Origin of the sequence: Paracoccus haematequi (assembly GCF_900631945.1) — a bacterium.
GTDB lineage: Bacteria > Pseudomonadota > Alphaproteobacteria > Rhodobacterales > Rhodobacteraceae > Paracoccus > Paracoccus haematequi_A.
This window is the reverse complement of record NZ_UZWE01000046.1, coordinates 1-55,625: the sequence shown is the minus strand read 5'-3', so window position 1 is coordinate 55,625 and position 55,625 is coordinate 1. Positions and strand designations below refer to the sequence as shown.

Sequence of the window (55,625 nt, the reverse complement as noted above, 5' to 3'; positions counted from 1 at the left end):
GAATGCTGCATTCAGGATAGGTCTGCAAAAATTGCATGGCAGGCACGGCAGGATTGTAACAGCATGGACTGGGACAAGCTCAGAATATTTCACGCGGTTGCCGATGCGGGCAGCCTGACCCATGCCGGCGACACGCTGCATCTGTCGCAATCGGCGGTCAGCCGGCAGATTCGCGCCCTGGAGGAATCGCTGGGAACCACCCTGTTCCATCGCCACGCGCGCGGACTGATTCTGACCGAGCAGGGCGAGCTGCTGTTCGAGGCGACCTCCTCGATGGCGCGCAAGCTGGACACAGCCTCGGCGCGAATCCGCGACAGCGAACAGCATGTCTTCGGCGAATTGAAGGTGACGGCCACAGTCGGCTTCGGCACGCTGTGGCTGGCGCCCAAGCTGGTCAAGCTGTACGACAAGTATCCCGACCTGAAGATCGATCTGATGCTGGAGGAACGGGTGCTGGATCTGCCCATGCGCGAGGCCGACGTGGCGATCCGCATGAAGGAACCCAGCCAGTCCGATCTGATCCGCCGTCGCCTGCTTTCCGTGCGGATGCGCCTTTATGCGACCCAGGAATATTTGGACAAGGCGGGCGTGCCCGAAACCATCGCCGACCTGTCGCCCTATCGGCTGATCTGCCAGAAGCCCGACCAGCCCCAGGTCGCGGCGGGCGCGCGGCTGGTGCAGGAAATCATGGCCCAGAACATCGGATCGACGCTGACGGTCAACAACTATTTCGGCGTCCTGCAAGCCGTTCTGGCCAATCTGGGGATCGGCGTGCTGCCCGATTACCTGACCGCCGACCACAAGCGGCTGGTGCGGGTGCTGCCGAATCTGGATTCGGGCGAGGTGCCGGTGTTCCTGGCCTATCCCGAGGAACTGCGCCAGACCCGCCGCGTGACCGTGTTCCGCGATTTCGTGCTGGAGGAAATCCAGGCCTTCCGCCGCCGCCAGAGCGAAGCCCTGCTGCTGTCCGAGGCCGCCGCGACCGACTAAGGTCGCAAGCCGCGCGACATATCTGCAACTTCCGCGTGTCGCCATTCCGCCACTGCATGGCGGCTATGCGGGCGGGGCGGTGCCATTGGTCTTGAACCGTTAACAACCTGCCCATAAATCAAGCGTCGAAGGCGATGGTCAGCGTAATCGCTCATCACCTTCTACCTCCCTGTTGGACTTAGGCCGGGCCTCGTGCCCGGCTTTTTTTTGGCCCTGCCTCGGGGGCGGGCCTCGGGCGGGCCTTCCCATGCGCGGCATCTGGCCATAAAAGGCCGGGAAACCTCGGCAGGAAGGCACCACGATGCAGGAACCGACGATCACCCCCGACCTGATCGCCGCGCACGGGCTGAAGCCCGACGAATACGACCGGATCCTGGACATCATCGGGCGCGAACCCACGTTCACCGAACTGGGCATCTTCTCGGCGATGTGGAACGAGCATTGCTCCTATAAATCGTCCAAGAAATGGCTGCGCACCCTGCCCACCACCGGCCCGCAGGTGATCTGCGGCCCCGGCGAGAACGCGGGCGTGGTGGACATCGGCGACGGCCAGGCGGTGGTCTTCAAGATGGAAAGCCACAACCACCCCTCCTACATCGAGCCGCACCAGGGCGCCGCGACCGGCGTGGGCGGCATCCTGCGCGACGTGTTCACCATGGGCGCGCGCCCCATCGCCGCCATGAACGCGCTGTCCTTCGGCCGCCCCGAACATCCCAAGACCCCGCATCTGGTCAAGGGCGTGGTCGAGGGCATCGGCGCCTATGGCAACGCCTTCGGCGTCCCGAACGTGGGCGGAGAGGTGCGCTTCCACCGCAGCTATGACGGCAACTGCCTGGTCAACGCCTTCGCGGCCGGTCTGGCCGATGCGGACAAGATTTTCTATTCGGCGGCCTCGGGGATCGGGATGCCGGTCGTCTATCTGGGCGCCAAGACCGGCCGCGACGGGGTGGGCGGCGCAACCATGGCATCGGCCGAGTTCGACGACTCCATCGAGGAAAAGCGCCCAACGGTGCAGGTGGGCGACCCCTTCACCGAGAAATGCCTGCTGGAAGCCTGCCTGGAACTGATGCAGACGGATTCCGTCATTTCGATCCAGGATATGGGCGCGGCCGGGCTGACCTGTTCGGCGGTCGAGATGGGCGACAAGGGCGGGCTGGGCATCAAGCTGATCCTCGACGCCGTGCCGCAGCGCGAAACCGCCATGACGGCTTATGAGATGATGCTGTCGGAATCGCAGGAACGGATGCTGATGGTGCTGAAGCCCGAGAAGGAGGCCGAGGCCCGCGCGATCTTCGAGAAATGGGATCTGGATTTCGCCATCGTGGGCGAGACCATCGCCGAGGACCGCTTCCTGATCCTGCATGGCAATGAGGTCAAGGCCGACCTGCCGCTGTCCAAGCTGTCCTCCAGCGCGCCGGAATACGACCGCCCTTGGGTGGAAACCCCCGCCGCCGGTCCCGCGCCGACCCTGCCGCCGATCACGCCCCTCAAGGCGCTGCGGGCGCTGATCGGTTCGCCCAACCATGCCCACAAGGGCTGGGTCTGGGAACAATACGACACCCAGGTGGGCGCCGACACGATCCGCCGCCCCGGCATGGGCGCGGGCGTGGTCCGTGTCCACGGCACGAACAAGGCGCTGGCCTTTACCAGCGACGTGACGCCCCGCTACGTCAAGGCGAACCCCTTCGAGGGCGGCAAGCAGGCCGTGGCCGAGGCTTATCGCAACCTCACCGCCGTGGGCGCGCTGCCGCTGGCCACCACCGACAACCTGAACTTCGGCAACCCCGAAAAGCCCGAGATCATGGGCCAGCTTGTCGGCGCCATCAAAGGCATCGGAGAAGCCTGCGCGGCACTGGATTTCCCGATCGTGTCGGGCAACGTGTCGCTGTACAACGAAACCGACGGCAAGGGCATCCTGCCCACCCCTACCATCGGCGGCGTGGGCCTGATCGACGACCTGTCGAACCTGATCGCGGGCCTGCCGTCGGAAGGCGACGTGGCCGTCGTCATCGGCGAGACGCGCGGCCACCTGGGCCAGTCGGCCCTTGCCGCCGAGGCTTTCGGGATCGAGGAAGGCGACGCCCCCCCTGTCGATCTGGCCGCCGAGCGCAAGCATGGCGAATTCCTGCGCGCCAACCGCGCGCTGGTGACATCGGCGACCGACCTGTCCGACGGCGGCCTGGCGCTTGCCGCCTTCGAGATGGCCGAGGCGGCGGGCATCGGCATCCGGCTGGACAGCGGCGACATCGCGCAGCTGTTCGGAGAGGACCAGGCCCGTTATCTGGTTGCCTGCACGGCGGAAGGCGCCGACGCCCTGCTGAAGGCCGCCGACGCGGCAGGCGTTCCCGCCGCGCAAGTGGGCGTCTTCGGCGGCCTGGCCGTGCAGATGGGCGATGACGCGGGCGATCTGGCGGACCTGTCGGACCTGTATCGCACCGCCTTTGCCAAGGCGATCCGGGGCGACATGCCGGACCACGCATGACGGTCAGGGCCCCGGCGGGTTATGCCGCCATCGTCACCGCCGCCGGACGCGGCACCCGCGCCGGGGGCGAGCCGAAGCAATGGCGCGACCTCGCGGGCCGCAGCGTCCTGGCCCGCTCGCTTGACGCCTTCGCGGGCTTCGGCCGCGTGGTGCTGGTGGTCCATCCTGACGACATGGCCCGCGCGCTGCGAGATTTCGCGGGCGGCGTGACCATCGTCACCGGCGGAGACACACGCGCCGCCAGCGTCATGGCGGGGCTTGAGGCGCTGCAAGGGCAGGCGACCCATGTCCTGATCCACGACGGCGCGCGTCCCCTGGTCAGCGACGCGGTGATCCGGGGCGTGATCGACGCGCTGCAAGTGGGCGCGCCCGCCGCCGCCCCGGCGCTGCCTGTTACCGATGCCTTGTGGCGCGGTGGGGACAACACCGTCACCGCCACCGCCCCCCGCGACGGGTTGTTCCGCGCGCAAACGCCTCAGGGCTTTGCCTTGGACCAAATATCCAAAGCGCACCGCCTCCACCCGGACAACGCCGCCGACGATGTGGAACTGGCTCTCAAGGCCGGGATCCCGGTTGCCATCACGCCAGGGTCCGAGGACAATCTGAAGATCACCTTTCCCGCCGATTTCGCGCGGGCCGAACGCATTCTGGGGGCCGCGATGGATATCCGCCTTGGCAACGGCTACGACGTTCACGCCTTCGGGCCGGGCGACCACGTCTGGCTCTGCGGCGTGCGGATCGCGCATGAGGCGGGCCTGGTCGGCCACTCCGACGCCGATGTGGGGATGCACGCCCTGACCGACGCCATCTATGGCGCCTTGGCCGAGGGCGATATCGGCCGTCATTTCCCGCCCAGCGATCCGCAATGGAAGGGCGCCGACAGCGCCATCTTCCTGCGCCACGCGGCCGACCTGGCCCGCGAACGGGGGTTCACCTTCGGCAATGCCGACGTGACGCTGATCTGCGAGGCGCCGAAAATCGGCCCACACGCGCAGGCCATGCAGGCACGTCTGGCGCAGATCATGCACGTCGATCCGGCGCGCATCAGCGTCAAGGCCACCACCTCGGAACGGCTGGGCTTCACCGGGCGGCGCGAGGGCATCGCCGCCATCGCCACCGCCGCGCTGATGAAGGCCTGACCCATGATCGCGATGATCGTCACCTTTTTCGGCATCGGCCGCCTGCGTCCCGCGCCCGGCACCTGGGGATCCGCCGCCGCCGTCCTGCTGGCCGTCCTGGTCTATCAGGCGGGGGGCGCGTTGCTGATCCCCCTGGGCGCGGTTCTTGCCGCGGTGGTCGGCTTCTGGGCGGTGCCGCAGGCGCTGCGGCTGACCACCGACGAAGACCCGTCCTGGATCGTGATCGACGAGGTGGCGGGCCAGTGGCTGGCCATGTCCTTTACCGTCATCCCGCTGTGGCGGCACGGGATCTCGATCCTCGACGCCTGGCCGGGCTTTGTCGTGCCCTTCCTGCTGTTCCGGCTGTTCGACATCTGGAAACCCTGGCTGGTGGGCCGCGCCGACCGGCAGGGCGGGGCCGTGGGCGTGATGATGGACGACCTGTGGGCCGGGCTGTTCGCGGGCGTCGGGTCCGTCGCCTTGGCGGGCCTTTACCATGCCGTGCTGGAGCCGATGCTGTGACCCTTGCCTCTGACGTTCTGGATGCCGCCCGCGCGCGCGGCGTGATGATCGCCACCGCCGAAAGCTGCACCGGCGGGCTGATCGCGGGCGCGCTGACCGAGGTGCCGGGATCCTCGGACGCCGTGGATCGGGGCTTCGTCACCTATTCCAACGCCGCCAAGCGGCAGATGCTGGGCGTCCGCGCCGAAACGCTGGACGCCCACGGCGCCGTCAGCGAACAGGTCGCGGCGGAAATGGCCCTGGGCGCGCTGCGCAACTCGGATGCCGGAATCGCGGTGTCGGTGACAGGGATCGCCGGGCCGGGCGGGTCGGAACACAAGCCCGAGGGGCGCGTCTGCTTCGGCATCGCCCAGCCCTTCGGCACCCGCACGGAAACCGTGGAATTCGGCGCCATCGGCCGCAGCCAGGTCCGCGCCGCGACCGTGGACCACGCGCTGCGGATGCTGCTGGACGCGTTGCGCGGCTAGCAACGCGCGACGGGTTAACAGCCCGTTAACGCGCCCCCGCCACCCTTGCGCCCTGGTTTCAGGACGGGGGTATTCATGCCAAGCGTTGAGGAAGTCGCGGCCCAGATCGTCGGGCGCGAGGGCGGTTATGTGAACGACCCGGACGATCCGGGCGGCGCCACGAATTTCGGCGTGACCATCGGGACGATGAAGGCTCTGGGCCTGGATCTGAACCGCGACGGGCGCATCGACGCGACCGACGTGCGGTCGCTGACCCGTGGCCAGGCGCAGCAGATCTTCGTCGAACACTATTTCCGCCGCCCGCGCCTGTCGGAATTGCCCGAGGCGGTGCAGGCCAGCGTCTTCGACATGTATGTGAATGCCGGGACCAATGCGGTGAAGATCCTGCAACGGCTGGTCGCGCGCATGGGCTTTTCGGCCACGGCGGACGGCGTGATCGGCCCGCAGACCGTCGCCGCCGCGCGCGACGCCGCCGCTGCGGCGCCCGATCACCTGGCCGATGCCTATGGGATCGCCCGGCGAAATTACTACTATGCCTTGGCCGATCAGCGCCCGGCCAGCCGGAAATATGCGCGCAGCAAGGCGGGCGGCAAGGGCGGCTGGATCACCCGGGCCGAGGAATTCATCAGCCCCCGCTATCACCTGACCGAGGCCGAGCATCGCGAAAGGACCGCCAAATGGGCATGATCGACCGCTTCATCGGGCTGGGGCAGGGCGTCACCGCCCTGGGCAGCGCCGCGACCGGCATGGCCGAGGTCTTCACCCAGAACGCCACCCGCAAGATGGAGCTTGAGGAGGAGGCTTATGCCCGCGCCATCACCCAGCTGGGACAGGAATTCCAGACCGTCCGCCCCGGCTTTTTCGACAGCTTCGTCAATGGCCTGAACAGGCTTCCCCGGCCGCTTCTGGCCTTGGGGACGATGGGCCTGTTCGTCTATGCCATGGTCGAGCCGCAGGGCTTCGGCCTGCGCATGGTCGGGCTGCAACAGGTGCCCGAACCGCTGTGGTGGCTGCTGGGGGCCATCGTCGGCTTCTATTTCGGCGCACGAGAGGCGCATCATTTCCGCCACCGCGTCTGGCCCGCCGCGCAGGTGCAGACCAGCGTCACGGCGACGGCGGGGCAGGCATCGACCGGGCAGGTGCCGGCCCAGCGTCCCCGCGACGATTTCGCCGACAACGCGGCGCTGCGCGACTGGGTGGCGACCCTGCGCGAATAGGCCGCAGCGCGCGACACGCAAAACTGATGACGGCGACCAAGGGGGGACTTTCCCCCCTTTTTCTGTGGCCCTATGATCGGCGGAACCCAAGGATCCAAGCCATGACAGCAGAATTCGGCCATTTCGCCCTGATCCTCGCCTTTGCGGTATCGTTGTTCCAGATGGTGGTGCCGATGGTCGGGGCGTCGAAGGGATGGGGGCCGTGGATGGACAGCGCCCGTCCCGCCGCCGTGGCGCAGTTCCTGCTGGTCGGGCTGTCCTTCGCGGCGCTGACGATGGCCTTCGTCTCGTCCGACTTCTCGCTGAAGCTGGTTTACGAGAACTCGCATACCGCGAAACCCATGCTCTACAAGATCAGCGGCGTCTGGGGGAACCACGAAGGATCCATGCTGCTGTGGGTGCTGATTCTGGCGCTGTTCGGCGCGGCGGCCGCGGCTTTCGGCGACAACCTGCCGCCGGCGCTGCGGGCGCGGGTGCTGGCGGTGCAGGCCGCGATCGGCGCGGCCTTCTATGCCTTCATCATCTTCACCTCGAACCCGTTCCTGCGGCTGGCAAGCCCGCCCTTCGACGGGCGCGACCTGAACCCGCTGCTGCAAGACCCCGGTTTGGCGTTTCACCCGCCGTTCCTTTATCTGGGCTATGTCGGCCTTTCGATGGCCTTCAGCTTCGCCGTCGCCGCCCTGATCGAAGGACGCGTGGACGCCGCCTGGGCGCGGTGGGTGCGGCCCTGGACGCTGGCCGCCTGGATGTTCCTGACCATCGGCATCGCGCTTGGCAGCTGGTGGGCCTATTACGAGCTTGGCTGGGGCGGCTTCTGGTTCTGGGATCCGGTGGAAAACGCCAGCTTCATGCCCTGGCTGCTGGCCGCCGCCCTGCTGCACAGCGCCGTTGTGGTGGAAAAGCGCGAGGCGCTGAAAAGCTGGACCATCCTGCTGGCGATCATGGCCTTCGGCTTTTCGATGATCGGGACGTTCATCGTCCGGTCGGGCGTGATCACATCCGTCCACAGCTTCGCCAGCGATCCGGCGCGGGGGGTGTTCATCCTGGGCATCCTGGTGGTCTTCACCGGCGGGGCGCTGACGCTCTATGCCGCGCGGGCGCAGCAGATGACGGCCAAGGGGGTCTTCGCCCCGGTGTCGCGCGAAGGGGCCCTGGTGCTGAACAACGTCCTGCTGGCGGTCTCGGCCTTCGTGGTCTTCATCGGCACGATGTGGCCGCTGATCGCGGAACTGCTGTGGGACCGCAAGCTGTCGGTCGGCGCACCCTTCTTCAACCAGGCCTTTACACCGTTCATGATCGTGCTGGCCATGGTGCTTCCCCTGGGGTCGATCCTGCCCTGGAAGCGGGCGGTTCTGGGCCGGGCGATGCGGCCGCTGTGGCCCGCGCTGGCGCTGACCGGCGCGGTCATGGCGCTTGTCTGGGCGGTCTCGACCGGGCGGTCGGCCATTGCCGTCATCGGCGCGGGCCTGGGCGCCTGGATCATCTTCGGCGCCTTGGCCGAGCTGATCCACCGCACCGGCCAGTCGGGCCTGTCGCGCCTGTTGCGCCTGCCGCGCGCCGATTGGGGCAAGGCCGCCGCCCATGCCGGGCTGGGCGTCACCTTCATCGGCGTCGCCCTGCTGACCGCCTGGCAGGTCGAGGATATCCGCGTGGCCCAGGTCGGACAGCCCTTCACGGTCGCCGATTACCAGATCACCCTGCAAAGCGTGGATGAGGTCGAGGGGCCGAACTATCTCTCGACCATGGCGACGATGCAGGTCGCGCGCAACGGTCGGACGGTCGCCACGCTGCATCCCGAAAAGCGCGTCTATCCCGTCCAGGCCATGCCCACGACCGAGGCCGCCATCGACAACGGCATCTTCCGCGACATCTATCTGGTCATCGGCGACGCGCAGGCGGATGGCGGCTGGGCGGTGCGGATCTATATCAAGCCCTTCGCGAACTGGATCTGGGCGGGGTCGCTGCTGATGGCGCTTGGTGGCATCGTCAGCCTGTCCGACCGCCGTTATCGCGTGGCCGCGGGCGCCCGCCGCGCGCCGGCCAAGACGGTGCCCGCGGAATGAGGCGGCTTGTCCTGCTGATTGCCCTGCTGCTGCCGGTCGCGGCCTTCGCTGTCCAGCCGGACGAGGTTCTGCCCGATGCGGCGGCCGAGGCGCGGGCACGCGAAATCTCGCAAAAGCTGCGCTGCCCGGTTTGCCAGGGCGAGAATATCGACGAATCGAACGCCCCCATCAGCCGCGACCTGCGGCTGTATGTGCGGGAACGGATCGTGGCGGGCGACAGCAATGACCAGGTGATCGACGCGGTGGTGGACCGTTTCGGCGAATTCGTGCTGTTCGAGCCGCGCGCCCAGGGCGGCAACCTGGTGCTGTGGCTGGCCGGACCGCTGGCGCTGTTGCTGGCCCTGCTGGGCGCCTGGCGCTTCTTGCGGTCCCGCGCCACGGCCTGCCCCGAAGATGCGCAGGTCCTGACCCAGGCGGAACGCGACCGGCTGGATCAGATCATGCGCGACTGACGCCGGGTCGCCCTTTTCCAAGCCGTCGTTTCGGTCATGATGTCCCGCAAAAGGGGGACAATCATGAGTTTCGAGACCATCGAATTCACCGTCAGCGAGGGGGTCGCCACGCTGACCCTGAATCGGCCGCAGGTGATGAACGCGCTCAGCAGCCGGATGCGGGCCGAGATCACCGAGGCCGCCTCGACCCTGCCCAGCGACGCGCGCTGCCTGGTCATCACCGGCGCGGGGCGCGGCTTCTGTTCAGGGCAGGATCTGACCGACCGCGCCGCGGCGGCGGATCTGGAGGGCACGCTGCGGGACGAATACGAGCCGATGCTGCGGGCGATCCGCGCCTGCCGCGCGCCGGTCATCGCGGCGGTCAACGGCGTGGCGGCGGGGGCGGGCGCGAACCTTGCGCTGGCGGCGGATGTGGTGATCGCGGCGGAAAGCGCCAGCTTTATCCAGGCCTTCGCGCGGATCGGCCTGGTTCCCGACGCGGGGGGGACGTTCATCATCCCGCGCGCGGTGGGCGCGGCCCGCGCGATGGGCATGATGCTGTTCGCAGAACCCATCACCGCCCGGCAGGCCGCCGATTGGGGCCTGATCTGGGAAGCCCTGCCCGACGACGCCTTTGCCGACGGCGTGGCGCGCCGTGCCCGCCAGCTTGCCGCAGGCCCGACCGCCGCCTATCGCGCGATCCGCGAGGCGGTGCAGGCCTCGACCCAGAACGACATGGACGCCCAACTGGCGCTGGAGGCGCGGCTGCAAGGCGCGGCGGGGCGAACGGCGGATTTCGTCGAAGGGGTGACGGCCTTCCTGGAAAAGCGCCCGGCGCGCTTTACCGGGCGCTAGGCGATCTGGGCGAAGCGCGGGGCCGGCGTGCGGTTGTCGAAGAACGGCACCGTCTCGGGCACCGGCAGCGGCGCGTCCTGCGGCAGGCCCGCGATCAGGCCGGACAATTCGGCCAGAACCACCTCGGTGATGAAGGGCAGGTCCAAGGCCCGCGCCTGGGGCAGCGGCACCCAGTGCAGGTGCGAAAGCTCGTCGCAGGCGCGGCTGAAATCGTCGGGATCGGTGACCAGGCTGGCGGCGTCGGCCACGAAGAAATGCGCATCGAACCGGCGCGGGCGGCCCGGCGGCGTGATCGCGCGGAACAGATAGGTCAGGGCCGAGGCATCGGGGGCAAGCCCCGCCTCGGCAAAGCCCGGCCAGCCGCAGGGTCCGGGGCGGCCGATCAACTGGCCGGTCTCCTCGGCCAGCTCGCGCAGGGCGGCGGCGGCGATGGCGTCGGGATCGGGCCGCTGGCCGGGACGCGGTTCCTGGGCCAGGCGGCCGCGATGCGGCTGGACCAGCGGCGCGGCCAGCGGAACAAAGGCGTCCTCGGCATCGACCGCGCCGCCGGGAAAGACGTATTTCGACGGCATGAACACCGCCCCCGCCCCGCGCATCCCCATCAGGACCGAGGCGCCGCCCGCCGTCCTGCGCAGCAGGATCACCGTCGCCGCGTCGCGGATGGGCGTGGGGTCGGTCACGATGATGCCAGGGGCCTTGGTTCCGCGCCGAAACCGTGCATCCGCCGTGCCCATTGCAGGCCCACGAAGGCGCCCTTGATGCGCGGCAGCAGCAGCAGCGACAGGATCACCGCGCCCAGGCCGAAGGTCCAGATCATCGTCATGGCCGAGGGCCGCCACGCCACATAGCAGGCCAGCAGCAGCGGCGCGCCCAGATGCGAGACCAGCAGGATCGTCAGATAGGCCGGGCCGTCGTCGGCGCGCTGATGGTGCAGCGCCTCGTTGCAGGCGGGGCAGTGATCGGCAACCTTCAGAAAGGACCGGAACAGCTTGCCCTCGCCGCAGCGGGGACAGCGGCCCAACGCGCCCCGCAGCATCGCCTGGCCGGTAGGGCGTTCGGATGAATCGAGGGGGGCTGCGGTCGAGGGCATGGCAATCTCCGGAAAGTCTGGCGGGCGATGCCAATGTAGGGGCTGCGCCGCCCCGTTGCCAGCCCCTCTGTCCTGCCCCTTTTGTCGCATCAATGGACGGGCTGGGTCGGCGCCAGCAGCACGCGGTTGCGCCCCAGGGACTTGGCCGCGATCATCGCCCGGTCGGCCCGCTCCAGGGCGATCTCGGCCAGGATGTCGGGACGGCTGATATGGAAGGGCGCCTGTTCGAAGGCGACGCCGATCGATAACGTGGCCTGGACCTCGCCCCCGCCCGAGATGGGGGGCAGCAGCGTCGGCCGCGTTTCCACGGCGCGGCGGATTTCCTCGGCCATGCGATGGGCCTCGGCCTCGGTCGCGTGGGGCAGCACGACCAGGAATTCCTCGCCCCCCAGACGGGCGGTCAGGCCCTGGTTCGAGACGATGGAATCGACCCGGCGGGCCACGTCGCACAGAACCGCATCGCCCGCCGCATGTCCGAAATTGTCGTTGATCGTCTTGAACCGGTCCAGGTCGAGCGCCATCACCGCGAACCCGTCCTGCCGCTTCATCGCCCCGCGCGCGATCTCGGCCAGCCGGGGCAGGGCATAACGGCGGTTGTGCAGCCCCGTCAGCGGGTCGGACATGGCCCAGGCCATGTTGCGCTTCATTTCCTCGCGCCGGCTGTCGGCGCGGCGCTTGCGGTCAAGCTGGTTGCGCAGCGCCAGGGCGGCGATTTCGGCGTTGTTGTCCTCGGCCGGATCCAGCGGGAGCACCTCGCCCGCGCCCAGATCCAGGGCGATGGCGCACAATTCCTCGCGCTCGGGGGCGACCAGGACGGCGAACCCGGCCTCTTTCGATCCGTTGCGCGACCGCAGTTCGGACAGCAGGCGCAGCCCGTCGCCCTTGCGGTCGATATCGGCGGCGATGATGTACAGATCCGCGGCATCGCCCTGGGCCGCCGCGCTGAGCGTCTCGTCCGGGCTGGCGATGGCGAAGCGGCAGTTCAGGCGCGGTTGCAGGAGATGGCGCCAGCGTTGCGCGCGCCCCGGCTGGTCGGCCACCAGCACCACGTTGCCCGAAGGCGCATGGGCAAACCCGCCCGCATCCTCGGCCAGCGAAAAGTCGGGGGCGTCGTCGGCCTCGGCATCGCGCAGCAGGCCGCGCACGCGGGCCAGCAGCATCTGTTCCTCGACCCTGGGGTCCAGGACGGCGGCGGCACCGGCCTCCAACGCCTCGACCCGGCGTTCGCCGTCGGCCATCACCAGGACCGGCGTGCGGGGCCGTTCCATCGAGACAAGCTGGAAGGTGTCGGCCAGCCGCAGCCCCGTGAACCCCGGTCCCAGCAGGATCAGGTCGGGGCGCCCCAAGCGAAGTTGCGACAGGAATTCGTCGGCATCGGCTGCGGTCAGCACGTCGTAACAGGCGCCCGACAGCCTGACCTTGAGGCTGATTCGGCTGGTCGCACTGCTTTCCGCGATCAGGATACGCGCAGTCACCGATAACGCCCCCCTTTCGACGATCTTTGCAGAGTGGCATTGATTCCTTAACAAAGGGTTTCCAAACAGGCGGCCCGCGGCCTGATCGAAGGACAAGCGATGACATATACGCGAAAATCCGCCCAGGATCTGGCCATGACCGTCCTGCTGTACATGGCCGACCGGCCCGACCTGATCGGCGGCTTCCTGGAAACCTCCGGGCTTCGGCCGCAGGATCTGCGTCGGGCGGCGGGCGATCCCGATATCGCCTTGCATGTCCTGGATTTCCTGCTGGAAGACGACCGCCGCGTGCTGGAGGCCGCCGGGGATCTGGAGATCAGGCCCGGCGATCTGATGGCCGCCCGGACCGCGCTTGCCGGACCGGGCAGCTATGGCTGGGAGATCTGAGCTTTGCGATTTGTTCATTTCTTGCCCCTATCAAGGGTGGCGGAGGTGACGCATGCACGATCTTGTCAGCCGCACGATCGAAAAATTCCTGGACGCGGAATCGGTGCCCTTGCAGGCCGGCGCGGACATGCTGTCGCCGGGGCAGATGCTGCGCGATGCGGCGCTGCACCTGGGCAAGCCCGTCGATGAACTGATCGAGGATCTGGGCGCTTGGCTGGTCCGCCAGGACGAAATCTGGCGGCTTCTGCGGTTTTGCGGGCGCGATTTCCTGGATTTCCTCTTGCGCCTGGACGAGTTGCCCGAACGCATCCGCCTGGTCACCGACGACCTGAGCGTCCCTGAAATCGCCCTGTCGCGCAGCGATGACGGGTTGCTGTGGGTCACGCTGTCGGACGGACCGGCGGCCTGGACCGCCCTGCTGAGCGGGCTGCTGCGCGCGATGGCCGATGATTACGGCGCGCTGTGCGTGATCACGCCGGGGGAAGGCGGCCTTTGCATCGACGTGTCGGATTCATCCTTTGCCGCCGCGCGCACCTTTCATCTTTCGTCCAAGGCCCATGCCCCATGACCCATACCCTGACCTTGGGACAGGATGCGCTTGATCGCCTGATGCCGATGCACCTGTGCATTGCCCAGTGCGGGCTGATCCATTTCGCCGGGCCGACCATGCGCAAGCTGATGCCGCCCTGCGCGCAAGGGGTCGAGGACATCTTCGTCGAGGCGCAGGGTGCCGCCTCGGGCCATGTCATCGGCGCGATCCGCGGGGCGGCGCCGGGGGACCGGCTGGCCCTGCGCCTGCGCCATCGCCGCCAGTTGATGCTGCGCGGCCATGTGGTGACGCCCGGCTTCGGCGGGCTGCTGCTGAATTTCGGCTTCGGCGTGTCGCTGTCGGATGCGGTCGCAGCGTTCGGCCTGACCGAATCGGACTTCGCCCCCACTGAACTGGCCCTGGAGCTGATGTTCCTTCAGGAAGCGAACCGGGCGGTCCAGCAGGAACTGGCGCGCTTCAACCGTCACCTGATGCTGGCCCGCCAGGATGCCGAACGCGAGGCTCATACCGACGCTCTGACCGGCCTGCTGAACCGCAGGGGCTTGCAGGCGGCCTTGCGCAACGCCTTGGATCCGCGCGGGGGAATGGGGGGATTTGCCCTGGTGCATCTGGACCTCGACAATTTCAAGCAGGTGAACGACCGGCTGGGCCATGCCGCGGGCGACCGGCTGCTGGGCGATGTCGCGCATGTGCTGGGTCGGGTGGTGCGGTCGCGCGATCATGTGGCGCGGATCGGCGGCGACGAATTCGTCCTGATCTTGGGGGGATCCTGGTCCTGCCAGGCGCTGACCGCCATCGGCACCCGGATCATCCGCGGGATCGAGGAAGCCTCGCCCGAGGGCTGCGGGATCTCGGCCAGCCTGGGGATCGTGCTGTCGGCGGGCTATGCCGCCGACGCCATCGACCGGATGTTGGAAGATGCGGATGTGGCGCTTTATCAATCCAAGCGGATGGGTAAGGGCCGCGTCTCGGTCGCGCCCCTGCCGCTGGAGGGCGGTCCTAGGCCGCTGACAGCGCCGCGATAATCGGGCCGAAATCCACGGCCTTCAGGCTGGCCCCACCGACCAGGGCGCCGTCGACATGCGGAATGGCAAAGATCTCGGCCGCGTTGCCCGGCTTGACGCTGCCTCCGTACAGCAGCCGGACCCCTGCGGCATCCGCCACTTTGCCTGTCAGCCGTTCGCGCATCAGGGCATGGACCTCGGCGATCTGGTCGCCGGTGGGGGTGCGCCCGGTGCCGATGGCCCAGACAGGCTCATAGGCGATGACGGTATTGGAAGCCGTCGCGCCTTCGGGGATCGACCCGTCCAGTTGCGCGGCGATGACCGTCAGCGTCCGGCCGGCATCCCGCTGCGCCTCAGTCTCGCCCACGCAGATGATCGCGACCAGACCGGCGGCATGGGCCGCCGCCGCCTTGGCGGCCACCGCCGCATCGGTTTCCCCGTGATCGGCGCGGCGTTCGGAATGTCCCAGAATGACATGGGTCGCACCGGCGTCCCGCAGCTGCGCCGCCGCGATGTCGCCGGTATGCGCGCCCGAGGTCCTGGCATGACAATCCTGCCCGCCGACCGCGATGGCCGCCCTGCCGATCCGCGCCTTCATCGGATGGATCAGCACTGCGGGCGGACAGATCAGAACGTCGCAACCCGGCGTCGGATGGGCCGCGACCAGGGCGTCGATTTCGGCCAGGGCGGCCAGATCGCCGTTCATCTTCCAGTTTCCGGCGGCCAGTTTGCGCGGTGCCATGCCATTCCCCCTTGCAAGCGTTTGCGTCGGCTTAGGGGTAGGGCGGCGGCTTCGCAATCATGATAGCGCCGAAACCCGGCGCAATTCGGATCACCCGGCGGCGCGGCTGCCGTCCAGCGGCTCGAACCGCACCGATTCGCCGCAGCCGCAGGCGTCGGTGACGTTGGGGTTGCGGAACCTGAAGCCCGATTCCAGCAGGCCGTTCTCGTAATCGATCTCGGTCCCGAACAGGAACATTTGCGCGCGCGGCGCGATCAGAACCCGCGCGTCGCCCTGTTCCACGACTTCTTCGTTTGGCTCTGCGGCCTCGACCAGGTCCATGGTGTATTCCATGCCCGCGCAGCCGCCCTTCTTCAGCCCGATCCGCAGACCAAAGGCGTTCTTGCCCGACATCAGCCGGGCGATCTGGCGTTCGGCGGCAGGGGTGATCGTGACCGGCACCGATCCGGGGATGGCAAACATGGCGCGTTCCTTCTGTTCGTCCGAAAGATAATGCCGCGACCCGCGCCCATCAAGTCGCGGTCCTTTTGCCTTGGTGCAAATACCCTTGGGGCTGCGAAGCGTCCGGCCACCGCCGCCAAAGGCGGCCTACATGAAGCCCAGTTCCAGCCGCGCCTCGTCGGACATCATGTCCATGCCCCATTGCGGCTGGAAGGTCATCTCGACATCGACCTGCTTGACGCCCGGCAGCGGCTCGACCGCGTCGGCCACCCAGCCCGGCATCTCTCCGGCGACGGGGCAGCCGGGCGCGGTCAGGGTCATGACGATCCGAACCTCGTTCTCGGGGTTCACCTGGATCGTGTAGATCAGCCCCAGATCGAAGATGTTCACCGGAATCTCCGGGTCATAGACGGTCTTGCAGGCCTCGACGATGCTGTCATACAGCGGATGGTCGGTGGTCGAGGGCGCGATCAGCGGGGCGCCTTCCTGCAAGTCGGTCATGGCGTGTTCCTGTCAGATTTGGCCATTATATAGGCGTCTGCCCCGCCGCCGTCCAGAGAAGGGCGCATTGCGAATTCCGCCCCGCTTCGCTAGACACGCCCGGTTCCAGCGACAGGCCCCCCCGATGAGCGAGCGTTTCCACTTTACCCTCCATGCCACCGACGGCCGCGCCCGGACGGGCACGATCCACACCCCCAGAGGGGACATCCGTACGCCCGCCTTCATGCCGGTCGGCACCGCCGCCACGGTCAAGGCGATGCTGCCGGAATCGGTGCGTACGACGGGGGCCGACATCCTGCTGGGCAACACCTATCACCTGATGCTGCGCCCCGGCGCCGAACGGATCGCGCGGCTGGGCGGCCTGCACCGCTTCATGAACTGGGACAGGCCGATCCTGACCGATTCCGGCGGGTTCCAGGTCATGTCGCTGGCCGCGCTGCGCAAGCTGACCGAGGATGGCGTCACCTTTTCGTCCCATATCGACGGATCCCGCCATCTGCTGTCGCCCGAAACCAGCATGGAGATTCAGCGCCTGCTGGGCAGCGACATCGTGATGTGCTTCGACGAATGCCCCGCCCTGCCCGCGACCGAGGAGGCCGTCGCCCAGTCGATGCGCCTGTCGATGCGCTGGGCGCAACGGTCGCGCGACGCCTTCGGCGACCGCCCCGGCCATGCGCTGTTCGGCATCATGCAGGGCGGCGTCACGCCGGAATTGCGCGAGGAATCGGCCGAGGCGCTGAAGGCCATCGGTTTCGACGGCTATGCCATCGGCGGCCTGGCCGTGGGCGAGGGGCAGGCGGCGATGTTCGGCGTCCTGGACTATGCCCCCGGTTTCCTGCCCGTCGACAAGCCGCGCTATCTGATGGGCGTGGGTAAGCCCGACGACATCGTGGGCGCCGTGCAGCGCGGCGTCGACATGATGGACTGTGTGCTGCCGTCCCGGTCGGGGCGCACCGGGCAGGCATGGACCCGGCGCGGCCCCGTCGCCATCAAGAATGCCCGCCACGCCGACGACCCGCGCCCGCTGGACGCCGATTGCACCTGCCCGGCCTGCACCGGCTATAGCCGCGCCTATCTGCACCACGTCTTCCGCGCCGGGGAAATGATCTCGGGCATGCTGCTGACCTGGCACAACCTGCATTACTTCCAAGAGCTGATGGCGGGTCTGCGGGCGGCCATCGCCCAGGGGCGGCTGGACGATTTCGTCGCCGATTTCCATGCCCTCCGCGCGCAGGGGGATATCGAACCTCTGTGATCCGTCAGTCCCGCTGACCAAAAACGCTTTTCAACGGGATCGCTTGGGCTTATCGGTTCCCAATTGGCGGACGAACCGCCCGGCATGAAAGCCCCATATGAGCGACGACATCACCATCATCACCCGGACCGAGGATCTCGCCCTGTTCTGCGAGACCGCGAAATCCGCCCCCTATGTCACCGTCGATACCGAATTCCTGCGCGAACGGACCTATTGGTCCAAGCTGTGCCTGATCCAGTTGGCGCTGCCGCCCGCATCGACCCCCAAGATGCCGGGGGGCGAGGCCGTGCTGGTCGATCCCCTGGCTGAAGGCCTGTCTCTGGCGCCGCTTTACGACCTGTTCCGCCATACCGGGACGGTCAAGGTGTTCCACGCCGCCCGCCAGGATCTGGAGATCTTCTTTCACGACGCGGGCCTGTTCCCGCAGCCGCTGTTCGACACCCAGGTCGCGGCGATGGTCTGCGGCTTTGGCGAACAGGTCGGCTATGAAACCCTGGTCCGCAAGATCGCCAAGGCCAATCTGGACAAGTCGTCGCGCTTCACCGACTGGTCGCGCCGCCCGCTGTCGGATGCCCAGGCCGCCTATGCCCTGGCCGACGTGACGCATCTGCGCGTCATCTATGAATTCCTGTCGGCCGAACTGCGCAAGAACAACCGGGAAAGCTGGCTGGCCGAGGAGATCGCGGTCCTGGAAGACCCCGAGACCTATATCACCCGCCCCGAGGAAGCCTGGCAGAAGATCCGCACCCGGACCAATTCGCCGCGTTTCCTAGCGATCCTGCGCGAACTGGCGCGCTTCCGCGAGGCCTATGCCCAGGACCGCGACATCCCCCGGTCGCGGGTGCTGAAAGACGACGCGATGATCGAGGTCGCCTCGACCAAGCCGCTGACCGAGGCCGATCTGGGCCGGTCCCGCCTGCTGCTGCGCGAGGCGCGCAAGGGCGACATCGCCAATGGCATCCTGGCCGCCGTGAAGGCCGGGGTCGAATCGAAGGATCTGCCGCAGCCCAAGGGCGACGAACCCGGCAGGCCCGGCAATGCCGCGCTGTCCGACCTGTTGCGGGTGCTGCTGAAGGCCAAGGCGGATGTCTCGGGCGTGGCGCCCAAGCTGATCGCCTCGTCCGCCGAACTGGACGCCATCGCCTCGGGCGAGCGGGATCTGCCCGCGCTGAAAGGCTGGCGGGCCGAAGTGTTCGGCAACGACGCCCTGCGCCTTGCGAACGGAGAGATCGCGCTGTCGGCCAAGGGCGGCGCGGTGCGCGTCGTGACGGTGGGATAGGGGCAGCGCATCAGGGGGCTGGTCCTGCCGCCCCCGCGCCCGGCGTCAGCTTGTGGCGCCCGAGGGCAGTTTCGGCGTGGCCGGTGTCAGGGTGATCACCCGGAACTTGGCCCGCCGCGCCTCGGCGCTGTCGGGCCGCTTCGCCGGTCGTTCGGCAGGTGCCTCAACCAGCCTGGCCGGCGCGGTCCCGCGCCGGTCGCGCCCGAAATCCGAGGCCGACGGCTCCAGCGTCTTGCCCCCTTCGACGATCGGCATCACTTCGTCCGACACCAGGTCGAAGCGGCGCGGCGCGATGCCGACCTGGCCTTCGGCGATGATGCAGCCAAGCGCGCGGGTCACGTCGCCCAGATCCGAGGTCAGCGGCAGCAGCAGCAACCGCGCCGTCAGTTCCGGCCGGGCATATTCGGCCTTGGCGTGCAGCGTCATCTGCGCCAGTTGCGGGCCGCGAAACACCGATTCCAGCACATCGGACCAGCGGCCGCGCGACGTGGGATTGGCAAGAGCGCAGAAGGCCATGCCGCGCACCTCCATCCCCATCAGGTCGATCAGGTGCTGACCGGCAAGACGGAAGCGCGCCGCACCAGGGGCGATTCGTTCCAGGATGAAGGCGTAATCAAGGGCGCGATGGATGCCCTGGGGCTGGATGTCGGAACGGGCGGGCACGGCCCGGCCGCGCCGCAGGCTGTCCCAATAGGCACGCATATCGGCGAGAATCCGGGCCGGTTGCGCGGGATTGAAATCCGCGAGCTGCAAAATCTGTCCGGTTCGATCCGCCCCGGGCGGATGCGGCCGTTGGTCCTCCTGCCATTCCGACACTGTCTTTCCCTCTTTACCAGCGCGCATCCTGGAACACGGACACGCCATACACTCCAACGGTATGATAAACATAACTTCGCGCCCTGCCGAGTCGTTTTCCTTAGAAATGGTTAAGACTTTGCAGGGCGCCCGCCGCCGCGCGGCCCGGTCCGGGGCCTTGACCGCCCGGCAAGGCTGGTCCATCCCGCGCGCAAAGGCACAAGGAAAGGCGCCCCATGGACAGAACCGGCCTGCTGATCATCCTGTCATCGCCATCGGGCGCGGGGAAATCGACGCTGGCGCGGCGGCTGATGGACTGGGATCCCTCGTTGCGTTTCTCGGTTTCGGCCACGACCCGCCCGCCGCGTCCGGGCGAGGTGGACGGGCAGCATTATTACTTTACCACCGCCGGGGCCTTTCACCAGATGGTCGAACAGGGGCAGATGCTGGAACATGCCGAGGTGTTCGGCAACCTGTATGGCAGCCCAAGCGCCCCGGTCGAGGCCGCGATGCGCGACGGGCGCGACACGCTGTTCGACGTGGACTGGCAGGGCGGCCAGCAGATCCGCGCATCCGCCCTGGGGGGGCATGTGGTGTCGATCTTCGTGCTGCCGCCCTCGCTGCCGGAACTGGAACGCCGCCTGCGCGCGCGCGGCCAGGACAGCGAGGCGGTGATCGCCAGCCGGATGGCAAAAAGCCGCGCCGAGATCAGCCATTGGGCCGAATACGATTACGTCCTGATCAACGACGACCTGGACCGGACCGAGCAGAACCTGCGCGCCATCCTGACCGCCGAACGGCTGCGCCGCGACCGGCAGGGGGGGCTGGGCCGCTTCGTCAAGAACCTGATGGAGGAACACGCATGATCTGGGAACTGGAAGGTCACGCCCCTCGCCTGGCGGCGGATGCCTGGGTTGCGCCCGACGCGCAGCTGGTCGGCAAGGTGGTGCTGGAGGACGGCGCCTCGGTCTGGTGGGGCGCGGTCCTGCGCGGCGACACCGAGGAGATTCGCGTGGGCCGGGGCAGCAATGTCCAGGATCTGTGCGTCCTGCACACCGATCCCGGCTGTCCGCTGACGATCGGCGCGGACTGCACCATCGGCCATCGCGCGATCCTGCACGGCTGCACCATCGGCGACGGCGCGCTGATCGGCATGGGCGCAACGGTCCTGAACGGCGCCCGGATCGGGGCCGGGGCGCTGATCGGGGCCGGGGCGCTGATCGCCGAGGACAAGGAGATCCCCCCCGGCGCCCTGGTCATGGGCGCGCCGGGCAAGGTGGTGCGGATATTGGACGACGCGGCCCTGGAAGGGCTGCGCCGGTCGGCCGAACGCTACCGCGCCAATGCCGCGCGGTTCCGCGCCGGGCTGCGGCAGGCAGGATGATCCGCGACGGGCATCGCTGGGCCTCGGACCTGCTGGAGGGCGTGCCCGTCCCGATGCTGGCGGTCGACGGCCGGGCGCGCACCATCGGCGCCAACCGCGCGGCGGTGGCGCTGTTCGGCGGCGGCGATCTGCTGAACCGGCCCTTCGTCACCGTCCTGCGCCACCCCGCCGTGGTCGAGGCGGTCGACTGGGTGCTTGATCCCGACCACCATCCCGCGCCCTTGCCCGATCCCATGGCCGGTCCCGCGCAGGTCGACGGCGTGGTGCGGCTGTCGGCGGCGGTGGTGGCCGACGGGCGCGACATCGCGGCGGACATCACCGTGGCGCGGCTGCCCTCGGCCCTGGGCCGGGGGGCGACGATCGCGGTGCTGGACCGATCCGTGACCGAGGAAGCCGAACAGATGCGCCGCGATTTCGTGGCCAATGTCAGCCACGAACTGAAGACTCCGCTGACCGCCATGATCGGCTTCATCGAGACGCTGCGCGGCCCGGCCCGCGACGATGCCAAGGCCCGCGACCGCTTCCTGGACATCATGGCACGCGAGGCCGCCCGGATGAACCGCCTTGTCAGCGACCTGCTTTCGCTGAGCCGCGTCCAGGCCGAGGAACGCCGCCGCCCGGCGGGCCGCGTGGACCTGCCCCTGCTGCTGCGCGGCGTCCTGGCGACGATGGACCAGGCCGCGCGGGAAGCAGGCGTCGCGGTCGAAACCCAAGGCATCGCGGGCAGCCAGCCAGTGCCGGGCGATCCCGACCAACTGGTGCAGGTGTTCCAGAACCTGATCGAGAACGCGATCAAATACGGCGGGTCGGGCGGCTATCTGGGTGTTTCCATGCGCCGGATCGACCACGAACCCCTGCTGCGCGGCCCGGCCTGGGCCGTCGAGATCCGCGACAAGGGCGAGGGGATCGAGGGGATGCACATCCCCCGTCTGACCGAGCGATTCTATCGCGTCGACACCCACCGATCCCGTGCCCAGGGCGGAACCGGGCTGGGGCTGGCGATCGTCAAGCATATCGTCAACCGCCATCGCGGTCGGTTGCGCATCGACAGCGCCAAGGGGCAGGGCAGCAGCTTCACGGTGATCCTGCCGGAAGGTGTCAGCCGGGGATAAGGGTTTTGCCGGTGGCGGGGGGCAGGCCGGTCGCCTATAACCTTTCGCAACGCCCCAGGATGGAGACCGCCCATGTCGCAACCCCAACCCGATCCCGCCAAGCTGGCCGCCGCGCGCGCCGCCGTGGCCCTGGTGCAGGACGGCATGAAACTGGGCCTGGGCACCGGATCGACCGCCAGCGTCATGGTCCGCGAACTGGCCGCCCGCGCGCGGGCCGAAGGGCTGTCGCTGCGCTGCGCCGCGACCTCGAAGGCGACTTGCGAGCTGGCGGAAAGCCTGGGCCTGTCCATCGAAAGCCTGGATGACATCGGCTGGCTGGACATGACCATCGACGGCGCCGACGAGGTTGATCCCGACCTGCATTTGGTCAAGGGCGGCGGCGGCGCGCATCTGCGCGAGAAGATCGTCGCGGCGGCCAGTCAGCGGATGGTGGTGATCGCCGATCCCGGCAAGGTCGTGGAACAGTTGGGCGCCTTTCCCCTGCCGGTCGAGGTGGTGCAGTTCGGGTTCGAGACCACCCGCACCCTGATCCGTCGCGCCCTGGCCGACCTGGCTCTGGGCGACCGGGACGTGCTGCACCGCCTGAAGGGCAGCGACCCATGGGTCACGGACGAGGGGAACTGGATCCTGGATCTGCACTTGGGCGCGATCCCCGATCCGGTGGCGCTTGCGCGCGCGCTGTCGGCCATTCCGGGTGTCGTGGAACACGGGCTGTTCCTGGGCATGTGCCACCTGGCGATCATCGGCAAGCCCGACGGCACGGTTGTCCGGCTTGACCGCAATGCTGACATAGACGCCGACATGCTGGCCGGCGAAGGAGATTGAGCTGTGACTTTCGACTATGACCTGTTCGTGATCGGCGGCGGCTCGGGCGGCGTGCGGGCCGCGCGCATCGCGGCGGGCGAACACGGCGCCCGCGTTGCCCTGGCCGAGGAAAGCCGCATGGGCGGCACCTGCGTGATCCGGGGCTGCGTGCCCAAAAAGCTGATGATCTTCGCCTCGCAGGCCGGGCTGATGGCGCAAGAGATGCGCGGCTATGGCTGGGAGGGCGCGCAGGCGGGGCGGTTCGACTGGACGGTGTTCCGCCAGAAGCTGGACGCAGAACTGACCCGGCTGGAGCTGATCTATACCGCGAACCTGGAAAAGTCGGGCGTGCAGATCTTTCATCAGCGCGCCACCATCGTCGATCCCCACACGGTCGCCTTGGCCGACGGCACGCGAAAGACCGCCAAGCACATCCTGATCGCAGTGGGCGGCCGCCCCGCGCTGCCCGGCATTCCGGGCGAGGAACTGGGCCTGATCTCCGACGACCTGTTCCTGATGGAATCGCTGCCGCGCCGGGTGCTGCTGGTCGGCGGGGGCTTCATCGCCTGCGAATTCGCGACGATCCTGGCGGGGCTGGGCTGCGAGACGGTGCAGGCCTATCGCGGCGACGCGGTGCTGCGCGGCTTCGACCGGCAGGCCCGCGACATGGCGACGCTGCAACTGTCCGAAATCGGCGTCGACCTGCGCCTGAACGTCAACCCCACCGCGCTGGAACGCCAGGGCGACGGGATCGGCGTCACCTTCACTGATGGCAGCCGCGACGGCTTCGACGCGGTGATCTGGGCCACCGGCCGCGCGCCCTATACCGCCGGGCTGGGGCTGGAGAACACCGGCGTCCACCTGCGTCCGAACGGCGCGATCGCGGTGGACGAATGGTCGCAGACGGCGGTTCCGTCGATCTTCGCGGTGGGCGACGTGACCGACCGGGTGAACCTGACCCCGGTGGCGATCCGCGAGGGTCATGCCTTTGCCGATACGGTCTTCGGCGGCCGGGCGCGCACCGTCAGCCATGTCAATGTCGCCAGCGCCGTCTATCTGCGCCCGCACGAGGTCGCCTCGGTCGGGCTGACCGAGGAACAGGCCTGCGCGCGCGGCGACGTGGATGTCTATGACACCGTGTTCCGGCCGATGCGGTCGATGTTCGCGGGCAGCAATGCCAAGGTGATGATGAAGCTGCTGGTCGATCCCGAAACCGACAAGGTTCTGGGCTGCCACATCGTCGGTCCCGATGCCGGAGAGATGATCCAGCTTGCCGCGATCCCCATCACCATGGGCGCGACCAAGGCCGATTTCGATGCGACCATGGCCGTCCACCCCACCGCGGCCGAGGAACTGGTGACGATGCGCAATCCGACGCGCCGGCACCGGCTGGAGGTTCCTGCACAGGCTGCAACCGCCTGACAATTGCGACAGATGGGCACGGACAGGGGCTGTTCGGGTTGACATTTCCCCCTGCCGTCCCAGTTTCAAGCAACGGAATTTCGAAGAAGAAAGAAGGATTAGGGATGGCAAGTCAGGGCCCATGGGGCGGCGGAAGCGGCGGAGGAGATGACGAGGATCGCGACAAGCGCCCCTCGAACCGCCCCTGGGGACAGCAGCAGCCGCCAAGAGGGCCGCAAAGGCCCGGCGGCCCGCAGCAGATGCCCGAGATCGAGGAACTGATGAAGAAGGGCCAGGAACGGCTGCGCGTGCTGATGGGCGGGCGCGGCGGCGGCAATGGTCCGGTCGGCGGCGGCCCGCGCCGCCCGCAGTCGCCGGGGTTCCAGATGAACCGCACCACCCTGACCATCGGCGGGCTGATCCTGCTGGCGCTGTGGGCCTTCGCCAGCTTCTACCGGGTCCAGACCAACGAACGCAGCGTCGAATTCCTGTTCGGCCGCGCGGTGGCCGTGGGCACGGAAGGGTTGAACTTCGCCCCCTGGCCGGTCGTCACCGCCGAGGTCATCCCCGTCACCAACGAACGCGTGACCGAGATCGGCACCGGCCGCCAGGGAGAGATGGACAACGGTCTGATGCTGACCCGCGACCAGAACATCGTGGACATGGAATATCAGGTCGTCTGGAACATCTCGGACCCGGAAAAATTCCTGTTCAACCTGGCAGATCCCGCCGACACCATGCGCGCCGTGGCCGAATCCTCGATGCGCGACATCATCGCGCGCAGCGAACTGGCGCCGATCCTGAACCGGGATCGCGGCACCATCGCCAACGACCTGCAAACCTCGGTCCAGGAAACGCTGGACGCCTATCAGTCCGGGATCAACGTGATCCGCGTCAACCTGGACCGCGCCGACCCCCCGGCCGAGGTGATCGACGCCTTCCGCGAGGTGCAGGCCGCCCAGCAGGAACGCGACCGGCTTGAGAAGGAAGCCGACGCTTATGCCAACCGCGTCCTGGCCCAGGCCCGAGGCGACGCGGCGCAGGCGCTGGAACAGGCCGAGGCCTATCGCGCCCAGGCGGTCAACACCGCCCAGGGCGAGGCCGCGCGCTTCAATTCGATCTACGAGGAATATGTGAAGGCCCCCGAAGTGACCCGCCGCCGGATGTATCTGGAAACCATGGAGAACGTCCTGGGCGGCGTGGACAAGGTGATTCTGGGCGACGGCGTGGAAGGGCAGGGATCGGGCGTCGTGCCCTATCTGCCGCTTGACCAGCTGCGCCGGTCCGGCCAGGGCAACGCCAATACCGGAGGGAACAACTGATGGCCACCGCTCGCAGAATTACGGCCGCGACGCTGGCCATTCCCGCCCTGATCGCGGTGGGCGTGCTGGTCGCGTCCTCGGTGTTCATCGTCGACGAACGCGAAAAGGCCCTGGTGCTGCGCCTGGGCCGCGTCGTCGACGTGAAGGAGGATCCGGGCCTGGATTTCAAGGTGCCGTTTCTGGACAACGTCGAAAAATACGACGGCCGCATCCTGGGCCTGCCGACCGTCCCGCTGGAGGTCACGCCCCTGGACGACCGCCGCCTGATTGTGGACGCCTTCGCCCGCTGGCGCATCACCGATGTGGTCCGCTTCCGTCAGGCGGTCGGCGCGGGCGGCATCCAGGGGGCGCAGGGCCGCCTGGAACCCATCGTGCGCAACGCCATCCGCGAGGTGCTGGGGACCGTGCCGTCCACCAGCGTGCTGTCTGACGACCGCACCGCGCTGATGAACCAGATCCGCGACGAGGCGCGCTCGAACTCGGAAGGGCTGGGGGTCGAGATCATCGACGTGCGCCTGACCCGCACCGACCTGCCCGAGCAGAACCTGAACGCGACCTATGCCCGGATGCGCGCCGAACGCCAGCGCGAGGCCGCCGACGAGATCGCGCGGGGTGGCGAGGCCGCGCAGCGGGTCCGCGCCGCCGCCGACCGGACGGTGACGGAACTGACATCCGAGGCGTCCAAGCGCGCCGAGATCGTCCGAGGCGAGGCCGACGCGCAGCGCAACGCCATCTATGCCGACGCCTTCGGGCGCGACCCGGAATTCTTCGCCTTCACGCGGTCGATGACCTCGTACGAACGGGCGATCCGGGGCGAGAACAGCACCATGGTGTTGCAGCCGGACGGGGAATTCTTCAGCTATCTGCGCGATGACGGCGCCAGCCGCGCGAACCCGTCGCCGACCCCGGTCCCGGCGGGCAATTCGGCGGGCACCATCCAGCCGCCGGCCGCCGCGGACGACGAGGAAGACCTGGTGACGCCCACCGTGACCGACCGCGAAGGCAACCGGCTGGGCGAAAGCGCGGGCGTTACCCTGACCCCCGTGCCGGAAATGCTGGCGACCCCGCCGCAGCAGACCGAAGGCGTCGGCGCCCCCGCCGAAACCGCCCCCGCGACGGCCCCCGAGGCTGCGGCGGCGGCGGAACAGCCGGCCCAGGATGGGGCGGCCGCAGACCCGGCGCCGCAGGACGCCCCGGCACAGGAATGACCGACGCGAAAGGGGCGGGTGGGACACCATCCGCCCCTTCTGCAATAAAAGTCACGATCAGTTCACTGCCCGAGAGCGTGGTTTATTTGCAACGCCGACCTATTTCTTCTTCATATCCAACCTGATCCCCGGCCATCTTCGGCCCAGGGCAGAATGCGCAAGATGAGGGCATCCGCATGAAGACCTTTTCTCCTCGGCATCTCCTGACCGCCTCGGCGCTGGCCGTGACCGTCGGCCTTGGTTTCGCGGCGGCGCAGGACGCGCAGCCCGACATCTCGCCCGAGGCCAGCCAGCAGGCGCAAGAGGCGGCGAACAACAACGAACCGCTGACCGCGCCGGAAACCGCCTCGTCGCAGGTCATGCCCGACAGCTTCGCCGATCTGGTCCAGCAGGTCGCGCCCGCCGTCGTCAACATCACCACCACCGCCGTGGTGGCCCAGCCGACCGGCGGCGAGGGCGCGCCGATCTTCCCGGAAGGCAGCCCGTTTTCCGACCTGTTCCGCGATTTCGGCTTTCCGGGCATTCCCGGCCAGCCCGGTCCGGGTGGTCCCCGGATGCCGCAGCGGTCCAACGCCCTGGGATCGGGCTTCGTGATTTCGGCCGACGGGTTCATCGTCACGAACAACCACGTCATCGAGGGCGCGGACGAGATCGAGATCGAGTTCTATTCCGGCGAGACCCTGCCCGCCAAGGTGGTCGGCACCGACCCGAATACCGACGTGGCGCTGCTGAAGGTCGAAAGCAGCGACCCGCTGCCCTTCGTGGAATTCGGCAATTCCGACGAGGCCCGCGTGGGCGACTGGGTGCTGGCGCTTGGCAACCCGCTGGGCCAGGGTTTCTCGGCCAGTTCGGGGATCGTGTCGGCGCGCAACCGCGAATTGTCGGGCACCTATGACGACTATCTGCAAACCGACGCGGCCATCAACCGGGGCAATTCCGGCGGCCCGCTGTTCAACCTGAAAGGCGAGGTCGTGGGCGTCAACACCGCGATCCTGTCGCCCAACGGCGGATCCATCGGCATCGGTTTTTCCATGGCGTCGAACGTCGTCTCCAGCGTCGTGAAGCAGTTGCAGGAATTCGGGGAAACCCGGCGCGGCTGGCTGGGCGTGAAGATCCAGGACGTGACCCCCGACATGGCCGAGGCGCTTGGCCTTGCCGCCGAATCCGGCGCCATGGTGACGGATGTTCCCGAAGGCCCCGCGCGCGAGGCCGGGATGCGGGCGGGCGACGTCATCACCAGCTTTGACGGGTCCGAGGTCAAGGACACCCGCAGCCTGGTCCGCCGCGTCGCCGAGGCGCCGTCCGGCGAGCCGGTCGATGTCGTGGTGCAGCGCAGCGATGGGCCGGTCACCCTGTCGGTGACGCTGGGCCGCCGTGAAACGGCCGAAGGCGCGGGCGACCGGCCCGGCGGTTCGGAAAGCAGCCCCAGCCAGCAGGATGTCCTGGGCATGACGCTGTCCGTGCTGACGCCCCAGATGGCGCAGGACATGGGACTGCCCAACGACGCGCGCGGCCTGGTCGTGCAAGAGGTCGATCCATCCAGCGAAGCCGCCGAAAAGGGCCTTGCCCCCGGCGACATCATCACCGAGGCGGGCCAGCAGCCGGTCGCGTCCATCGGCGACCTGAACGCCCGCATCGACGAAGCGCGCGAGGCGGGGCGCAAGTCCCTGCTGGTGCTGGTGCGCCGCGCCGGAGAGCCGCGCTTCGTGGCCCTGCCGGTCGGCGAATCCTGATCCCGCCCCTTGGGGCGATGGGGGGCGGTCCTGCGGGGCCGCCCCTTTTCATTGCGGGGCCGATGGCCTATCTGCCCCCTGCACAGCAAAGGACACCCAAGCCATGGCCCGCATCACCTATATCGAGCATAACGGAACCCGCCACGAGGTGGACGTGAAGCCCGGCATGACGGTGATGGAGGGCGCGCGCGACAACGGCATTCCCGGCATCGACGCCGATTGCGGCGGCGCCTGCGCCTGTTCGACCTGCCATGTCTATGTCGATCCGGCCTGGGTGGACCAGATCCCCCCCAAAGACCCGATGGAAGAGGACATGCTGGACTTCGCCTATCAGCCCGATCCCGAACGGTCGCGCCTGACCTGCCAGATCAAGGTGACGGACGCGCTGGACGGGCTGGTCGTGCAACTGCCCGAACGCCAGATCTGATCACGGCTTCAGCAGCGCCAAAGCCTGGGCCAGGTCGATGGCGCCGTCATACAGCGCCCGGCCCGAAATCGCCCCCGCGATCACCTGCGTCTCTGCCAGGGCGCGCAGGTCGTCCAGCGACGACACGCCCCCGGATGCGATGACCGGAATGCCGACTGCGCGGGCCAGGGCCTCGGTCGCGGCGATGTTGGGGCCCTGCATGGCGCCGTCGCGGTCGATGTCGGTATAGATGATCGCGGCGACGCCCGCGTCCTGGAACTGACGGGCCAGGTCGGTCGCCGTCACCTGCGTCTCGGTGGCCCAGCCGCGGGTCGCCACGCGCCCGGCGCGGGCGTCGATGCCCACAGCGATGCGGCCGGGGAAGGCGGCTGCGGCTTCGCGCACCAGGTCGGGATCTTCCACCGCGACGGTGCCCAGGATCACGCGGGACAGGCCCTTGTCCAGCCAGCCCTCGATGGTCGCCATGTCGCGGATACCGCCGCCAAGCTGGGCGGGAATGTCGATGGCGGCTAGGATCGCCTCGACCGCCTCGGCGTTCACGGGACGGCCTGCAAAGGCGCCGTTCAGGTCGACCAGGTGCAGCCATTCCGCGCCCGCGTCCTGGAAGGCGCGCGCCTGCGCCGCCGGATCGGTGCCGAAGACGGTCGCGGCCTCCATCTCGCCGCGCAGCAGGCGGACGCAGTTGCCGTCCTTCAGGTCGATGGCGGGATAGAGGATCATGGCAGGCTCCGGCGGTTGGGGTCGCGCCTCCTTTGCCACGCGGGCGCCCGGAACGGAAGGGCGCGCCGCGACCTCACGTCACGCTTGCCAGACAAGGGGCCGCCCCGCAGCATCGCGCCAGCATCAGGGGGGAAACCATGCGCCACATCATCGCCGCCGCCGTTCTTGCACTGGCCGCCACCGCCGCCGCCGCCGACCCGATCGAGGGGGTCTGGCAGACCCAGCCCGACGACGGCGCCTTCGCCCATGTCACCATCGCGCCTTGCGGCGGGGCCTTCTGCGGCACCATCACCCGGACCTACAAAGGCCAGTCGCAATACCAATCCCCGAACCTGGGCCGCCAGATCGTCATCGACATGGCCCCGCAGGGCGGCGGCAACTACACGGGCAAGGTGTGGCGCCCCGCCAACGACAAGATCTACAACGGCAAGGCCACGGTCGAGGGCGACCGGATGAGCCTGTCGGGATGCGTCGCGGGCGGGCTGATCTGCAAGAGCCAGACCTGGGCGCGGGTGCAGTAACAGCAGAGGAAATTCCCCTGCGTCAGCGGGCTTGTTCGGACGTGCCGGACGGATGACGGGAACGGCGGTTACGCCGTCCGCCATTGCGACACGCAGGGGATCTTGTCGCGGTCGCAGCGGTCGGCGTATTTGCGGGCGATTTCCTGGACTTCGGCCAGCAACCCGTCTTCCAGCTTGATGGGATCAAGTCCAAGGCCCAGGAAACGGTCGTTGGCGACGTGCAGGTCGTTTTCGTCGGCTTCGTTGCGGGGGTTCTTCAGGAAGGCGATCTCGACCCCGGTCTGGTCGGCGATCATCTGCGCCAGGTCGCGGACGCGATGGGTCTCGGTCATCTGGTTCAGGATGCTGACCCGGTCGCCCTTCGCGGGCGGGTTGGTCAGGGCCAGTTCGATGCAGCGGCAGGTGTCCTGGATGTGGATGAAGGCGCGGGTCTGGCCGCCCGTGCCATGCACCGTCAGCGGATAGCCGATGGCCGCCTGCATCAGGAAGCGGTTCAGCACCGTCCCGTAATCGCCGTCATAGTCGAAGCGGTTGATCAGCCGGTCGTCCAGGCGCGTCTCCTCGGTCTGGGTGCCCCAGACGATGCCCTGGTGCAGGTCGGTGATTCGCACGCCGTCGTTCTTGTTGTAATAGAAGAAGAAAAGCTGATCCTGGGTCTTGGTCATGTGATAGATCGACCCCGGATTGGCGGGATACAGGATTTCCTGCCGATGGGGGCCGTTCTCGGTCTCGACCAGCACGTCCAGATAGCCTTCGGGAATCTTCATCCCCGCCGTGCCATAGCCATAGACGCCCATCGTCCCCAGGTGGACCAGGTGGATGTCCTGCCCGGATTCGACGATGGCGGCCAGGATGTCGTTGGTGGCGTTCAGGTTGTTGCTGACGGTATAGCGCTTGTGCCAGCTTGATTTCATCGAATAGGGCGCGGCGCGCTGTTCGGCGAAATGGATCACCGCGTCGGGCCGTTCGTCGCGCAGCAGCGTCAGCAGGCGGTGGTAATGTTCGCCCACGGTGAAATTCTCGACCCGGATGGTGTGGTTGGTCAGTTCGTGCCATGCCCGCACCCGCTCGCCCAGAGGGCGGATGGGCGTCAGGCTGCTGACTTCCAGTTCCACGTCGATCTTGCGGCGCGACAGGTTGTCCACGATCACCACGTCATGACCGCGCGCCGAAAGATGCAGCGCCGTCGGCCAGCCGCAGAAACCGTCTCCGCCCAGAACGATGATCTTCATGAACCTGCCTTTGATACCCGCTTTGCCGCCTTTTACTGGGGCGGGTGGGCGGATGCCATAGCTGCCACGCGACCGACACATGCCTGTCGCATTCGGACCACGGCGAAGGTCAGCCGCGCGGGTCGATCAGCCGGGCCAGAACCGCGTCGCGGGTGATGCAGCCGCCGCCCTCGACGGGCAGGGCGGTGCGGTCCGACAGCAACCCCATCACCTTGCGCACCGGCATGGTGCGCGGCACGGGATCGCCCGGCGCGTCGCCCGGCTGGACCACATCGGCTGCGGTCAACACCCCCAGCGGGTTCATGTGGGCCACGAAATCCGCGACGTAATCGCTGACCGGATTGGCGATGATTTCGCGCGCGGTGCCGATCTGGACGATGCGCCCGCCCTCCATCAGGGCGATGCGGTTGCCCAGCTTGAAGGCCTCGTCCAGGTCGTGGCTGACGAAGATGATGGTGCGCTGCGTCTTGGCCTGCAATTCCAGCAATTCGTCCTGCAAGCGCGACCGGATCAGCGGGTCCAATGCGCTGAAGGGCTCGTCCATCAGCAGGATCGGCGCCTCGGTCGCGAAGGCGCGGGCCAGGCCCACGCGCTGCTGCATCCCGCCCGACAGGTCGCCCACCTTGCGTTCGGCCCAGTCCTTCAGCCCGACCGTTTCCAACTGGTGATCCACGCGGGCCTTGCGCTGGGCAGGGGACATGCCCGCAAGCTCCAACCCCAGGCCCACGTTCTCGCGCACGGTCCGCCAGGGCAGCAGGCCGAATTGCTGGAACACCATCGCCACATGGCGCAGCCGGATGTCGCGCAGCGCGCGCTTGCCCGCCCCGCTGACCGAGATCATGCCCTGGCCGTCCCAGACCCGGACCTCGCCCCGGCAGACGTGGTTCAGCGCGTTGACGGCGCGCAGCAGCGTGGACTTGCCGGACCCCGACAGGCCCATCAGCACCAGGATCTCGCCCTGGCGGACGTTCAGGGAACAGTCGTGGACACCCAGAACCTGGCCGGTGGCGGCGCGAATCTCTCCGCGTTCCCGGCCCTGGTCCATCAGCGGCAGGGCGGTTTCGGGGTGGTCGCCGAAGACGATGGATACCCGGTCGAATTCGACGGCATTGGGGACGATGGTCATTTCCGGCCCTCCATCCGCAGCATCCGGTCCAGAAGAATCGCCACCACCACGATCACGAAGCCCGATTCGAAGCCCAGCGAGGTGTTGACGCTGTTCAGCGCCCGGACCACCGGAACCCCCAGGCCCGAGGCGCCGACAAGCGCGGCGATCACCACCATCGACAGCGACAGCATGATGGTCTGGTTCAGCCCGGCCATGATCTGCGGCAGCGCGCTGGGCAGTTCGACCTTCCACAAAAGCTGGCGCGGCGTGGCGCCGAAGGCGGTCGCGGCCTCGACCAGGGCGGGGGGGGTGGAACTGATCCCCAACTGGGTCAGGCGGATCGGCGCGGGCAGCACGAAGATCACCGTGGCCAGCAGCCCCGGCACCATGCCGATGCCGAAGAACACGATGGCCGGGATCAGATAGACGAAGGTCGGCAGCGTCTGCATCAGATCCAGCACCGGCCGCATCCAGGCGTAAAGGCGCGGGCGGTGCGCGGCGGCGATGCCCACCGGAACGCCGATCGCCATGCAGACCAGGCAGGCCGCCAGCACCAGGGTCAGCGATTGCTGCATTTCGTCCCAATATCCCTGGTTCAGCACGAACAGCAGGCCCGCCGCGACCAGCAGACAGGTCTTCCAGTTGCGCTGCAAGACCCAGGTCAGCGCCACGGCCAGCAGGATGAACAACAGCGGATGCGGCGCCTCCAACCCCGCGAGGATACCGCCGATCAGCCATTCCAACGCGCCCGAGATCGTATTGAACAGCCCCGGCGCATTGGCGTTCAGCCAGTCGAAGATCGCCTTGGCGGTGCGTCCCACGGGGATCTTGTTATCCGTCACCCAGGCCGTCAGTTGATCCATGCGCGCGTCCTTGCTGGTCAGGAAAAGGCGGGCGGCCCGGCGATCAGCCGGACAGCGCCTCGGTCAGGGCGGCCTGAGCGTCGTTGCCGTGGAAGGTGGTCACGCCCTCCAGCCAAGGGGTCGCGGCATCGGGATTGGCCGACAGCCAGTCCTTGGCGGCGGCCATCGGATCCTGCCCGTCATTCAGGATTTTGCCCATCACCTCGTTTTCCATAGGCAGGGTGAATTCCAGGTTTTGCAGGAACTTTCCGACGTTCGGGCATTCGCCGACATAGCCGTGGCGGGTGTTCGTGCGCACCTCGGCCCCGCCCAGGTCGGGACCGAAGATCTCGTCCCCGCCGGTCAGGTAGGTCATCTCGAACTGGGCGTTCATCGGATGCGGCTCCCAGCCCAGGAACACGACCGGCTGGCCCGCCGCGTCGGCGCGGGCGACCTGGGCCAGCATCCCCTGTTCGCTGGATTCGACCACCTCGAACGTGCCCAGGCCGAACTTGTCCTCGGCCACCATCTCCAGCAGCAGGCGGTTGCCGTCGTTGCCCGGCTCGATCCCGTAGATCTGGCCGGACAGCGCGTCCTTGTGTTCGGCGATGCTGGCGAAGTCGGTGATGCCCAGAGCCGCGCCCGCCTTGTTGGTGGCCAGCGTGTATTTCGCCCCCGTCAGGTTGGTGCGCACCGTGTCCACCGTGCCCGCGTCGCGATAGGGGGCGATGTCGGCCTCCATCGTCGGCATCCAGTTGCCCAGGAAGATGTCCACGTCGTCGGTGGACAGCGCCGTATAGGTGACGGGCACCGACAGCAGCTTCGTCTCGGTCTCGTATCCCAGGGCCTGCAACACGGTCGAGGCCAGCGCCGTCGTCGCCGTGATGTCGGTCCAGCCCACGTCGGACAGCACCACCCGGCGGCAGTCGTCGGGTTCCGCGGCCAGGACAGGTCCGGCAAGCGCGGTGGCGATCGCCACGGAAAGGGTCAGGCGTTTGCGGATCATGCGAGGCTCCCTGTTCTTGATTGGTCAGTCAATTAAAGATACACAGGCCCTGAATAGCAACCGTCTTCTGCGAACAGGTGCCACCTTGCCCAAGATCGGGGCCGAGCCTATCCGAAAAGCCGCATTAATCAACGCCACGATCTTCGAGGTGGGTCGTGCGGGATCCCTGGACGTGACGGTGGCCCAGATTGCCCGCCGCGCGGGCATGTCGCCTGCCCTGGCGCATCACTATTTCGGGTCCAAGGAACAGATTTTCCTGTCCGCGATGCGCTATATCCTGCGCGTCTATGGCCGTTCGGTCGCCGAACGCCTGCCGGGCCACGGCCCGCGCGGCCGCCTGAACGCCATCGTCGGGGCCAGCTTCGCGCCGCAGAACTTTCAGCGCGAAACGGTCAGCGCCTGGATCAATTTCTATGCCCTGGCGCTGATCAACCCCGAGGCTGCGCGCCTGCTGCGGGTCTATCACCGCCGCCTGCGGTCGAATCTGATCCTGGCGCTGCGGCCGCTGGTCGACGATCCCGCCCGCGTGGCCGAAACCCTGGGCGCGCTGATCGACGGGGTCTATCTGCGCGCGGTGCTGACGCGGGGCGATGTCGATGCGGTGACGGCCGAGAAACTGATCTTCGATTACCTGGACGAGGCCCTGACGTGACCCTGAACGCCCAACCCGCCGCCAGCCTGTTCATCGACGGCGCCTTCGTCGAGGGCGAGGGCGCTGTGCTGCCCGTCCTCTATCCCTATACCGGCCAGGAAATCGCCTCGCTGCGCGAGGCATCGACCCATCAGGTGGCGCTGGCCTGCCAGTCCGCCGCCCGCGCGCAGGCCGATTGGGCGGCGATGGCGCCCGCGGACCGGGGCCGCGTCCTGTCCCGCGCCGCCGCGATCATCCGCGACCGCAACGACGACCTGTCCCGGCTGGAGACGCTGGATACCGGCAAGCCGATCCAGGAAACGCTGGTGGCCGACTGGCCGTCCGGGGCTGCCGCGCTGGAATATTTCGGCGGCCTGGCCGCGACCGTCACCGGCCAGATGATTCCCCTGGGCCGCGACTGGGCCTATACCCGGCGCGAGGCCCTGGGCGTCTGCGCGGGCATCGGCGCCTGGAACTATCCCAGCCAGATCGCCTGCTGGAAGGCCGCGCCCGCGCTGGCGATGGGCAACGCGATGGTCTTCAAACCGTCCGAGGAAACGCCCCTGGGCGCGCTGAAGCTGGCCGAAATCCTGATCGAGGCGGGCGCCCCGCCGGGCATCTTCAACGTGGTGCAGGGGCGCGGCCAGGTCGGCGCCGCCTTGGTCACCGATCCTTGCGTCGCCAAGGTCTCGCTGACCGGATCGGTGCCCACCGGCCGCCGCGTCTATGCCGCCGCCGCCGAGGGGATGCGCCATGTCACCATGGAACTGGGCGGCAAGTCGCCGCTGATCGTCTTCGACGACGCCAGCCTGGAGGATGCCGTGGGGGCGGCGATCCTGGCGAACTTCTATTCCTCGGGTCAGATCTGTTCCAACGGCACGCGCGTGTTCCTGCAACGGGGAATCGCCGCACGCTTCCTGGACCGGCTGGCCGAACGGCTGGCACAGGTCCGCATGGGCGATCCGCTGGACCCGGACACGCAATTCGGCCCCATCATCAACGCCGCGCAGGCGGGCAAGATCCGCGCGGCGATCACGGCGGGCCAGGACGCGGGCGCGCGGCTGGTCTGCGGCGGGCTGGGCGAGGGGGGCTTCATCCCGCCCACGGTCTTTGCCGATGCGGGCGACGACATGCTGATCACCCGCGACGAGATCTTCGGCCCGGTGATGACCACGCTGACCTTCGCCGACGAATCCGAGGCCGTGGCCCGCGCCAACGCCACCGGCTTCGGCCTGGCGGCGGGGGTCTTCACCCAGGATCTGACCCGCGCCCATCGCGTCGTCGCCGCGTTGGAGGCCGGCACCTGCTGGATCAACGCCTATAACCTGACGCCGGTGGAAATGCCCTTCGGCGGCGTCAAGCTGTCCGGGCTGGGCCGCGAGAATTCCGCAGCCGCCATCGAGCATTATTCGCAACTCAAGACCGTCTATGTCGGCATGGGCGCCGTCGAGGCGCCGTATTAGGGGGACCAGCCATGACCGCGGATTACGTCATCGTCGGCGCCGGTTCCGCCGGTTGCGCGCTGGCCTATCGCCTGACGCAGGCGGGGCATTTCGTCACCCTGATCGAATACGGCGGCAGCGACATCGGCATCTTCATCCAGATGCCGGGGGCGCTGTCCTACCCGATGAACATGCCGCGATACGACTGGGGTTTCGCCAGCCAGCCGGAACCGCATCTGGGCGGTCGCAGGCTGGCCACGCCGCGCGGCAAGGTGCTGGGCGGATCGTCCTCGATCAACGGCATGGTCTTCGTGCGCGGCCACCGCAAGGATTACGACCACTGGCGCGACAGCGGCGCCGAGGGCTGGGGCTATGAGGACGTGCTGCCCTATTTCAAGCGGATGGAGACCTGGCACGGTGGCGCGTCCCCGTGGCGCGGCACCGACGGCCCGCTGCATGTCACGCGCGGCCGGCGCCGCAACCCGCTGTTCAACGCCTTCATCCAGGCGGGGCAGCAGGCGGGCTGGCCCTATACCCCCGACTACAACGGCGAACAGCAGGAGGGCTTCGGCCCGATGGAGGCGACCATCTGGAAGGGCCGCCGCTGGTCCGCCGCCAACGCCTATCTGCGCCCGGCGCTGAAGACCGGGCGGCTGACGCTGGTCCGCGCCCTGGCTCGCCGGATCCTGTTTCAAGGAAAGCGCGCCTATGCCGTTGAAATAGAACGCAAGGGCCGGACCGAGACCATCGGCGCAGGACGCGAGATCATCGTCTCGGCCAGTTCGATCAACACGCCCAAGCTGCTGATGTTGTCGGGAATCGGTCCCGCCGACCACCTGCGCCAGCACGGCATCGCGCCGCTGGCCGACCGTCCGGGCGTCGGCGCCAATTTGCAGGACCATCTTGAAATCTACATGCAATACAAGGCGTTGAAGCCGATCACGCTGTATACCTATTACAACCTGCTGGGCAAAAGCCGGGTCGGGGTCGAATGGCTGCTGCAAAAGACCGGGCTGGGCGCATCGAATCAGTTCGAAAGCTGCGGCTTCATTCGGTCGTCGGACGCGGCGGACTATCCCGACATCCAGTATCACTTCCTGCCGCTGGCGGTGCGTTATGACGGCAAGGCGGCGGCGCAGGGCCATGGCTTCCAGGCCCATGTCGGCCCGATGCGGTCGAAATCGCGCGGCAGCGTGCGGCTCGCCTCGGCCGATCCGGCCGCCGCGCCCGAGATCCGCTTCAACTACATGTCCCATGCCGACGACTGGGCCGAATTCCGCGCCTGCGTGCGCCTGACGCGCCGGATCTTCAGCCAGCCCGCCTTTGCCGAATACCGGGGCGACGAGATCCAGCCGGGCGCGCAGGTCCAGACCGACGACCAGATCGACGCCTTCATCCGCGACCACGCCGAATCGGCCTATCACCCCTGCGGCACGGCGCGGATGGGCGCGGTCCATGACCCCATGGCGGTGGTCGATCCCGACCTGCGGGTCATCGGCGTCGAAGGCCTGCGCGTCGCGGACAGCTCGATCTTTCCGCGCATCACCAACGGCAACCTGAACGGCCCCTCGATCATGGTCGGTGAGAAAGCCGCCGATCATATCCTGGGCCGCATCGCGCGGCCGGACCACGACCGCCTGGCCGCCGAATAACCGCTTCTTCTTTGTCCAAATACCCCCGCCGGAGGCTCCGAGTGTGCGCCGGCGCCTCAGTTTCGGTCGGTGGGCAGCATCCGGGGCAGGGCGGTTTCCACCCAATCGGCCAGTGCCGCGACCCGCTCGGCGGCCTCGGTCCCCAGCGGGGTCAGGCTGTATTCCGTCTGCGGCGGCACCACCGGAAAGGCCACCCGGCGCACCAGCCCGTGGCCCTCCAGCCGCTTCAACGTCTCGGCCAGCATCCGTTCGGACACGCCGCCGATGCGCCGGCGCAGGGCGCTGAACCGATGCGTGCCGTCGCGCAGCACCATCAGCACCAGCACGCCCCACTGGCTTGTCACGCTGCGCAGCACCGCGCGGGACGGGCAGGCGGCGGCCAGCACGTCGCCGCGTTGCAGGCGGTCGCTCAGGCTTTCGGGTTGGGGCTTGTCATAAACGGTCATCGGACACTTACAAATCTGTGCGTACTTACGAATCGTAAGCGATAACGCCATGACAGGCCGCACAGGATTCGTTCAAGGAGAATCACCATGACCATCGCCATTACCGGCGCCACCGGCCATCTGGGCCGCCTGATCATCCAGGGTTTGAAACAGCAGGGCCGGACCGATCTGGTCGGGCTGGTCCGCGACCCCGCCAAGGCCGCCGATCTGGCCATTCCGACCCGCATCGCCGATTACGACCGCCCCCAGACACTGGGCGCCGCGCTGGGCGGCGTGGACACGCTGATGCTGGTTTCAGGCAGTGAAATCGGCAAGCGCGCGGTCCAGCACCGCAACGTCATCGACGCCGCCAAGGCTGCTGGCGTGGGGCGCATCGTCTATACCAGCCTGCTGAATGCCGACCGCTCGCCCCTGTCGCTGGCCGAGGAACACCGCCAGACCGAGGCGATGCTGAAGGACAGCGGCCTTGCCGTCACGGTCCTGCGCAACGGCTGGTATGCCGAGAATTACACCGGCTCGATCCCCGCGGCGCTGGCGAACGGCGCCTTCCATGGCTCGGCGGGGCAGGGGCGCATCGCGGCGGCGGCGCGGGCCGACTATGCTGCGGCGGCGGTTGCGGTGCTGACCACGCCGGGTCATGATGGGTTGGTCTATGAACTGGCGGGTAGCCCTGCCTGGACGCTATCCGATCTGGCCGCCGAGATCTCGCGCCAGTCGGGCCGCGACATTCCCTATGTGGACCTGCCGCAGGCAGACTATGCCAAGGCGCTGGAAGACGCGGGCCTGCCCGCCGGTCTGGCGGCAGCCTATGCCGGGTTCGACGCGGGCGCGGCCCAAGGCGCGCTGGATGGCGATGGGGCCACGCTGGCACGGCTGATCGGGCGTCCCAGCACGCCGCTGGCCGACAGCGTCAAGGCCGCTCTGGCCTGATCGGATCAGCCTTTGGCTTCGCGCGCGGCGGCGACGCTGGCTTCCAGCCCCGCCGCGGGCATTCCGCGCAGCAGGGTATCGCCGATCACGAAGGTCGGCGTGCCCATGATCGCCATGCGTTCGGCCAGTTGCCGGTTCTCGCGCAGCACGGCGGACACGGATTCGGTGTTCATGGTGTTCAGAACTTCGTCCCCGTCCAGGCCGATAGCGGCGGCAATGGATTTCAGCGCCTCGGGCGAGGGCGCGCCGCGCAGCGCCATCAGTTCGTCATGCGCCTTCACATAGGCCTGATCCCCGCCCAGTTGCTTGGCCGCGACGGCGAAACGGGCCGAGGTCTCGCTGTCCTGTCCCAGAATCGGAAATTCCTTCAGGATCAGGCGGATATTTCCGTCACTCTCGACCAGATCATGAACCTGGTCGTTGAACTTGCGGCAATAGCCGCAGCGATAGTCGATGAATTCCACCACCGTCACGTCGCCATCGGGATTGCCGCCGACCCAGCTGTGGCCGTCCTGGAAGATCGCCTCGTGGTTCGAGGCCACCAGGGCCACGTCGTTTTCCGCCTCGGACGCGACGCGGCGTTCTTCCAGCACGTTGATGGATTCGACCAGAACTTCGGGATTGGCCATCAGGTATTCGCGCACGGCGTCCCCGAAGGCGGCCTTTTCGGCGTCCGACATCGCGGAAATGTCGAAGGCCATGGCAGGGGTCGCGGTCAAAAGCAGCGCGGCGATCAGGCGTTTCATCGGGATCCTCGTCTTGGTTCGCGCCAGCTTGGCGTCTGCGCCGTCCGTTGGCAAGGAAGCGTCCGACAAAGCTGCGTGACCGGAAGGCGCCAGGGGGCTTTTCGCGCTGTCCCCGCGCGCGTAAGACAGGAAAAAAGACGAAAACCAAGGATGAGCAGTACCATGAGGAAATCCGTTCGCGGCCAGGTCGATCCCTTCATCGTCATGGACGTGATGGAAGCCGCCGCCCGCGCCGAGGCAGCGGGCCGCCACATCATCCATATGGAGGTCGGCCAGCCCTCGACGCCGGCCCCCGAAGGCGCGCGGCGCGCGCTGGCCGCCGCGCTGGAACAGCCGCTGGGCTATACCGTGGCCCTGGGCCTGCCCGCGCTGCGGCAGGGGATCGCGGATCTGTATCGTCGCTGGTACGGCGCCGATCTGGACCCGGCCCGCGTGGTGGTGACGCCGGGCAGCAGCGGGGCCTTCATCCTGGCCTTTTCGGCGCTGTTCGATGCGGGCGACCGGGTGGCGATGGGGTATCCCGGCTATCCCAGCTATCGCCAGATCCTGCGGGCCATGTCGCTGGACCCCGTGGGCATCCCCACCCGCCCCGAGGACCGCTATCAGCCCCGCCCCGACGACCTGCCGGACGGTTGCGCGGGTCTGATCCTCGCGTCGCCGGGCAACCCGTCCGGCACGGTGCTGCGCACGGATGAATTGCGGGCGCTGTCGGATGCGGCGAAGGCGCGGGGCATGGCCCTGATTTCGGACGAGATTTATCACGGCCTTTCCTATGGCGACCGCTGCCATTCCGCGCTGGAGGTGACGGACGACGTGTTCGTCATCAACTCGTTCAGCAAGTATTTCTCGATGACCGGCTGGCGGGTCGGCTGGATGGTCGTGCCCCCCGATCACGTCCGCACCGTGGAACGGCTGGCGCAGAACATGTTCATCTGCCCGCCCCATGCCAGCCAGGTCGCGGCGCTTGCCGCCCTGGGCTGCGCGGCCGAGGCCGACGCGAACCTTGCCGTCTATGCCGAAAACCGCCGCCTGATGCTGGAGGGGCTGCCCAAGGCGGGCTTTCACCGCATCGCGCCGCCGGAAGGGGCGTTCTACATCTATGCCGATGTGTCGGATCTGACCGGGGATTCGGTGGCCTTCGCGGCCGAGATTCTGGACAAGGCGGGCGTCGCGGTGACGCCGGGGCTGGATTTCGACCCCGACAGGGGCGCGCGGACGCTGCGCTTTTCCTATGCCCGCGCCACCGCCGACATCGCCGAGGGGCTGCGCCGCCTGCAAGGATTCATGGCCGCGCGATGAAATGGCTGCTGCTGATCCTGGCGCTGCTGTCGCTGCCCGCAGGGGCAGAGGAGCCGGCGCGGCTGGATCTGGGCGGATCGGCGCTGGTGGCGACCGGGCGCGGCTGGGGCGGGCCGAAGCCGCTGGAACTGCGGCTGTCGCTGACGAAGGCGGTCCCCTATCGGACCTATCTGGTGGACGGTCCGCCCCGTCTGATCGTCGATCTGAAGGGCGCCGATTTGGGATTGGCCCTGCCGCAGGATCTGTTCGGCGCCGACCTGTCGCCCGCGATCCGCTGGGGTCCGTATGGGCGCGACTGGGCGCGCGTGGTCGTCGAACTGCCCGGCCCGTATCGCATCGACAGCGCGGGCCAGCGGGCGCGCGCGGCGCTGTCGCAGATCACCGTGGCCCTGGCTCCGGTCGCGGCCCAGGACTTCGCGCCCCGGCCATCGGCCACGGCCGCCCTGCGCGACCTGCCCGAACCGGCGGACGTGCCGGGGCCGCCCCCGGACGAGGCCTTCACGGTCGTTCTGGATCCGGGTCATGGCGGCTTCGATCCCGGCGCCCTGGCCGAGGGCGAAAGCGAGGCGAACCTGGTCCTGGTCTTTTCGCTGGAACTGCGGGCGGCCTTGCAGGCGCGCGGCGTCACAGTCGAGATGACGCGGACCGACGACAGCTTCGTGGCCTTGGAACGGCGCATGACCACGGCGCGGCAGGCGCGGGCCGACCTGTTCATCTCGCTGCACGCGGACGCTTTGCCGGAGGGGCAGGCGGCGGGGGCAACGATCTATGTCTGGAACCCGGCGGCCGATGCCCGCGCGGCGGACCAGTTGACGCTGCGCCACGACCGCGACGACCTGCTGGCGGGGGCGGACCTGACCGGCCATGACGACGCCCTGGCCGGAGTGCTGATGGATTTCGCGCGCACCGATACCCAGCCCCGGTCGGAAAGCTTCGCCCGGTGGCTGACATCGCGGATGTCGCTGATGGGGATCGGGATGCATGACCGGCCGGTGCAGCGCGCCACCTATTCGGTGCTGAAATCGCCCGACATTCCCTCGGTCCTGCTGGAACTGGGCTTCATCTCGGACCACGACGACCGGGCCAACCTGCTGAACCCGCAATGGCGCGACCGCATGGTCAAGGCCGTGTCCGAGGCCGTGGTCGGCTGGGCGCGGGACGAGGCCGCGCGGGCGGCGATGCTGCGCCAATAAGGGTTGCGATCCCCCAGTGTTGTTTTGACCGGAACCGGCCGCGCCGCTATAGACGGGGCCGAGTCCCTGAAAGGCCCCTTCCTTGCTGCGCAGCGTCCTGTCCTTTTTCGGTGCCATCTTCTCGTGGTTCGTCACCGCCAGTTTTTTCATCGCCCTGACCCTGGGCGCGATCTTCTGGATCTATTCGCGCGACCTGCCCAGCCATGAAACGCTGGCCCAGTACACGCCGAAAACCATCAGCCGGATCTATTCCGGCGAAGGCCGCCTGATCGACGAATTCGCCGAGGAACGCCGCCTGTTCGTCCCCATCGAGGAGATCCCCGACCTGGTGAAGCACGCCTTCATCAGCGCCGAGGACAAGAATTTCTACAGCCATCCCGGCTATGACGTGCGCGGCATCGTCGGCGCGGCCTGGCAGGCGGTCGCCTCGCGCGGGTCGTCGGTGCGCGGGGCGTCCACGATCACGCAGCAGGTGATGAAGAACTTCCTGCTGTCCTCGGATCGCAGCGTGGAACGCAAGGTCAAGGAACTGATCCTGGCCTCCCGGCTGGAACGGACGCTGGACAAGGACCAGATCCTGGAACTGTATCTGAACGAGATTTTCCTGGGCCAGAACAGTTTCGGCGTGGCCGCCGCCGCCCAGACCTATTTCAACAAGTCGCTGACCGAACTGGCCCCGCACGAGGCCGCGATGCTGGCCGCGATGCCCCAGGCGCCGGGCCGCTACCACCCCGTGACCGCCAAGGAGCGGGTGACGGAACGTCGCAACTATGTGCTGCGGGAAATGTGGCAGAACGGCTATATCGACGAGGCGACCTATCAGTCCGAGGCGAAGCTGCCGCTGAAATCGGTGCAGAACGGCGATTACCCGGCCTTTCGCCAGCAACTGCCGCCGCGCGACTATTTCACCGACGAAATCCGCCGCCAGCTGTCCGCGCAGTTCGGCAACGAGGAATTCTTCGGCGGCGGGCTGACCATCCGCGCGACCGTGGACCCGGATCTGCAATCGGCGGCGGCCGACGCCCTGCGCGAGGCGTTGGAGCAATACGACCGCGGCACCGGCGTCTGGCGCGGCACCCGCGAGACGATCCCGGCGGATCAGCTGACGGACGAGGCAGCCTGGCGCGGCGCGCTGTGGCAAGCCAAGGTGCCGCGCGACATTCCCGGCTGGCATCCCGCCGTGGTGCTGGAGGTCGGCGCCAGCGACGCCCGCATCGGCATCGAGGGGATCGAGGAGGACGCCGACGGCCACTGGATCCCGGCGGCCGACGTGCAATGGGCGCGCAAGCGCGGCCCCGACGGCAGGCTTGGCCCGCGCGCCAAGGTCGCGGGCGACCTGCTGACGGTGGGCGACGTGGTGCTGGTGCGGGCGATGACGCAAGACGGCGACGGCAGCTTCATCCGCTGGACCCTGCGGCAGGTGCCGGAAATCCAGGGCGGCTTCATGGCGATGGACGTGAATACCGGCCGGGTGCTGTCGATGCAGGGCGGGTTCAGCTATCAGTCCTCGGTCTTCAACCGGGCGACGCAGGCGCAGCGCCAGCCGGGGTCCAGCTTCAAGCCCTTCGTCTATGCCGCCGCGCTGGACAACAACTATACCCCCGCCACCATCGTCGTGGACGAGCCGATCAGCATCAACACCCCTTTCGGCCTGTGGGAACCCAAGAACTCGTCAGGCAAGCATTACGGCCCCACCCCCCTGCGCACGGGGATCGAGATGTCGCGCAACCTGATGACGATCCGCATCGCCCAGGACATCGGCATGGAGCGCGTGGCCGAATATGCCGAACGCTTCGGCGTCTATGACGACCTGAAGCCGTTCCTTGCCAATGCGCTTGGCGCGCAGGAAACCACGCTGTTCAAGATGGTCGCGGCCTATGCCATGTTCGCCAATGGCGGCGAGCGGGTCGAACCCACGCTGGTGGATCGCGTGCAGGACCGGCGCGGGCGCACCATCTATCGCCACGACCAGCGGGTCTGCGAAACCTGCGGCCAGCAGGCGCTGCCGGCAGGGCAGGGGCCGGTGATCGACACCAACCGCGAACGGGTGATGGACGCGGTGACGGCCTATCAGCTGACCTCGATGCTGGAAGGCGCGGTGGAACGCGGATCGGGCAGCGGCGTCGATCTGCCGGTGCCGATCGCGGGCAAGACCGGGACTACCAACGACGCCAAGGACGTGTGGTTCATCGGCTATTCGTCGAATATCGTCGCGGGCTGTTACCTGGGTTACGACCAGCCGCGCAGCCTGGGCGAGAACGCCTATGGCGGCACGCTGTGCGTGCCGGTCTTCAACGCCTTCATGCGCAAGGCGGTGGCGGAATTCGGCGGCACGGAATTCGCGGTCCCCCCCGGCGGATACTGGGTCAAGATCGACCGCAGCACCGGCCAGCGGCTGTCGGACGACGCCACCGGCCCGAACGTGGTCGCCGAATATTTCCGCGACGGCACCGACCCCGACTGGGGATCGCCGCTGATCGTGTCGGGATTCGGCGACGGAGAGGTCGTGCTGCCTTGGCAGGCAGGCGCCGGATCGGGAAGCGGCACATCGATCACCACCTCGACCGGAGAGCGCCGGGTGATCCCCCGGCAGACGGATTTCGGCACCATGTCCTCGGGCGGGCTTTACTGACGGCCTTCCGGGTCGGGATGGTCGCCGGGATCCGGCCTGCGATGGACCGGCGTGGCGATGATCCGCACCATCCACAGGATCACTACGGCCAGGGCGGTTCCCATCACCGCCAGCAGCCCGTCCCCCGTCCCCGAGGCAAGGCCGACGGCCCCCGCCAGCCACATCGACGCCCCGGTGGTGACGCCGCGCACGCTGCCGCCACTGAAGATGATCGACCCGGCCGCCAGGAAGGCCACGCCCGCCGTCACCGCCTCGATCAGACGCAGGGGGTCGATCCGCAGCACATCCTGTTCGTCGGCGGGGAAATGCGTCAACTCCATGGCGACGACCGTGAACATGGCGGCGGCCAGCGCAATCAGCATATGGGTGCGCAACCCCGCCGCGCGGGCGCTGACCTCGCGCTCCCACCCGATCAGGCCGCCCAGGACGACCGCCAGGGCCAGCCGCATGGCGACGGCGGGCAGAGGCATGGATTGCAGCGGCTGGAACAGATCCTGGATCAGGGGCATGGGCGGTCCATGACGGTTTTGCGACGACAGGGTGTAACGTGCGCCGCGTCCGGGCGGTTGCAGGGCGGTCCCCCGGCCCTTGCCCCACGGCCCCGCGCGCGGTATCACCCCGGACCTGACGCCGCCTGCCTGAATCCGCCTGTCCGAACCCGAGGAACCGCCCATGCGCGCCGAGACGCAGTCCACCATCGAATCCATCCGCAAGTCGCTGACCTTGCTGGGACAGCGGATGGACTGGCAGACCGCGCCCCATCGGCTGGAGGAGATGAACGCCATGATCGAGGCGGGCGACCTGTGGTCCGACCCCGCCCGCGCGCAGAAGCTGATGCGCGAACGCCAGGCGCTGTCTGACGCCATCGAGACCTATCGCCGCATCGACGGCGACCTGTCCGCCAATGCCGAGATGATCGAACTGGCCGAGGAAGAGGGCGACACCGACCTGGTGGCCGAGGCCGAAGCGAACCTGAAATCCCTGGCCGAACTGGCCGCGCAGAAGGAACTGGAAGCCCTGCTGAACGGCGAGGCCGACGGCAACGACACCTTTCTGGAAATCAACGCGGGCGCAGGCGGGACCGAGAGCTGCGACTGGGCCTCGATGCTGGCGCGCATGTATGTCCGCTGGGCCGAGAAGAAGGGCTACGAGGTCGAGCTTCTGTCCGAAACCGCGGGCGACGAGGCGGGCATCCGCAGCGCCGCCTACAAGGTCAGCGGGCACAATGCCTATGGCTGGCTGAAATCCGAATCGGGTGTGCATCGGCTGGTCCGCATCAGCCCCTATGACAGCGCGGCGCGGCGGCATACGTCGTTCAGCAGCGTCTGGGTCTATCCGGTCGTCGACGACAATATCGAGATCGACATCCCCGACCGCGACATCCGCATCGACACCTATCGGTCGTCCGGGGCGGGCGGGCAGCACGTCAACACCACCGATTCCGCCGTGCGGATCACCCACCTGCCGACCGGCATCGTCGTCACCTCGTCGGAAAAATCCCAGCACCAGAACCGCGCCAACGCCATGGCCGCGCTGAAATCGCGCCTGTATCAGATGGAACTGGACAAGCGGAACGCCGAGATCAACGCCCAGCACGCCGCCAAGGGCGACGCGGGCTGGGGCAACCAGATCCGCAGCTATGTCCTGCATCCCTACCAGATGGTGAAGGATCTGCGCACCGGCGAGGAGACCAGCGACACCCAGGGCGTCCTGGACGGCGATCTGGACGCCTTCATGGCCGCGACCCTGGCCCTGGACGTGGCTGGCAAAAGCCGCGCCGAGGCCAACGCCGAGGACTGATTCCCGCGCGGGATGGACCGCGCCGCTTTCACCGCTATGCTGCGTCTGCAAAAGACGGGGACAGCGATGGAACAGAAGCACATCAACCTGGCCTTGCAGGGCGGCGGCGCGCATGGCGCCTTTTCCTGGGGCGTCCTGGACCGGCTGCTGGACGAGGACTGGCTGACCATCGACGCGATCAGCGGCGCCTCGGCCGGGGCGCTGAACGGCGCGGCGCTGAAAGGCGGGCTGTCGCGCAGCGCGGGCCGCGCCGGGCGGATCGCGGCACAGGAAAATCTGGATCACCTGTGGGCGCAGGTCGGACAGCGCAGCGACAACCGCCTGGTCCGGTGGATGTATTCGGTCTTTCCCGTGCCCCAGGGGACCGAGCGGGCGGCGGAACTGTTTTCCCCCGCGGCCTGGCTGGAGAACCTGACCCGGATCTTCAGCCCCTATGACTACGGTCCCTTCTATGTCAATCCGCTGGCGGCGGTGCTGCGGGATCTGCCCTATCCCGATTTCAGCAACGACCGTGGCCCGCAACTGTTCATCGCCGCCACCAATGTGCGCACCGGCCGGATCCGGGTCTTCACCCGCGCGGCCGCCACCCCCGATGCCGTCATGGCCTCGGCCTGCCTGCCGAACCTGTTCCGCGCGGTCGAGATCCGCGATCCCGATACCGGCCATCTTGAAGCGTTCTGGGACGGGGGCTTCACCGGCAATCCGGCGATGTTCCCGCTCTATGATCCGCGACTGCCCCGCGACATCGTGATCGTGAACATCAACCCGCTGCTGCGGGACGGCATTCCCCGCACGCCCGCCCAGATCGCCGACCGCGTGAACGAGGTCAGCTTCAACGCGTCCCTGATGGCGGATCTGCGGGCGATCAACTTCGTCAAGCGCCTATTCGCCGAGGATCGTTTGCAGAACCGGGCGATGAAGAATCCGCTGATCCACATGATCCTGGACGACGAGTTGATGACCGACCTTTCCGCGCGTTCCAAGCTGATGCCCGCGCCGGGCCTCCTGGCGCGGATGAAGCTGGCGGGGCAGGTGGCGGCGGACACCTTCCTGAACAACCACGCCGACGCGCTGAACCGCCACGATACCGTCGATCTGCCCGCATTGTTCGCCGGTTCCGGGATCATCGGCTGACCGCATCCAAGTTCGCGCTGGCCAAGCCCTGCGCCAGCCGCTAGAACCCGGCCCGGCGGGCGGTTAGCTCAGTTGGTAGAGCGCTTCGTTTACACCGAAGATGTCGGGGGTTCGAGTCCCTCACCGCCCACCATGCCCTCCCATGCCCCCTTGCCACGGCGATCCCGAGGCCCCTTGATCCGGCCGCCTTCCGGGGGACCGAAGGTCGGGCGACAATCTTTCCCGGCGCCGGAATTTTCCGCTTGCACCCTGCTGCGCACCCCCCTATAGACCCCGCACGCCACATCGAAAGACGCGGCGGACCTCCGGTGGGGCCATAGCTCAGTTGGTAGAGCGCTTGAATGGCATTCAAGAGGTCAGGGGTTCGACTCCCCTTGGCTCCACCAAATTTAATCATGTTTATAACCTATTGACCTGATTGCCTTAATTTGGGACTGCGCGTCCCTCCCCCACACGTTTACCCCACACATGGTCCACATACTGAGTAAGACCGGTAGTCGAACTGATGCTGTGGGTTGTTGGCTTTCACCAATCCAACATCAAAGGCGCTGGGCGAGAGCCATGCTCTCGGATGCAGGGGCACAACTTGCGAAGGTCTTCGGCCTCTGCAAGTCAGACGTCGTTCTAGATGCTGCCGTTCACACACTATTATCAAGCGCCATGACCTTCGGCGGGTGAAGACCGATGCTTCCGAATGCAAGGTCGTTCTGGCGGAGCCGGGTCTGCTTGGGGGCATACCGAGCCACACCCCGAACTTGTGAATTGACCGAGTGCAGTAGCCTTCCACAGTTCAAGAACATCGCCTTGCTAACGATCCTTGCTCGGTAGGCGCAAAGGAAACTGCACTGGCACTTGTGTTGATGCTCAAGACAGGCTCGTGGCGCCGCTTGCTGCTTGTGCGCAAGTCATTAGGAAGGGTAGGAGAGACAAAAAGCGTCCGTGACAGCTCAGGAAGTTGAGCACGCGATGAAGGACTGGGGCGAGCTACATGAACAAAATGACTAATGAATTCAGCCAATTCGTTCTTTTCTCTGAAGAGGAGAACCGGACACTCGACGACCGGGCTTTCGAGCGGGACGTGAAGGGCAAGTCTGTCGTTTATGCTAATTGCCTCGTTCGCAATAAGGAGGTGCAACTTAAGCCCGAGGAACGCACTAGACAGCTTTGGCTGGCCCGACTGATAGAACAGCTTGGCTATCCTGCCTCGCGTATTCAAGTTGAGTATCCGATTACGTTTGGGCGCGACAGTTCAAAGCGCGCCGATATTGTTGTATTCGACGCAGATCGCCCGACCGTTCCCTACATTATCATTGAGGTGAAGCAGCCCAAACTTCGGGATGGAAAGGAGCAACTGCGTTCCTATACTCACGCGACGGGCGCACCCTTAGCGGTCTGGAGCAACGGCATTCTAGCCGAAGTTTGGCACCGTAAGAATCCAAATTACTTTGTCCCGATCCACTACCTGCCACGCGCAACCCAAACTATTGAAGACGTTGTCGATCAACCTTGGACTATTCAGACTCTTATTGACAAAGAGAATGAACGGGAACGCGAAGGCTCAAAAGCTCGCTCCCTGCGTGAGTTGATCGTGGACATGGAAAACGAAGTTCTGGCGAATGCCGGGGTTGATGTTTTCGAAGAGGTGTTCAAGCTCATCTTTACGAAACTCTATGACGAAATGGCTACGCACCGGGGCCAGCACCCATTCCTACGTTTTCGCAACACAAACACGGCTGCGCAACTCAAGCGCGCCATTCAGGACTTGTTTGACGAAGCAAAGAAGAAGTGGCCGGGTGTTTTTCTCGACGACGAACGCATCCGTCTCTCGCCCGATCATCTTCAAGTCTGCGTCGGATCGCTGGAAGAGTGGAAGCTGTTCAACTCGAATCTCGACGTAATCGACGACGCCTTTGAATACCTCGTCAACAAGTCGTCCAAGGGTGAAAAGGGTCAGTATTTCACCCCGCGCTGGGTAATCGACATGTGCGTTAAGATGCTTAACCCGCAGGAGCATGAAACGGTGATTGACACCGCCTGCGGGTCAGCGGGCTTTACCGTGCACACCATGTTTCATGTCTGGCGCAATATCATTGCAGACTTGGGGCTACAGGAAAGCCATCTCTTCACGATGGACCAGAAGCCACCACGCTGTGAAGATTATGTGCGCAACAAGGTGTTTGCCATAGATTTCGACGAAAAGTCCGTCCGCGTCGCCCGATGCCTTAACTTGATTGCAGGCGACGGTGAAACAAACGTGCTGCACTTGAACACCCTCGACTGGACCAAATGGGACGAGACGGTAAAGCAAGACGAATGGGCAGACACCTACGGAGACGGCTGGCGGCGGTTGCGTAAGCTGCGCGCCAACACGAAGCAAGCCGACTATCGCCAATTCGGCTTCGACGTGCTGATGGCCAACCCACCTTTCGCGGGTGACATCAAGCAGTCCGACATGCTGTCTCCGTATGACCTGGCTCACAAAAAGGACGGCAAGCTGGAACGCGCCGTGGGACGTGATCTGCTGTTCATCGAACGCAATCTGGACTTCCTGAAACCGGGTGGACGCATGGCCGTGGTGCTGCCACAGGGACGGTTCAACAACTCGTCTGACCAGAGGGTGCGCGAGTTCATCATGGAACGCTGCCGCATCCTAGCCGTAGTTGGGCTGCACCCAAACACCTTCAAGCCGCACACCGGAACCAAGACTAGCGTGCTGTTAGTTCAAAAGTGGAACGACAACCCCGCTGCTGGGCCGCTATGCCGCAAGGTCGAGGACTACAACATCTTCTTCACCACGCAGCAGGTGGAAAGCGTCAACAATTCCGGCGAAAAGGTCTATGTGCGCCGAGACGATGGAACTCTGATGCGCGATACGCACGGGCACTTTATTGTCTCCCACGACCTATACAATCACGAAGGGCTGACGAGTGATGGAATAGCCGAAGCCTTCCACGAATTTGCGGCACAGGAGCAGTTTAGTTTTTTTCGACCCGCCCCTCCGACAGTAACCGCCTGAGTGCGCTGTTGGAGGGGCTGCAAGCCTCGATACTACCATTCTCGACCGTCAAGAGTGATAATCGCGATATTAGGATAGATAGCGCTTACTTCTCCAGAACTGCCCTTGCGGCGGATGCCCTAGTTGCTACCCGGAACCCGCAACAGGTGCGCGAAGTCGCATCCGATGTTCGGAGTTTTGGTGCATACGCGCTGACGAACGAATTCGAGTATAAGGATGAGGGTATACCCTTTCTTCGCGGAACGAACTTCGCGGGAAACTTCATAAACTTTGCTGACGTGCTTCGTATCTCCCCGGATGCGCATGAGCTTTTGCATAAATCCGAAGTAACACCCGGTATGGTCCTGTTATCCATGTCCGGAAGTGTAGGCAGCGTAGCCGTTGCACTTGATAGCTGGCACTACCCAATAAATTCGAACCAAGATATTGCAAAGATAATCCCCCATACAATCTGTCCATTCTATCTTGCATCGTTCCTCTCCTCGTCTTTTGGACAAATACAGGTAAACAGACTGCCAGTTGGCAGCATTCAACAGCACATCTTCCTCTGGATGATCGAGCGCATTCAGGTCCCACGCTTTTCGAGCCAACTTGAGAAGCGAATAGGAGCTCTGGCCAAAGCAGCATATGAGGCCAACGAAGCGGTTAGCCATTTTTTCTGTAAGGCCGAAGAAGCCCTGCTTGCTGCGCTTGGGCTGGCGGACTGGACGCCGCTGGAGCTGCTCAGCTACACCGCCCGCGCCAGCGACGTCTTCGCCGCAGGGCGTTGGGATGCACAGTATTTCCGCCCATTGTTCGAGGAGGTCGAACAGCGACTTCTGGCAACTGGTGGGGCTGTCAAACTGGGCACGATTCTCGAGATCAATAGTCGTGGGCGACAACCGAACTACGACACTGACGGGTTGCCCGTAATCAACTCTAAGCACGTCCGCACCAACAAGGTGCTCCTTGGTGATGATAACCGCCGGGCCATTGAGGCAGGCTCGCCTGTGGTCATTAAAAAGGGGGATGTTTTGGTCAACGGAACAGGGGTAGGCACCATTGGGCGCACAGCGGCATTCCTACATGAACAGAAGGCCCTGCCAGACAATCATGTGACTGTCCTACGCACCTCCCGCGTCGATCCGATCTATCTTGCCGTATTCTTGAACAGCCTACTTGGCCAGCTTCAAATCGAGCGTCACATTAAGGGGTCCTCGGGGCAGATTGAACTATATCCGAATGATATCGCAAAGATTGTGTTCTGGGATGCGCCTGACCATGTGCAGGCAAGTGTTCGCCATGCTGTGCTGTCCGCTTTTAAGCAAGAGCGTTGTGCCCACGACCTTCTCGAAGCCGCTAAGCACGCAGTGGAGATCGCCATTGAAGATGGCGAAGCCACCGCATTGGGCTTCTTAGACGCCGTAGAAGGGGCAGCCTGATGGCCCTGCCGCCACACGCACTGGACTGGATGGGCCGCGCCAACATCGACTATATTGGTCCCTTCGTGAAGGCGTGGGCCGCTTTCAATGCGTGGTATCGCCATGACAGCGGGCAAGCGACTGAGCGTGCCATGCTTGACTTCGCCATTCGCCACCACAACAGCCGCCTGCGCCGCCACGTTCTACCACTCCTTGCGAACGAGAACGGCACGGCGGAAGCGGAGCGGTTAAAGCTGGCGATTTGCGACTTACAGCAGAAGTTAGACGCCATCCACTTAGAAGTAACGCCTAAGGGACGGCGCGAGCGGGTGTCGCTCCGCGAAGTTTGCATCAATCCGCCGGTGAACTGGCAGCGTGACCAACAAGAGAGGAACGGGCAACGCTATGCCGCACGCAAGGTGCTGGGCGGCAACTACGAAGTCACGGTAACCTCGATCCGCACAGGACTAGTGAAACTAACTCATGTGCAGGAGCGCTATGACCCGAACGAGGTTTACGCCCTGCCCGAGTTCATCAACAACCTGTCAGACCCGCAGCGCACAACACTTCGCCAGTTCTACGACGCCTGCAACCCGCGCCCTATGACAGACCTTGTTCAAGGAGGCGGCGGCCCTGCATTGGATATTTCAACCATGCAGTTCCAATGCACAGCCGAAGAGTTGTTGGCCGGGTTAGTCGAAACGCTCTACGCCATGCGCAACGCTCTGCTTCATGGAGAAGTTGATCCCGATGAACAGGTGATGGGCTGTTATGAGCCCGCCTATCGGATTGTCATGTGCTTCCTACATCGCATTCAGTAAAACAGGAAGGGGCCACACAGGTATACGCTTTGCGGCAGCGAGGACCTGATTGGGCCATGAACGCTCCTGTCAACGAGGTCTGGCTACGCACGGTTCTTGTATGCTACAACTTGCAACCTCAGAGGCCCCTAACTGCAACGTTATCTGTCTTGGCTTAGAAACGACCCAGCGCCCGCCGCCGGAGCCAGAGCGAAGTCCGCTCCCCAATAAGCTAAGATTGGAAGCCTCCCAAGAGGCCGGGCCATGCTGTCATTAGTGTTCACGGTAATGCCCTAGGTTCCTCTAAGCTCCTCCAGGGGTCATGTGATTGCCGCTGCCATCCATCAACAAACCATCCCTATTGATCCAAGGCCATGCCATCCACCCTCTTTCATTCCTTCATCTCGATCTGCGGATTGCGTCTGAGCTTCCTGTTGAATGCTCCAGACAGGCACATGCGCCCAATTGCCGTGTCTTTCTTCGGGACGATGATGCTGTCATGGAGGGGCAAAGCCGGAATGTCGCAGTCTTCGCCAAGCTGAAGGATGGCCGAGATCAGCACTTCGCTTTCGATGAACTGAAGGTCGGCCCAGTCCAGCTTTCCCGGTGACAGATGATACAGGACCGGATGGCGCTTCAACACCTTCGCTGCTGTCGCCGTGATCGGATAGACCTTCCCGAAGGTCTTGGAGGTCATTGGCTGTTCGCCCCCAAGTTCATCCATGAGGCGCTTTTTGCTCTCAGTGGGCCAGCGCGTGATGTTGTTATGCCCAAGACCAATCATCGCCGTTACAATGGCCTTTACTACTGATCTTGGCATCCCGTCTATATGGTAAGGGTCGCCATCCGGCATCCGTGTCTTCGTGATGGCATACAGGATCGTCAACTGCGACGCCTTCAAGTCCAGCTCAACGACAGGCTGCCCATTAATGCGGATATTCTTCCGCGCCTCAGGGCTCATGTTCTGGAAGTCGCCCCAAAGACGACCACCTTTATTGAAGTCGAAGCCTTCGCTGTCGGCGCAGTTGAAGGTGCGACGCACGACCGGCTCCGGCATCCCCGCAAAGCTATGACGGGCATAAATGGCATTGATCCGTTCCACTTGTTGCCTCAGCTCTGTGGCCTTGGCTGTGCTTGGACAAGATAGAATGCGGCCCCGCTGGTCGCTTTGCTTTCCAGCCCGCAGTTCCAAAGGGGCGGACAGCTTGGCTTTGCGCTTGATGTAATGATCATTGATGTTGTCATGTGTGATGCCGTGGCGCTGCGCGTGCTCAACCAATGCCGGTGTGGCCCTGATCCGCGTAGCCCGGCGATAGTCTTCAATGGGACCCTCAAAGTCCTCAATGGCTTTATAGCCCTTCTTGCGATCAACCAGCCCCAGGGCTTCAAGGCTATCCATTTGCCAGTCATAGACCCTTGAGGTTGCCTTGGTCCCGGAACTGCTGAAGGCTTGGCGGTTGGCGCTCCGGTAGCAATAGCCCAGCGCTTCTCTATGACCGGACGCCAGGATCAGATCAGCAAGGATCGCGTCCAGAGTATCGCAATGGGACTGAAGCTCCTTGACCTGCGGCCTTCTGGCCCTCTTGCCCGCCGCAAGGTCTCTTTCTGCCTTAGACTGATTCAATTCAGAAAGGACGACATTGCGGAAAGCTACTGCATAGTCGCTCTTGGCCTCATGCATGAGGGTCGCCATTCGGGCAGCCACCAGATGGTCTTTAGTGGCCTCGGTCGTTAGATAACTATCCAGCATGTCGGTGACTTCGATTATCTTAGAAAGGCAGAATGGAAGCGCTGCACATCAACAGTCTATCGGGCTTCTGGTCCAGCAAAAAGGGACAGCGGAAGTCATCGCTACGCCATCCCTCTGGTTGATTCTCTCAGCCCCTCAGAGCCCTGTAGACCGACCTTTCGGACAGCCCTAAAGCGTTTCGGGATTAACCTGCGACATAGCCAGCTGCCTGAAAGTAGTTCCAGCACTCAGCGGGCGTGAACATTCCGCAGATGTCTCGGAGCGCGTCGA

General features: G+C 66.3%; 53 protein-coding genes and 2 tRNA genes. 39 read left to right on the top strand and 16 right to left on the bottom strand.

Annotated elements, in window-relative coordinates; all coding sequences use genetic code 11:
- Positions 1 to 63: 63 nt before the first annotated feature.
- The 10 genes from PARHAE_RS15920 to PARHAE_RS15880 all read left to right on the top strand — a co-directional run bounded on the left by PARHAE_RS15920 (position 64) and on the right by PARHAE_RS15880 (position 10,145).
- Positions 64 to 990, top strand: coding sequence for a LysR family transcriptional regulator (locus tag PARHAE_RS15920; protein ID WP_126155557.1), 927 nt, complete (start codon positions 64 to 66; stop codon positions 988 to 990).
- A 301-nt stretch (positions 991 to 1,291) separates the two neighbouring features.
- Positions 1,292 to 3,472, top strand: a complete 2,181-nt coding sequence (gene purL, locus PARHAE_RS15915; RefSeq protein ID WP_126155556.1) for a phosphoribosylformylglycinamidine synthase subunit PurL — start codon at positions 1,292 to 1,294, stop codon at positions 3,470 to 3,472.
- Positions 3,469 to 4,611 carry a bifunctional 2-C-methyl-D-erythritol 4-phosphate cytidylyltransferase/2-C-methyl-D-erythritol 2,4-cyclodiphosphate synthase gene (locus PARHAE_RS15910; protein WP_206436994.1) on the top strand — a complete coding sequence of 381 codons (1,143 nt, stop codon included), beginning with the start codon at positions 3,469 to 3,471 and terminating at the stop codon, positions 4,609 to 4,611. Before purL ends, PARHAE_RS15910 begins: the two co-directional genes overlap by 4 nt.
- Positions 4,612 to 4,614: 3 nt before the next feature.
- Positions 4,615 to 5,112: a phosphatidylglycerophosphatase A family protein gene (locus tag PARHAE_RS21430; protein ID WP_206436992.1), complete on the top strand. Its 498-nt coding sequence runs from the start codon at positions 4,615 to 4,617 to the stop codon at positions 5,110 to 5,112.
- Entirely contained in the window at positions 5,109 to 5,579 is a 471-nt protein-coding gene (locus PARHAE_RS15905; protein ID WP_126155555.1) for a CinA family protein, read from the top strand. The genes PARHAE_RS21430 and PARHAE_RS15905 overlap by 4 nt, the downstream gene beginning before the upstream one ends.
- A 75-nt stretch (positions 5,580 to 5,654) precedes the next feature.
- The gene (locus PARHAE_RS15900) at positions 5,655 to 6,266 is read left to right on the top strand and encodes a holin-associated N-acetylmuramidase (protein ID WP_126155554.1); all 612 of its coding nucleotides are present in this window, start codon (positions 5,655 to 5,657) and stop codon (positions 6,264 to 6,266) included.
- A complete protein-coding gene (locus PARHAE_RS15895; RefSeq protein WP_126155553.1) occupies positions 6,257 to 6,796 on the top strand; it encodes a holin family protein in 540 nt (179 codons plus the stop codon). Before PARHAE_RS15900 ends, PARHAE_RS15895 begins: the two co-directional genes overlap by 10 nt.
- A gap of 101 nt (positions 6,797 to 6,897) precedes the next feature.
- Positions 6,898 to 8,859 (top strand): heme lyase CcmF/NrfE family subunit, encoded by a 1,962-nt coding sequence (locus tag PARHAE_RS15890; protein ID WP_126155552.1) that lies wholly within the window; start codon positions 6,898 to 6,900, stop codon positions 8,857 to 8,859.
- Positions 8,856 to 9,311: a cytochrome c-type biogenesis protein gene (locus PARHAE_RS15885; protein WP_126155551.1), complete on the top strand. Its 456-nt coding sequence runs from the start codon at positions 8,856 to 8,858 to the stop codon at positions 9,309 to 9,311. Before PARHAE_RS15890 ends, PARHAE_RS15885 begins: the two co-directional genes overlap by 4 nt.
- 63 nt (positions 9,312 to 9,374) lie before the next feature.
- Positions 9,375 to 10,145, top strand: coding sequence for an enoyl-CoA hydratase-related protein (locus PARHAE_RS15880; RefSeq protein ID WP_126155550.1), 771 nt, complete (start codon positions 9,375 to 9,377; stop codon positions 10,143 to 10,145).
- Here PARHAE_RS15880 and PARHAE_RS15875 read toward each other — a convergent pair.
- From PARHAE_RS15875 to PARHAE_RS15865, 3 genes are all read right to left on the bottom strand, one after another.
- A complete protein-coding gene (locus PARHAE_RS15875; protein ID WP_126155549.1) occupies positions 10,142 to 10,879 on the bottom strand; it encodes an NUDIX hydrolase in 738 nt (245 codons plus the stop codon). The genes PARHAE_RS15880 and PARHAE_RS15875 overlap by 4 nt on opposite strands.
- On the bottom strand, positions 10,822 to 11,235 hold the full coding sequence (locus PARHAE_RS15870) for a DUF983 domain-containing protein (protein ID WP_126155548.1): 414 nt from the start codon (positions 11,233 to 11,235) through the stop codon (positions 10,822 to 10,824). The genes PARHAE_RS15875 and PARHAE_RS15870 overlap by 58 nt, the downstream gene beginning before the upstream one ends.
- Positions 11,236 to 11,324: 89 nt before the next feature.
- Positions 11,325 to 12,710, bottom strand: a complete 1,386-nt coding sequence (locus tag PARHAE_RS15865) for a diguanylate cyclase domain-containing protein (protein ID WP_126155547.1) — start codon at positions 12,708 to 12,710, stop codon at positions 11,325 to 11,327.
- A 99-nt stretch (positions 12,711 to 12,809) separates the two neighbouring features.
- Between PARHAE_RS15865 and PARHAE_RS15860 the strand changes: the two genes are divergently transcribed.
- From PARHAE_RS15860 to PARHAE_RS15850, 3 genes are read left to right on the top strand one after another with little or no spacing between them, the layout of a single operon-like run.
- Positions 12,810 to 13,097 carry a DUF3572 domain-containing protein gene (locus PARHAE_RS15860; RefSeq protein WP_126155546.1) on the top strand — a complete coding sequence of 96 codons (288 nt, stop codon included), beginning with the start codon at positions 12,810 to 12,812 and terminating at the stop codon, positions 13,095 to 13,097.
- A gap of 52 nt (positions 13,098 to 13,149) precedes the next feature.
- Positions 13,150 to 13,665: a heme NO-binding domain-containing protein gene (locus tag PARHAE_RS15855; RefSeq protein WP_126155545.1), complete on the top strand. Its 516-nt coding sequence runs from the start codon at positions 13,150 to 13,152 to the stop codon at positions 13,663 to 13,665.
- Positions 13,662 to 14,672, top strand: a complete 1,011-nt coding sequence (locus PARHAE_RS15850) for a GGDEF domain-containing protein (RefSeq protein WP_126155544.1) — start codon at positions 13,662 to 13,664, stop codon at positions 14,670 to 14,672. The genes PARHAE_RS15855 and PARHAE_RS15850 overlap by 4 nt, the downstream gene beginning before the upstream one ends.
- On the opposite strand, the gene tpiA is transcribed toward PARHAE_RS15850, so the two are convergent.
- The 3 genes from tpiA to PARHAE_RS15835 all read right to left on the bottom strand — a co-directional run bounded on the left by tpiA (position 14,647) and on the right by PARHAE_RS15835 (position 16,335).
- Positions 14,647 to 15,393: a triose-phosphate isomerase gene (tpiA, locus tag PARHAE_RS15845; protein ID WP_126155543.1), complete on the bottom strand. Its 747-nt coding sequence runs from the start codon at positions 15,391 to 15,393 to the stop codon at positions 14,647 to 14,649. The two genes, PARHAE_RS15850 and tpiA, sit on opposite strands and share 26 nt — an antisense overlap.
- A 90-nt stretch (positions 15,394 to 15,483) precedes the next feature.
- On the bottom strand, positions 15,484 to 15,855 hold the full coding sequence (locus PARHAE_RS15840; RefSeq protein WP_126155542.1) for a HesB/IscA family protein: 372 nt from the start codon (positions 15,853 to 15,855) through the stop codon (positions 15,484 to 15,486).
- Positions 15,856 to 15,981: 126 nt separating this feature from the next.
- Positions 15,982 to 16,335, bottom strand: coding sequence for an SUF system Fe-S cluster assembly protein (locus PARHAE_RS15835; protein WP_126155541.1), 354 nt, complete (start codon positions 16,333 to 16,335; stop codon positions 15,982 to 15,984).
- 124 nt (positions 16,336 to 16,459) lie between these two features.
- Here PARHAE_RS15835 and tgt point away from each other — a divergent pair, with 124 nt between their 5' ends.
- Positions 16,460 to 17,590: a tRNA guanosine(34) transglycosylase Tgt gene (gene tgt, locus PARHAE_RS15830; RefSeq protein ID WP_126155540.1), complete on the top strand. Its 1,131-nt coding sequence runs from the start codon at positions 16,460 to 16,462 to the stop codon at positions 17,588 to 17,590.
- A gap of 109 nt (positions 17,591 to 17,699) precedes the next feature.
- Complete coding sequence (gene rnd, locus PARHAE_RS15825; RefSeq protein ID WP_126155588.1) at positions 17,700 to 18,869, top strand: ribonuclease D; 1,170 nt, start codon at positions 17,700 to 17,702, stop codon at positions 18,867 to 18,869.
- A 45-nt stretch (positions 18,870 to 18,914) separates the two neighbouring features.
- Here the strand turns inward: rnd and PARHAE_RS15820 are convergent, their stop codons facing one another.
- Positions 18,915 to 19,571, bottom strand: a complete 657-nt coding sequence (locus PARHAE_RS15820) for a PAS domain-containing protein (protein WP_241232847.1) — start codon at positions 19,569 to 19,571, stop codon at positions 18,915 to 18,917.
- Between the two features lie 329 nt (positions 19,572 to 19,900).
- On the opposite strand from PARHAE_RS15820, the gene gmk reads away from it, so the two are divergent.
- From gmk to PARHAE_RS15775, 9 genes are all read left to right on the top strand, one after another.
- Positions 19,901 to 20,530, top strand: coding sequence for a guanylate kinase (gmk, locus tag PARHAE_RS15815; RefSeq protein ID WP_126155538.1), 630 nt, complete (start codon positions 19,901 to 19,903; stop codon positions 20,528 to 20,530).
- Positions 20,527 to 21,048 (top strand): gamma carbonic anhydrase family protein, encoded by a 522-nt coding sequence (locus tag PARHAE_RS21920; RefSeq protein ID WP_126155537.1) that lies wholly within the window; start codon positions 20,527 to 20,529, stop codon positions 21,046 to 21,048. The genes gmk and PARHAE_RS21920 overlap by 4 nt, the downstream gene beginning before the upstream one ends.
- Positions 21,045 to 22,160, top strand: a complete 1,116-nt coding sequence (locus tag PARHAE_RS15805; protein WP_126155536.1) for a sensor histidine kinase — start codon at positions 21,045 to 21,047, stop codon at positions 22,158 to 22,160. The genes PARHAE_RS21920 and PARHAE_RS15805 overlap by 4 nt, the downstream gene beginning before the upstream one ends.
- 72 nt (positions 22,161 to 22,232) lie before the next feature.
- On the top strand, positions 22,233 to 22,985 hold the full coding sequence (rpiA, locus tag PARHAE_RS15800) for a ribose-5-phosphate isomerase RpiA (RefSeq protein ID WP_126155535.1): 753 nt from the start codon (positions 22,233 to 22,235) through the stop codon (positions 22,983 to 22,985).
- 3 nt (positions 22,986 to 22,988) lie between these two features.
- A complete protein-coding gene (gorA, locus tag PARHAE_RS15795) occupies positions 22,989 to 24,386 on the top strand; it encodes a glutathione-disulfide reductase (RefSeq protein WP_126155534.1) in 1,398 nt (465 codons plus the stop codon).
- Between the two features lie 104 nt (positions 24,387 to 24,490).
- Complete coding sequence (gene hflK / locus PARHAE_RS15790; protein ID WP_126155533.1) at positions 24,491 to 25,687, top strand: FtsH protease activity modulator HflK; 1,197 nt, start codon at positions 24,491 to 24,493, stop codon at positions 25,685 to 25,687.
- On the top strand, positions 25,687 to 26,895 hold the full coding sequence (hflC, locus tag PARHAE_RS15785) for a protease modulator HflC (protein WP_420899416.1): 1,209 nt from the start codon (positions 25,687 to 25,689) through the stop codon (positions 26,893 to 26,895). The genes hflK and hflC overlap by 1 nt, the downstream gene beginning before the upstream one ends.
- 176 nt (positions 26,896 to 27,071) lie before the next feature.
- Positions 27,072 to 28,628: a Do family serine endopeptidase gene (locus PARHAE_RS15780; RefSeq protein ID WP_126155532.1), complete on the top strand. Its 1,557-nt coding sequence runs from the start codon at positions 27,072 to 27,074 to the stop codon at positions 28,626 to 28,628.
- Between the two features lie 103 nt (positions 28,629 to 28,731).
- A complete protein-coding gene (locus PARHAE_RS15775; protein ID WP_126155531.1) occupies positions 28,732 to 29,055 on the top strand; it encodes a 2Fe-2S iron-sulfur cluster-binding protein in 324 nt (107 codons plus the stop codon).
- Here the strand turns inward: PARHAE_RS15775 and hisA are convergent, their stop codons facing one another.
- The gene (hisA, locus tag PARHAE_RS15770; protein ID WP_126155530.1) at positions 29,056 to 29,775 is read right to left on the bottom strand and encodes a 1-(5-phosphoribosyl)-5-[(5-phosphoribosylamino)methylideneamino]imidazole-4-carboxamide isomerase; all 720 of its coding nucleotides are present in this window, start codon (positions 29,773 to 29,775) and stop codon (positions 29,056 to 29,058) included. It abuts the gene before it with no gap.
- Positions 29,776 to 29,912: 137 nt separating this feature from the next.
- Here hisA and PARHAE_RS15765 point away from each other — a divergent pair, with 137 nt between their 5' ends.
- The gene (locus tag PARHAE_RS15765) at positions 29,913 to 30,296 is read left to right on the top strand and encodes a DUF2147 domain-containing protein (protein WP_126155529.1); all 384 of its coding nucleotides are present in this window, start codon (positions 29,913 to 29,915) and stop codon (positions 30,294 to 30,296) included.
- Positions 30,297 to 30,364: 68 nt separating this feature from the next.
- On the opposite strand, the gene PARHAE_RS15760 is transcribed toward PARHAE_RS15765, so the two are convergent.
- From PARHAE_RS15760 to choX, 4 genes are all read right to left on the bottom strand, one after another.
- Positions 30,365 to 31,528: an NAD-dependent epimerase/dehydratase family protein gene (locus PARHAE_RS15760; RefSeq protein ID WP_126155528.1), complete on the bottom strand. Its 1,164-nt coding sequence runs from the start codon at positions 31,526 to 31,528 to the stop codon at positions 30,365 to 30,367.
- Between the two features lie 109 nt (positions 31,529 to 31,637).
- A complete protein-coding gene (choV, locus tag PARHAE_RS15755) occupies positions 31,638 to 32,654 on the bottom strand; it encodes a choline ABC transporter ATP-binding protein (protein WP_126155527.1) in 1,017 nt (338 codons plus the stop codon).
- Positions 32,651 to 33,499, bottom strand: a complete 849-nt coding sequence (gene choW / locus PARHAE_RS15750; protein WP_126155526.1) for a choline ABC transporter permease subunit — start codon at positions 33,497 to 33,499, stop codon at positions 32,651 to 32,653. Before choW ends, choV begins: the two co-directional genes overlap by 4 nt.
- 43 nt (positions 33,500 to 33,542) lie before the next feature.
- A complete protein-coding gene (gene choX / locus PARHAE_RS15745) occupies positions 33,543 to 34,484 on the bottom strand; it encodes a choline ABC transporter substrate-binding protein (RefSeq protein ID WP_126155525.1) in 942 nt (313 codons plus the stop codon).
- An 85-nt stretch (positions 34,485 to 34,569) separates the two neighbouring features.
- On the opposite strand from choX, the gene betI reads away from it, so the two are divergent.
- The 3 genes from betI to betA are packed head-to-tail and all read left to right on the top strand — an operon-like array spanning position 34,570 to position 38,209.
- Positions 34,570 to 35,136 (top strand): choline-binding transcriptional repressor BetI, encoded by a 567-nt coding sequence (gene betI, locus PARHAE_RS15740; RefSeq protein ID WP_126155524.1) that lies wholly within the window; start codon positions 34,570 to 34,572, stop codon positions 35,134 to 35,136.
- 2 nt (positions 35,137 to 35,138) lie between these two features.
- Positions 35,139 to 36,578, top strand: coding sequence for a betaine-aldehyde dehydrogenase (betB, locus tag PARHAE_RS15735; protein WP_206437001.1), 1,440 nt, complete (start codon positions 35,139 to 35,141; stop codon positions 36,576 to 36,578).
- 11 nt (positions 36,579 to 36,589) lie between these two features.
- Positions 36,590 to 38,209 (top strand): choline dehydrogenase, encoded by a 1,620-nt coding sequence (betA, locus tag PARHAE_RS15730; protein ID WP_126155522.1) that lies wholly within the window; start codon positions 36,590 to 36,592, stop codon positions 38,207 to 38,209.
- 56 nt (positions 38,210 to 38,265) lie between these two features.
- Here betA and PARHAE_RS15725 read toward each other — a convergent pair whose 3' ends face one another.
- Positions 38,266 to 38,655, bottom strand: a complete 390-nt coding sequence (locus PARHAE_RS15725) for a winged helix-turn-helix transcriptional regulator (protein ID WP_164555279.1) — start codon at positions 38,653 to 38,655, stop codon at positions 38,266 to 38,268.
- A gap of 87 nt (positions 38,656 to 38,742) precedes the next feature.
- Between PARHAE_RS15725 and PARHAE_RS15720 the strand changes: the two genes are divergently transcribed.
- The gene (locus tag PARHAE_RS15720) at positions 38,743 to 39,585 is read left to right on the top strand and encodes an SDR family oxidoreductase (RefSeq protein ID WP_126155520.1); all 843 of its coding nucleotides are present in this window, start codon (positions 38,743 to 38,745) and stop codon (positions 39,583 to 39,585) included.
- A gap of 5 nt (positions 39,586 to 39,590) precedes the next feature.
- Here the strand turns inward: PARHAE_RS15720 and PARHAE_RS15715 are convergent, their stop codons facing one another.
- Complete coding sequence (locus PARHAE_RS15715; RefSeq protein ID WP_126155519.1) at positions 39,591 to 40,331, bottom strand: DsbA family protein; 741 nt, start codon at positions 40,329 to 40,331, stop codon at positions 39,591 to 39,593.
- Between the two features lie 162 nt (positions 40,332 to 40,493).
- On the opposite strand from PARHAE_RS15715, the gene PARHAE_RS15710 reads away from it, so the two are divergent.
- The 3 genes from PARHAE_RS15710 (at position 40,494) to PARHAE_RS15700 (ending at position 45,455) form a co-directional block, all read left to right on the top strand.
- Positions 40,494 to 41,630, top strand: coding sequence for a pyridoxal phosphate-dependent aminotransferase (locus PARHAE_RS15710; RefSeq protein ID WP_126155518.1), 1,137 nt, complete (start codon positions 40,494 to 40,496; stop codon positions 41,628 to 41,630).
- The gene (locus PARHAE_RS15705; RefSeq protein WP_126155517.1) at positions 41,627 to 42,823 is read left to right on the top strand and encodes an N-acetylmuramoyl-L-alanine amidase; all 1,197 of its coding nucleotides are present in this window, start codon (positions 41,627 to 41,629) and stop codon (positions 42,821 to 42,823) included. The genes PARHAE_RS15710 and PARHAE_RS15705 overlap by 4 nt, the downstream gene beginning before the upstream one ends.
- Before the next feature lie 82 nt (positions 42,824 to 42,905).
- Positions 42,906 to 45,455 carry a penicillin-binding protein 1A gene (locus PARHAE_RS15700; RefSeq protein WP_126155516.1) on the top strand — a complete coding sequence of 850 codons (2,550 nt, stop codon included), beginning with the start codon at positions 42,906 to 42,908 and terminating at the stop codon, positions 45,453 to 45,455.
- On the opposite strand, the gene PARHAE_RS15695 is transcribed toward PARHAE_RS15700, so the two are convergent.
- Positions 45,449 to 45,964, bottom strand: coding sequence for an MgtC/SapB family protein (locus PARHAE_RS15695; RefSeq protein ID WP_126155515.1), 516 nt, complete (start codon positions 45,962 to 45,964; stop codon positions 45,449 to 45,451). The two genes, PARHAE_RS15700 and PARHAE_RS15695, sit on opposite strands and share 7 nt — an antisense overlap.
- Before the next feature lie 163 nt (positions 45,965 to 46,127).
- Between PARHAE_RS15695 and prfB the strand changes: the two genes are divergently transcribed.
- The 7 genes from prfB (at position 46,128) to PARHAE_RS15660 (ending at position 53,626) form a co-directional block, all read left to right on the top strand.
- A complete protein-coding gene (gene prfB / locus PARHAE_RS15690; RefSeq protein WP_126155514.1) occupies positions 46,128 to 47,255 on the top strand; it encodes a peptide chain release factor 2 in 1,128 nt (375 codons plus the stop codon).
- A gap of 66 nt (positions 47,256 to 47,321) precedes the next feature.
- The gene (locus tag PARHAE_RS15685; protein WP_126155513.1) at positions 47,322 to 48,389 is read left to right on the top strand and encodes a patatin-like phospholipase family protein; all 1,068 of its coding nucleotides are present in this window, start codon (positions 47,322 to 47,324) and stop codon (positions 48,387 to 48,389) included.
- A 57-nt stretch (positions 48,390 to 48,446) separates the two neighbouring features.
- Positions 48,447 to 48,522, top strand: a tRNA-Val gene (locus tag PARHAE_RS15680).
- A 177-nt stretch (positions 48,523 to 48,699) separates the two neighbouring features.
- Positions 48,700 to 48,775 (top strand) — tRNA-Ala (locus PARHAE_RS15675).
- A 602-nt stretch (positions 48,776 to 49,377) separates the two neighbouring features.
- Positions 49,378 to 51,405: a type I restriction-modification system subunit M gene (locus PARHAE_RS15670; RefSeq protein ID WP_126155512.1), complete on the top strand. Its 2,028-nt coding sequence runs from the start codon at positions 49,378 to 49,380 to the stop codon at positions 51,403 to 51,405.
- Positions 51,406 to 51,551: 146 nt separating this feature from the next.
- Positions 51,552 to 52,826, top strand: coding sequence for a restriction endonuclease subunit S (locus tag PARHAE_RS21425; RefSeq protein WP_206436991.1), 1,275 nt, complete (start codon positions 51,552 to 51,554; stop codon positions 52,824 to 52,826).
- The gene (locus tag PARHAE_RS15660) at positions 52,826 to 53,626 is read left to right on the top strand and encodes a hypothetical protein (RefSeq protein ID WP_126155511.1); all 801 of its coding nucleotides are present in this window, start codon (positions 52,826 to 52,828) and stop codon (positions 53,624 to 53,626) included. The genes PARHAE_RS21425 and PARHAE_RS15660 overlap by 1 nt, the downstream gene beginning before the upstream one ends.
- Positions 53,627 to 53,996: 370 nt before the next feature.
- Here PARHAE_RS15660 and PARHAE_RS15655 read toward each other — a convergent pair whose 3' ends face one another.
- Positions 53,997 to 55,355, bottom strand: a complete 1,359-nt coding sequence (locus tag PARHAE_RS15655; protein WP_126155510.1) for a hypothetical protein — start codon at positions 55,353 to 55,355, stop codon at positions 53,997 to 53,999.
- Between the last annotated feature and the right edge of the window lie 270 nt (positions 55,356 to 55,625).

Coding starts and splice junctions, on each gene's coding strand:
- PARHAE_RS15860 (WP_126155546.1), top strand. CDS start 12,810: ATGACATATACGCGAAAATCCGCCCAGGATCTGGCCATGACCGTCCTG.
- PARHAE_RS15725 (WP_164555279.1), bottom strand. CDS start 38,655: ATGACCGTTTATGACAAGCCCCAACCCGAAAGCCTGAGCGACCGCCTG.
- PARHAE_RS15710 (WP_126155518.1), top strand. CDS start 40,494: ATGAGGAAATCCGTTCGCGGCCAGGTCGATCCCTTCATCGTCATGGAC.
- PARHAE_RS15895 (WP_126155553.1), top strand. CDS start 6,257: ATGGGCATGATCGACCGCTTCATCGGGCTGGGGCAGGGCGTCACCGCC.
- PARHAE_RS15660 (WP_126155511.1), top strand. CDS start 52,826: ATGGCCCTGCCGCCACACGCACTGGACTGGATGGGCCGCGCCAACATC.
- PARHAE_RS15920 (WP_126155557.1), top strand. CDS start 64: ATGGACTGGGACAAGCTCAGAATATTTCACGCGGTTGCCGATGCGGGC.
- tpiA (WP_126155543.1), bottom strand. CDS start 15,393: ATGGCACCGCGCAAACTGGCCGCCGGAAACTGGAAGATGAACGGCGAT.
- hflK (WP_126155533.1), top strand. CDS start 24,491: ATGGCAAGTCAGGGCCCATGGGGCGGCGGAAGCGGCGGAGGAGATGAC.
- PARHAE_RS15820 (WP_241232847.1), bottom strand. CDS start 19,571: ATGCGTGCCTATTGGGACAGCCTGCGGCGCGGCCGGGCCGTGCCCGCC.
- betA (WP_126155522.1), top strand. CDS start 36,590: ATGACCGCGGATTACGTCATCGTCGGCGCCGGTTCCGCCGGTTGCGCG.
- PARHAE_RS15715 (WP_126155519.1), bottom strand. CDS start 40,331: ATGAAACGCCTGATCGCCGCGCTGCTTTTGACCGCGACCCCTGCCATG.
- PARHAE_RS15880 (WP_126155550.1), top strand. CDS start 9,375: ATGAGTTTCGAGACCATCGAATTCACCGTCAGCGAGGGGGTCGCCACG.
- PARHAE_RS15765 (WP_126155529.1), top strand. CDS start 29,913: ATGCGCCACATCATCGCCGCCGCCGTTCTTGCACTGGCCGCCACCGCC.
- gmk (WP_126155538.1), top strand. CDS start 19,901: ATGGACAGAACCGGCCTGCTGATCATCCTGTCATCGCCATCGGGCGCG.
- PARHAE_RS15910 (WP_206436994.1), top strand. CDS start 3,469: ATGACGGTCAGGGCCCCGGCGGGTTATGCCGCCATCGTCACCGCCGCC.
- PARHAE_RS15705 (WP_126155517.1), top strand. CDS start 41,627: ATGAAATGGCTGCTGCTGATCCTGGCGCTGCTGTCGCTGCCCGCAGGG.
- PARHAE_RS15655 (WP_126155510.1), bottom strand. CDS start 55,355: ATGCTGGATAGTTATCTAACGACCGAGGCCACTAAAGACCATCTGGTG.
- PARHAE_RS15855 (WP_126155545.1), top strand. CDS start 13,150: ATGCACGATCTTGTCAGCCGCACGATCGAAAAATTCCTGGACGCGGAA.
- PARHAE_RS15835 (WP_126155541.1), bottom strand. CDS start 16,335: ATGACCGACTTGCAGGAAGGCGCCCCGCTGATCGCGCCCTCGACCACC.
- PARHAE_RS15775 (WP_126155531.1), top strand. CDS start 28,732: ATGGCCCGCATCACCTATATCGAGCATAACGGAACCCGCCACGAGGTG.
- PARHAE_RS15685 (WP_126155513.1), top strand. CDS start 47,322: ATGGAACAGAAGCACATCAACCTGGCCTTGCAGGGCGGCGGCGCGCAT.
- PARHAE_RS15670 (WP_126155512.1), top strand. CDS start 49,378: ATGAACAAAATGACTAATGAATTCAGCCAATTCGTTCTTTTCTCTGAA.
- PARHAE_RS15875 (WP_126155549.1), bottom strand. CDS start 10,879: ATGGGCACGGCGGATGCACGGTTTCGGCGCGGAACCAAGGCCCCTGGC.
- choX (WP_126155525.1), bottom strand. CDS start 34,484: ATGATCCGCAAACGCCTGACCCTTTCCGTGGCGATCGCCACCGCGCTT.
- prfB (WP_126155514.1), top strand. CDS start 46,128: ATGCGCGCCGAGACGCAGTCCACCATCGAATCCATCCGCAAGTCGCTG.
- choW (WP_126155526.1), bottom strand. CDS start 33,499: ATGGATCAACTGACGGCCTGGGTGACGGATAACAAGATCCCCGTGGGA.
- PARHAE_RS15805 (WP_126155536.1), top strand. CDS start 21,045: ATGATCCGCGACGGGCATCGCTGGGCCTCGGACCTGCTGGAGGGCGTG.
- PARHAE_RS15720 (WP_126155520.1), top strand. CDS start 38,743: ATGACCATCGCCATTACCGGCGCCACCGGCCATCTGGGCCGCCTGATC.
- PARHAE_RS15780 (WP_126155532.1), top strand. CDS start 27,072: ATGAAGACCTTTTCTCCTCGGCATCTCCTGACCGCCTCGGCGCTGGCC.
- PARHAE_RS15695 (WP_126155515.1), bottom strand. CDS start 45,964: ATGCCCCTGATCCAGGATCTGTTCCAGCCGCTGCAATCCATGCCTCTG.
- PARHAE_RS15840 (WP_126155542.1), bottom strand. CDS start 15,855: ATGTTTGCCATCCCCGGATCGGTGCCGGTCACGATCACCCCTGCCGCC.
- choV (WP_126155527.1), bottom strand. CDS start 32,654: ATGACCATCGTCCCCAATGCCGTCGAATTCGACCGGGTATCCATCGTC.
- PARHAE_RS15850 (WP_126155544.1), top strand. CDS start 13,662: ATGACCCATACCCTGACCTTGGGACAGGATGCGCTTGATCGCCTGATG.
- PARHAE_RS15760 (WP_126155528.1), bottom strand. CDS start 31,528: ATGAAGATCATCGTTCTGGGCGGAGACGGTTTCTGCGGCTGGCCGACG.
- rpiA (WP_126155535.1), top strand. CDS start 22,233: ATGTCGCAACCCCAACCCGATCCCGCCAAGCTGGCCGCCGCGCGCGCC.
- hisA (WP_126155530.1), bottom strand. CDS start 29,775: ATGATCCTCTATCCCGCCATCGACCTGAAGGACGGCAACTGCGTCCGC.
- purL (WP_126155556.1), top strand. CDS start 1,292: ATGCAGGAACCGACGATCACCCCCGACCTGATCGCCGCGCACGGGCTG.
- hflC (WP_420899416.1), top strand. CDS start 25,687: ATGGCCACCGCTCGCAGAATTACGGCCGCGACGCTGGCCATTCCCGCC.
- PARHAE_RS15890 (WP_126155552.1), top strand. CDS start 6,898: ATGACAGCAGAATTCGGCCATTTCGCCCTGATCCTCGCCTTTGCGGTA.
- PARHAE_RS21920 (WP_126155537.1), top strand. CDS start 20,527: ATGATCTGGGAACTGGAAGGTCACGCCCCTCGCCTGGCGGCGGATGCC.
- PARHAE_RS21430 (WP_206436992.1), top strand. CDS start 4,615: ATGATCGCGATGATCGTCACCTTTTTCGGCATCGGCCGCCTGCGTCCC.
- PARHAE_RS15900 (WP_126155554.1), top strand. CDS start 5,655: ATGCCAAGCGTTGAGGAAGTCGCGGCCCAGATCGTCGGGCGCGAGGGC.
- PARHAE_RS15870 (WP_126155548.1), bottom strand. CDS start 11,235: ATGCCCTCGACCGCAGCCCCCCTCGATTCATCCGAACGCCCTACCGGC.
- tgt (WP_126155540.1), top strand. CDS start 16,460: ATGAGCGAGCGTTTCCACTTTACCCTCCATGCCACCGACGGCCGCGCC.
- PARHAE_RS15885 (WP_126155551.1), top strand. CDS start 8,856: ATGAGGCGGCTTGTCCTGCTGATTGCCCTGCTGCTGCCGGTCGCGGCC.